This window comes from Streptomyces sp. NPDC004658, from assembly GCF_040609555.1.
Lineage (GTDB): Bacteria > Actinomycetota > Actinomycetes > Streptomycetales > Streptomycetaceae > Streptomyces.
Genome location: NZ_JBEXKG010000060.1, coordinates 1 through 43,598, shown reverse-complemented (window position 1 = coordinate 43,598; position 43,598 = coordinate 1). Strand labels below are relative to the sequence as shown.

At 69.5% G+C, this 43,598-nt stretch carries 30 protein-coding genes and 5 pseudogenes; 16 read left to right on the top strand and 19 right to left on the bottom strand.

Features of this window, described 5'->3' with window-relative positions; translation table 11 throughout:
• Positions 1–989 precede the first annotated feature (989 nt).
• Entirely contained in the window at positions 990–1,217 is a 228-nt protein-coding gene (locus tag ABZV94_RS21335) for a hypothetical protein (RefSeq protein ID WP_356342367.1), read from the top strand.
• Between the two features lie 15 nt (positions 1,218–1,232).
• Here the strand turns inward: ABZV94_RS21335 and ABZV94_RS21330 are convergent, their stop codons facing one another.
• Both ABZV94_RS21330 and ABZV94_RS21325 read right to left on the bottom strand, forming a co-directional pair.
• Complete coding sequence (locus ABZV94_RS21330; RefSeq protein WP_356342365.1) at positions 1,233–1,790, bottom strand: HNH endonuclease family protein; 558 nt, start codon at positions 1,788–1,790, stop codon at positions 1,233–1,235.
• A 435-nt stretch (positions 1,791–2,225) separates the two neighbouring features.
• Positions 2,226–3,836 carry a glycoside hydrolase 43 family protein gene (locus ABZV94_RS21325; RefSeq protein WP_356342363.1) on the bottom strand — a complete coding sequence of 537 codons (1,611 nt, stop codon included), beginning with the start codon at positions 3,834–3,836 and terminating at the stop codon, positions 2,226–2,228.
• 369 nt (positions 3,837–4,205) lie between these two features.
• On the opposite strand from ABZV94_RS21325, the gene ABZV94_RS21320 reads away from it, so the two are divergent.
• Complete coding sequence (locus ABZV94_RS21320) at positions 4,206–5,852, top strand: ricin-type beta-trefoil lectin domain protein (RefSeq protein ID WP_356342360.1); 1,647 nt, start codon at positions 4,206–4,208, stop codon at positions 5,850–5,852.
• 162 nt (positions 5,853–6,014) lie between these two features.
• Positions 6,015–6,224, top strand: a pseudogene (locus ABZV94_RS21315) (transposase); the annotation flags it as partial.
• Between the two features lie 190 nt (positions 6,225–6,414).
• On the opposite strand, the gene ABZV94_RS21310 reads toward ABZV94_RS21315, so the two are convergent.
• Positions 6,415–6,903, bottom strand: a complete 489-nt coding sequence (locus ABZV94_RS21310; RefSeq protein ID WP_356342378.1) for a hypothetical protein — start codon at positions 6,901–6,903, stop codon at positions 6,415–6,417.
• Positions 6,904–6,991: 88 nt separating this feature from the next.
• Here ABZV94_RS21310 and ABZV94_RS21305 point away from each other — a divergent pair.
• Positions 6,992–7,719 (top strand): annotated as a pseudogene (locus ABZV94_RS21305) (IS110 family transposase); the annotation flags it as partial.
• Positions 7,720–7,729: 10 nt separating this feature from the next.
• On the opposite strand, the pseudogene ABZV94_RS21300 reads toward ABZV94_RS21305, so the two are convergent.
• The 4 genes and pseudogenes from ABZV94_RS21300 to ABZV94_RS21285 form a co-directional block, all read right to left on the bottom strand.
• Positions 7,730–7,874, bottom strand: a pseudogene (locus tag ABZV94_RS21300) (IS5/IS1182 family transposase); the annotation flags it as partial.
• A 540-nt stretch (positions 7,875–8,414) separates the two neighbouring features.
• A complete protein-coding gene (locus ABZV94_RS21295) occupies positions 8,415–8,909 on the bottom strand; it encodes an SMI1/KNR4 family protein (RefSeq protein ID WP_356342358.1) in 495 nt (164 codons plus the stop codon).
• Positions 8,906–9,163 (bottom strand): HNH/ENDO VII family nuclease, encoded by a 258-nt coding sequence (locus ABZV94_RS21290; protein WP_356342374.1) that lies wholly within the window; start codon positions 9,161–9,163, stop codon positions 8,906–8,908. Before ABZV94_RS21290 ends, ABZV94_RS21295 begins: the two co-directional genes overlap by 4 nt.
• 2 nt (positions 9,164–9,165) lie before the next feature.
• Entirely contained in the window at positions 9,166–10,176 is a 1,011-nt protein-coding gene (locus tag ABZV94_RS21285) for a sugar kinase (protein ID WP_356342356.1), read from the bottom strand.
• A 209-nt stretch (positions 10,177–10,385) separates the two neighbouring features.
• Between ABZV94_RS21285 and ABZV94_RS21280 the strand changes: the two genes are divergently transcribed.
• Positions 10,386–11,537, top strand: a complete 1,152-nt coding sequence (locus tag ABZV94_RS21280) for an IS110 family transposase (protein WP_356342354.1) — start codon at positions 10,386–10,388, stop codon at positions 11,535–11,537.
• 5 nt (positions 11,538–11,542) lie between these two features.
• On the opposite strand, the gene ABZV94_RS21275 is transcribed toward ABZV94_RS21280, so the two are convergent.
• The 10 genes from ABZV94_RS21275 to ABZV94_RS21230 all read right to left on the bottom strand — a co-directional run bounded on the left by ABZV94_RS21275 (position 11,543) and on the right by ABZV94_RS21230 (position 21,940).
• Positions 11,543–12,433: an SMP-30/gluconolactonase/LRE family protein gene (locus tag ABZV94_RS21275; RefSeq protein WP_356342352.1), complete on the bottom strand. Its 891-nt coding sequence runs from the start codon at positions 12,431–12,433 to the stop codon at positions 11,543–11,545.
• The gene (locus ABZV94_RS21270) at positions 12,430–13,062 is read right to left on the bottom strand and encodes a bifunctional 4-hydroxy-2-oxoglutarate aldolase/2-dehydro-3-deoxy-phosphogluconate aldolase (protein ID WP_356342350.1); all 633 of its coding nucleotides are present in this window, start codon (positions 13,060–13,062) and stop codon (positions 12,430–12,432) included. The genes ABZV94_RS21275 and ABZV94_RS21270 overlap by 4 nt, the downstream gene beginning before the upstream one ends.
• Positions 13,063–13,124: 62 nt before the next feature.
• Complete coding sequence (locus ABZV94_RS21265; RefSeq protein WP_356342349.1) at positions 13,125–13,937, bottom strand: hypothetical protein; 813 nt, start codon at positions 13,935–13,937, stop codon at positions 13,125–13,127.
• A gap of 2 nt (positions 13,938–13,939) precedes the next feature.
• Positions 13,940–15,085 (bottom strand): galactonate dehydratase, encoded by a 1,146-nt coding sequence (gene dgoD, locus ABZV94_RS21260; RefSeq protein WP_356342346.1) that lies wholly within the window; start codon positions 15,083–15,085, stop codon positions 13,940–13,942.
• Positions 15,082–15,819, bottom strand: a complete 738-nt coding sequence (locus ABZV94_RS21255; RefSeq protein WP_356342344.1) for an FCD domain-containing protein — start codon at positions 15,817–15,819, stop codon at positions 15,082–15,084. The genes dgoD and ABZV94_RS21255 overlap by 4 nt, the downstream gene beginning before the upstream one ends.
• A gap of 82 nt (positions 15,820–15,901) precedes the next feature.
• On the bottom strand, positions 15,902–16,675 hold the full coding sequence (locus ABZV94_RS21250; protein WP_356342342.1) for an SDR family NAD(P)-dependent oxidoreductase: 774 nt from the start codon (positions 16,673–16,675) through the stop codon (positions 15,902–15,904).
• A 43-nt stretch (positions 16,676–16,718) separates the two neighbouring features.
• The gene (locus ABZV94_RS21245) at positions 16,719–18,815 is read right to left on the bottom strand and encodes an alpha-galactosidase (RefSeq protein ID WP_356342371.1); all 2,097 of its coding nucleotides are present in this window, start codon (positions 18,813–18,815) and stop codon (positions 16,719–16,721) included.
• A 53-nt stretch (positions 18,816–18,868) separates the two neighbouring features.
• Entirely contained in the window at positions 18,869–19,717 is an 849-nt protein-coding gene (locus ABZV94_RS21240) for a carbohydrate ABC transporter permease (protein ID WP_356342340.1), read from the bottom strand.
• Positions 19,717–20,649 carry a sugar ABC transporter permease gene (locus tag ABZV94_RS21235; RefSeq protein ID WP_356342338.1) on the bottom strand — a complete coding sequence of 311 codons (933 nt, stop codon included), beginning with the start codon at positions 20,647–20,649 and terminating at the stop codon, positions 19,717–19,719. Before ABZV94_RS21235 ends, ABZV94_RS21240 begins: the two co-directional genes overlap by 1 nt.
• 1 nt (position 20,650) lies before the next feature.
• On the bottom strand, positions 20,651–21,940 hold the full coding sequence (locus tag ABZV94_RS21230) for a substrate-binding domain-containing protein (protein ID WP_356342336.1): 1,290 nt from the start codon (positions 21,938–21,940) through the stop codon (positions 20,651–20,653).
• Between the two features lie 638 nt (positions 21,941–22,578).
• On the opposite strand from ABZV94_RS21230, the gene ABZV94_RS21225 reads away from it, so the two are divergent.
• From ABZV94_RS21225 to ABZV94_RS21200, 6 genes and pseudogenes are all read left to right on the top strand, one after another.
• On the top strand, positions 22,579–24,660 hold the full coding sequence (locus ABZV94_RS21225; protein WP_356342334.1) for an NPCBM/NEW2 domain-containing protein: 2,082 nt from the start codon (positions 22,579–22,581) through the stop codon (positions 24,658–24,660).
• Between the two features lie 941 nt (positions 24,661–25,601).
• Positions 25,602–29,675 (top strand): discoidin domain-containing protein, encoded by a 4,074-nt coding sequence (locus ABZV94_RS21220; RefSeq protein ID WP_356342332.1) that lies wholly within the window; start codon positions 25,602–25,604, stop codon positions 29,673–29,675.
• A gap of 241 nt (positions 29,676–29,916) precedes the next feature.
• Positions 29,917–31,758 (top strand): CBM35 domain-containing protein, encoded by a 1,842-nt coding sequence (locus ABZV94_RS21215; RefSeq protein WP_356342329.1) that lies wholly within the window; start codon positions 29,917–29,919, stop codon positions 31,756–31,758.
• Positions 31,755–31,952, top strand: a pseudogene (locus ABZV94_RS21210) (aminotransferase class IV); the annotation flags it as partial. The gene ABZV94_RS21215 and the pseudogene ABZV94_RS21210, both read left to right, overlap by 4 nt.
• A 213-nt stretch (positions 31,953–32,165) precedes the next feature.
• A pseudogene (locus ABZV94_RS21205) lies at positions 32,166–32,629 on the top strand (beta-ketoacyl synthase N-terminal-like domain-containing protein); the annotation flags it as partial.
• A gap of 181 nt (positions 32,630–32,810) precedes the next feature.
• On the top strand, positions 32,811–33,071 hold the full coding sequence (locus tag ABZV94_RS21200; RefSeq protein WP_356342376.1) for a hypothetical protein: 261 nt from the start codon (positions 32,811–32,813) through the stop codon (positions 33,069–33,071).
• 156 nt (positions 33,072–33,227) lie between these two features.
• On the opposite strand, the gene ABZV94_RS21195 is transcribed toward ABZV94_RS21200, so the two are convergent.
• Positions 33,228–34,229 carry a LacI family DNA-binding transcriptional regulator gene (locus ABZV94_RS21195; protein ID WP_356342327.1) on the bottom strand — a complete coding sequence of 334 codons (1,002 nt, stop codon included), beginning with the start codon at positions 34,227–34,229 and terminating at the stop codon, positions 33,228–33,230.
• 168 nt (positions 34,230–34,397) lie between these two features.
• Here ABZV94_RS21195 and ABZV94_RS21190 point away from each other — a divergent pair, with 168 nt between their 5' ends.
• The 5 genes from ABZV94_RS21190 to ABZV94_RS21170 are packed head-to-tail and all read left to right on the top strand — an operon-like array spanning position 34,398 to position 43,356.
• Entirely contained in the window at positions 34,398–35,735 is a 1,338-nt protein-coding gene (locus tag ABZV94_RS21190; RefSeq protein ID WP_356342324.1) for an ABC transporter substrate-binding protein, read from the top strand.
• A gap of 7 nt (positions 35,736–35,742) precedes the next feature.
• Complete coding sequence (locus tag ABZV94_RS21185; protein ID WP_356342322.1) at positions 35,743–36,699, top strand: sugar ABC transporter permease; 957 nt, start codon at positions 35,743–35,745, stop codon at positions 36,697–36,699.
• Positions 36,700–36,746: 47 nt separating this feature from the next.
• Entirely contained in the window at positions 36,747–37,553 is an 807-nt protein-coding gene (locus ABZV94_RS21180; protein ID WP_356342369.1) for a carbohydrate ABC transporter permease, read from the top strand.
• 47 nt (positions 37,554–37,600) lie between these two features.
• Positions 37,601–40,327 (top strand): alpha-mannosidase, encoded by a 2,727-nt coding sequence (locus ABZV94_RS21175; RefSeq protein WP_356342319.1) that lies wholly within the window; start codon positions 37,601–37,603, stop codon positions 40,325–40,327.
• Positions 40,328–40,377: 50 nt separating this feature from the next.
• Positions 40,378–43,356, top strand: coding sequence for a glycoside hydrolase family 2 TIM barrel-domain containing protein (locus tag ABZV94_RS21170; RefSeq protein WP_356342317.1), 2,979 nt, complete (start codon positions 40,378–40,380; stop codon positions 43,354–43,356).
• Between the two features lie 6 nt (positions 43,357–43,362).
• Here the strand turns inward: ABZV94_RS21170 and ABZV94_RS21165 are convergent.
• Positions 43,363–43,598 (bottom strand): hypothetical protein (locus tag ABZV94_RS21165; RefSeq protein ID WP_356342315.1); only part of this gene is annotated, 236 nt, incomplete at its 5' end.

Below are 43,598 nucleotides of genomic sequence, written 5' to 3'. Positions count from 1 at the left end.
CGCGCGGGGCCCGCGGATGAGGCCCCCACCCGGCCGGGCCTGAGGAGCTCGCGCGGCCGCACGGCCGGCTGCGGCGACGAAGGGGCGGCCCACCTCCCAGTCCCTCGCGCGACCAGACGGCCCCCGGGGCATACCCGTCTCGGCAAGCACCCTGCACCGCCCCCCCTGAACGGACGTCTCATGCACCAGCTACACCCCCCTGTCGGCGGTGGGGTGCGTACCGGCCGCGTGCGACGGGCGGTCCGGCCAGGAGCCGGCCTTCACGCCGCGGCCTGGGAATCGCAGGCGAGGATGGTGCGGTCGGCGCCCCAGGCGAGGTGCGCGCGCTGGTGCCAGTCCGCGCCGTGGGGCAGGCGCCAACCGGGGGCGTGCGCGGTCAGGCAGTCCTCGCGGCCCTGGCCAGTTCGACTTGGCGCAGCGATGCCGCTGTTCGGTGAACCAGGCTTCTCCGGGTGTGGTGGCGGGGGCGCCGAGTCGGGGCCGAACGGCAGCCTGGGCCCGCCGGAACGAAGCGGCGGTCCCGCGCCGGCGGGGCAGCGGAGCCCGGCGTGCGGGCCGGCGGGACGCCCGACCGGGCCGGGCACTCCAGGCGGGGCGCAGCGGCATCCGCGGCCGGTCCGGGGCCGTTCCCCATGACGTCTGTCGGACACAGACGACGTCGCGGCGCCGCACAACGCCGGCCGGAAGGTGGACGCGGACCGCCCTTGACGAGGGCGCCACGCACGTACCCGTAAGTCGCCGATGAGGCGCGATCCAGGGGACCGTTGTGGGCAGAAGGACGGAAACGACAGCCCGGTCCGGTGCGCTGGGCGGCGACAACCGTGACACGGCATGGAGGAGGACAGCGGCCACAATCGTCACCGTGAGGCGGTCGCCTGTGCGGCTCACCGTGCGCCGCGAGCGCCGCTCGGCACTGACCCGGACACCGACATGCCACCAGGGCACGCTCCCGGCATCCCCGGCCCCCGAGCGCAGACAGGAGACCGCCCGTGACCGACATACCCCAGGGCCGCGACTGGACCCGTATGCAGCGCGCCGACTTCGACGACTGCGCCCCGCTCGACCTGGTCGACGCCGCCGTGTGCCGGCCGGTGCCCGCCGTGCCCGACGAATGCGGGACACAAGCACTGTTCGGGAAAGACCCGGAGCCCGAGCGTCCACGCCGCACCCGCACGCCGGCCCCGCAACCCACCGAGAACACCGACACGTTGTTCTGAGCTGCCGGCCCGGACTCAGCGTGCGGTGGTGACGGTGACGGGGACGTTGGGGCAGGCGTCGAGGACGTCGGACAAGGCGGTGTGTTCGGCCGGGCCGATGGCGAGGCCCCAGCGGATTTTGTCGGCGATCCAGTCGGTGACGTACTGGCAGCGGTAGCCGGCGGACGGCGGGAGCCACGTGGTGGGGTCCTGGTCGGCCTTCGACCGGTTCGATGCGGCCGACACGGCGATGAGGGCGCGGTCGTAGCCGAGGTCGTTGGCGTATGGCTCGCGCTCGGCAGCCGTCCAGGTTGAGGCGCCGGAGTCCCAGGCTTCGGCCAGGGGCACGAGGTGGTCGATGTCCAGGCCGCCTGGGCCGGTGATGTAGCGGCCGTCGTAGGGGCTGTGCCACTGGCCTGCGCTGAGCGTGCAGCGCGGTCCTTGCTCGGGTGGGATGACGGCTTCGGCTTTGAGGACTTCGGCGCGGGTGTTGCATCCGTCCTTGTCGGCGTCGATCCAGTACTTGAAGGCGTCGCGCCGGTAGCCGGTGCGGTCTTCGTCGGCGACGGGGAGGCTGCTCGGTGCGGAACGCACGGGGAGGGTGACGTGTGGCCCGGTTCGCGTACGGCCCCATGGGCCGCAGAGGCGTGGGCGTTGGTAGGGAGGAGCAGGGCGGTGAAAGCTGCGGGGGCCGGCGGGCACCGGCGCGGGCCTGCGCGGCGTGTGGGCGGCGTGTGGGCGGTAGTGCCGTCGGCCGCGGGGATCGATCGTGCGTTGGAGATCGCGGCGCCTCGGGTCTGGTGTATCAGGACCCGGTGGAAGGCGACAGCTGCCCTGCGTTTGCGCTACGCGATCGTGGATCTCAGCGATGCGGTTCTGTCTTTGCCCGTGGCGGTCACCGCTCAACCCGCCCCTGTACGGTCATGGACACAGCGGCGGATGAGAGCGTGCTGGAAGGTACCGAGAGCGGGGTGAGGGCCTCGGTGCGCGTGAGCGGGGGGGGTGCGGTGGTGCGATCGGTGGACCGGTTCAGGGCGTGGACAGCTCGAACCGCGTGACGCGGACCGCACCGCCGAGCGCCTGCGTGGCGTGGTTGAAGAGGGCGAATCGGTAACCCATGAAGAACCGCCAGTCGTTGCCCATGGAGAAGGCGGGTCCGAGGCGGGTGAAGGTGGTGCCGTCTGTGCTGTAGGAGAAGATGCCCGGGCGTGGTGCGCCGGGGCGGATGTCCGCGGTCGCGCGCAGCCAGAGGCGGCCACCGGAGACGGGCGCGCTCGCGACCTCGTAGCCGGTGCCGGTGGTGTTCCAGTCGGTGTCCATGGTCAGCCCGGTGACCATCACCACCCGTGTCACGCCGCCGTCGCGTTTGACACCGATCCACGCGGAGGAGTCCCGCAGCAGTGCGAGTCCGGCTCGGTCGCCGTCCCGCATGGCGGAGTGGTCGAGCTGGACGGTGGCCGTGGAGGTGGGGCCCTGGATGCGGTGCGTGAGGGTGTTGCGGGCCCAGTACAGGTCGTTGGTGACGGTGGCGGTCCCGAGGGTCAGCCCGTTGCCGACCGACCACTTGGTGTCGTCCGGGTTGTGGTTCCACTCCCATCTCGGCTTGAGGGTCGTACCGTCGAAGGTGTCGACGCCGGTCATCGGGGTGACCTGACGGGGCGGAGGGGGCACGGCGGGGCTGGGATACGAGGTGCCCCATGCTCCGTCGACGAGTTGTACGACGGGCCAGCCGTCCGGGGTCCAGGTGACCGGGGCCAGCGCGGGCATCCGGCCGCCGGGATAGGCGTCCACGAAGGCCAGGTAGTACCAGGCGCCGCTCTGCGTCTGTACCAGCCCGCCCTGGTGCGGGACGCCGCCGCCGGGGATCGGCCCGCGCAGGTCGAGGAGGACCTGTCGCATCGTGTAGGGGCCGAAGGGGCCGCTGGACGACTTCAGGACGTACTGGCCGTTCGCGGGGCGGGTCAGGAAGATGTAGTACTGCCCGTTGATCTTGTAGAACCGTGAGCCTTCGAGGGTGCCGACGCTCGAAGGCGTCGTGAACACCTGCTGCGCGCGGACCTGGTTGCGGCCGTCGGGCGAGAGCTGGGCCACGCTGATGGTGGTGTTCCCGTACGCCACGTACAGGGAGTCGTCCGTGTCGACGAGCAGTCCCGCGTCGTAGTAGGGAGTGCCGATCGTCGTCAGCCTGTTCCACGGCCCTTCGACGGCGGTGGCGGTGTAGACGTACGTCCGGGCGAAGTCGATCTGGCCGAGCCAGTAGAAGGTTCTGTTGCTCGGCCGGTAGGCCAGGGACGACGCCCAGATTCCTCGGACATAGCCGCGGGAGCCGTTCAAGTCGTACTTGGCGCCGAAGTCGAGCACGGGCACCGAGTGACCGGCGATCTCCCAGTTCACCAGGTCGTAAGAGCGCAGGACGGGCGCGCCCGGCGAGTAGTGCATCGTCGAGGCGGAGGCGTAGTAGGTGTTTCCGACGCGGATGACGTCAATGTCCGCGAAGTCCTGCCAGATCACCGGGTTCGTGTACGTGGAGGCGGCAGCGAGGGCGGCTCCACGAGGCAGGAGGGCGCCGGCGGCCAGGCCGGTGGCGGCCGTCAGCGCACGCCGACGGGAGAAATGTTGTTGCGGCCATGACATATCCATCTACGGCGCTCTCCTCGGTTTCATTCGGGTGGAGCGGCTCTGGTGCGTTCGGTATGTCGAATGTGGGTCGATTGATCGAGCATCCCGGATGATAGGAGATCGACCGCGCTCGTCAAGACCTCTCGCAGTTTCGACAAGCGGATCGATAGGTTCGACACCCGGGCGGCGCGCATTGCCGCCAGTCATTTCACCATTGCCCCAGGTAGCGGCCACCGCGACAGTCATCGACCCGAAGCGCAGTTGGCTCGTTCGCGCAATGTTGACATGCGCAGGCTCCTCTCTAGTATCCGTGGAAGCATCGGGTTTCCGAATGGCGATCGAAATTTCGAACCCCCTCGTCCCTACCTCGCCGTGCCGAAGGAGCCCCACGTGCTCAGACGATCAGGCGGACGACTGCTCCGCCTCCTCGCGACCGCCGCGCTGACCATCGCCGCGACCGTGACGGCCTCCGCCCACTCCACCGCCTCGGCCGCGCCGGGCAGCCCCGCGCTCACGCCACCGCTGGGGTGGAACAGCTGGAACAGCTTCGGATGCGGAATCACCGAGGCACAGGTGCGCCAGGCCGCCGACGCGATGGTGTCCTCGGGTATGCGGGACGCCGGCTACCGGTACGTCGTGGTCGACGACTGCTGGTTCGACCCGCAGCGTGACGCTGCAGGCAACCTGCGGGCCGATCCGGCCAAGTTCCCGAACGGGATGAAGGCACTCGGGGACTACATCCACGGCAAGGGCCTGAAGTTCGGGATCTACCAGGTGCCGGGGGAACGCACCTGCGCGCAGACCAGCGGCGCCTATCCGGGCTCGACCGGCAGCAGGGGGCACGAGGCCCAGGACGCCGCCACGTTCGCCTCGTGGGGCGTCGACTACCTCAAGTACGACTGGTGTTCCTCCAGCGGCACCCGTGACGAGCAGGTCGCGCGGTTCACGCTGATGCGCGACGCCCTGCGCGCCACCGGCCGGCCGATCGTCTACTCCATCAACCCCAACAGCTTCCACGCCATCACCGGCTCGACCTACAACTGGGGCGAGGTCGCCGACCTGTGGCGGACGACCGAGGACCTGCTCGACATCTGGCAGAACGGCAACACCAACAGCTACCCGATGGGTGTCGGCAACGTCCTGGACGTCACCGCGCCGCTGGCGGCGCAGTCGGGTCCGGGACACTGGAACGACCCGGACATGCTGGTCGTCGGCCGTCCCGGCCTGACACTGACCGAGTCCCGCTCCCACTTCGCCCTCTGGGCACTGCTGAGCGCCCCGCTCATGGCCGGCAACGACATCCGCACCATGTCCGCCGACGTGAGCGCGATCCTGCGCAACCCGCGGCTGCTGGCGGTGAACCAGGATCCGCTGGGCGCGGGCGGGCGCAGGGTGCGCGACGACGGCGCCACCGAGGTGTTCGCCAAACCCCTGTCGGACGGCTCGGTCGCGGTGGGCCTGTTCAACCGGGGAGGCGGCACCGCGACGGTCACCACGACCGCCGCGCAAGTCGGCCTCTCCGGCGGCCCGTTCACCCTCACCGACCTGTGGACCGGCGGCACGTCGAGCACGTCCGGGCAGATTACGGCGAGCGTCCCCGCCCACGGCGTGGCCGTGTTCCGGGTGACCGGCGGCAGCCCCCTGGCCGCCACTACCTCACGCCTGCGGAGCAACGCGTCCGGCCGCTGCGCGGACGTAGACAACGCCTCCACCGCCGCCGGGGCCACCGTACTGCTCTGGGACTGCCACACGGCCGCCAACCAGTTGTGGACCACGTGGGCCGGCGGCGAGATCCGCGTCTACGGCGACAAGTGCCTGGACGCCTACAACCAGGGCACCACCAACGGCACCCGCGTCATCACCTGGCCCTGCAACGGCCAGGACAACCAGAAGTGGGCCCTCGGCCCGGACGGGTCGGTCCGCAACGTCCACGCGGGCCTGTGCCTCGACGCCGACGGCGCCGGCACCGCGAACGGAACGCCGCTGGTCCTGTGGACCTGCAACGGCCAGGCCGGCCAGAAATGGACCAGCGCCTGAGCAACCGCCGTCGGCCGGCAAACCGGCCTGCCACCAACCGACGTGGAACGTGCCCCGCGCGACGAGGACGGTGCCGCGGCGCCGGTGAGGGAGTTGCGGGCGCTGCGCTGGGGCCCGGTGCCGTCGTGGGCAAAGGAGCCGAAGGTCGGCGCGGATGCCGCCATCGCGCGGCGCGGCACCGAGCACGGCTCCAGCCTCGGCATCCACCGATGGGTGGTCGAGCGGACCTTCGCCTGGCTCCACGGCTTCCGGCGGCTGCGCGTGCGCCGGGAACGACGAACAGACATCCACGAAGCGTTCCTCAGACTCGCCTGCTGGTTGTCACGCTCGATGATGCTCTCGGGTCGTCTGGTCGTTTTCCCGACGTCATAGCGGGCCGTGGGACGGCGATTCTTGGAACCAAGTCGCCTTCCTGGGCCGGTTGGTGCGGGTTTCGGTGCGAGGCGTGCGGGCTCGGCCGGCTTCCGTGGATCGGGATAGACGAAGACAAGGACAGGCCGATCCGCTGGTGGCGGGTGATGAAGGTACTGGACGACAGCCGAAGCTTCGATACCTGGGCCTGTCAGTGCCCATAGCGCTTGCAGGCCAGGTACGTGATGTAGGGCTCGATGTTCCCGTCATCAAGGCAGACGCGGACGACAGCGGCTCCCCCTTCAACGTCAGCCGGCACATTGAAGCTGAACGTCTTGCTCTCCCCGCAGGCGATGTCGTCGCTGGAGGCGTGGCTGATCTCGTGGTCGGCACTGTTGAGGGTGAAGCCCGTGGTGCCACGGCAGCTTTCGGTGCTGACTGACTTGTGCTCACCGCTGATGGTGACCGAACGGTTGTACCAAATGATGGTGCCCCTGGTGTACGTCTGGCCGTACGTCACGTCGAAGGTACTCGTGGGGTAGGCGGTGGTGGCGGCGTCGGCAGCCGGAGCCGCACCTAGCACCCCTATGGCCAGCGTCGCGGCGGTGAGGGCTGTGGCAGAGCGGATACGCAAAACATCTCCCGTTGATGATGCGGCGCCGCCATGTGGCGGCAGACGCCCAAGTATCGGCAGACGCACGGGCGTTGTCCACGGGGCATTCCCACCGCAACGCAGAAAGGCCCGGCCCCCTTCACCTCGAAATCGGGGAGGGGGCCGGGCCTGGGTACTGCCTGGATCAGCGGTCTTCCTCGGCCTGGACGTCGGCAAGGGCGAACACCACGCCACCGCCGTCACCCCGGCCGGGAAGAAGGCGTTCGACAAACGCCTGCCCAACACCGAACCCAAGCTCCGCGAGCTGTTCGCGAAACTCCAGGCCAAGCACGGAACGGTGCTGGTCGTCGTCGACCAGCCGGCCTCGATCGGCGCTCTGCCGCTGGCGGTGGCGGGGACATGGGCTGCCCGGTCGCCTACCTGCCCGGGTTAACGATGCGACGGATCGCCGACCTCTAACCCGGCGAGGCCAAGACCGACGCGAGGGACGCGGTCATCATCGCCGACGCCGCTCGCGCGATGCCCCACACGCTGCGGGCGATCGACGGAGAGGACGAGACCATCGCCGAGCTGGCGATGATCATGGGCTTCGATGACGACCTGGCCGGCGAGGCAACCAGGGTCGCCAACCGGCTGCAGCCTGCTGACCCAGATCCACCCCTCGCTGGAACGGGTGCTGGGATCGCGGTTGCAGTACCCGGCCGCCCTCACGCTGTTGGAACGGTTCGGATCTCCGGCCCAGATCCGCAAGGCCGGCCGTCGGCGGCTAGTCACCCTACCGCGGCCGAAGGCGCGCCGAGGATGGCCGAGCGGCTCGTCGACGAGATCTTCGCCGCGTCAGACGAGCAGACCGTCACCGTTCCGGGGACCGACGCGGCCGCGCTGATCGTCCCCAGCCTGGCCGCCCCCTCCCGCACAGCACCTCCCGGTCCGGCAGCGGCTTGCGTCCGGAATACCGGAACCTGCGTTCACGCTGCTGGCAGCAACGGCTCCAGGTGATCCCACAGCTCGTCCGACACGATCCACGGCGACGTTCCCACATCGGGCCAAACGCTCAACTCGAGCCCCGGACACGGCGACCCGACCGATCCACCTCATTGTGTTAGGCCCTGTAATTACACAGGCGCAGACAGGCCGGGGTCAATCAGCCCGTTGGTCAACCGCCAGCGCACCGCCGGCTACGTCCCCGCACGTGGCGGCCGCCGGTCAGGGACTCAATGATTTTAATCGAACCGGCTTGGAGATCATACTGTTCCGATACCGTCATCCGCGAGGTAGCGCCGCTCATGTTGGACCGGGAAGTGGCGAATGTTCATCCAGAAGCTCGTACTGAAGAACTTCAAGTGCTTCAGACCGAAGGGCACCTCCGTCCGCATGGATCCGGGCATCACTGCGCTCCGGCCTCTACACCCCCGTCCGCCTCCGCCTCCAGCGCAAGGCCACACCCTGGGCGACGCCCTCAACCGAACCGACACCAACGACCCACCCGCCATAGCCGCCGTCCAGCTGACATTGCCGTCAGCGTTTCCGTCAAGAACCGCAGAAGCCGCGCCAGATAACTCTGGCGAGACTTCTCGCTTTCCACCTGACTTTCAGCTTCAGTGAGACTCTCGCCACCACGTTACGGCCCGCTGACACAAGGTGAATGCGAAGGACCCGAAATCATCCCCGAGCCTCTCCATGCTCTCGCGATCCACCACTCCTGGATTCCAGACGAGGACGGGGTACTCGCCTTTCTGATCCACAGGAGAGGAATCAAGGACGACCAGGCCACCCATTCCATCGAGCATGACAACGATCAGATCGGATGGCATTCCATATTGGCTGCGCGCATCCAAAGTTTCCGCGACGGAACCCAACAGTTTCAGCCCTATTGCAGGCGTCTGATATACGCCGAGGAATTCTTCACCAGCAATATCCCAGGTCCCGAACTCTTCGATCAGACGGCGGTACGAGGGAGGAAAAGCCACACCCAGATCACTCTCGGCGGCGGCCATCGTCCCTGCGTCACAGCCGTCGGCATGGTTCGCGATGTCATCGTTCCTGCCAACCAACTCGATCAGTAGCTCACTCGCCTCGACAGCGTCCATCATCCACCAAATCCTGCCGCTCCGTCCTTCAAGTACTGGGATTTCCAGGCGTTGAAGGCATCTCGGTCGATTCCACTGGGGATCTTGGTACCTGCCTTCCAGTGCAGCTGACTGTAGTTCCCACAGTGCATCGAGTGCGTCACCTCGGCGATCGGCCCATCCTGCGTTTGGAGCATGTGATGAAGGTTCAGCGGCTTGTCGTCTGGACCCATCGGGCCAGCCCCTGCTGCATTCTCTTGAGATTGCTTCGACGTCAGACTCAGTTGTCGACACGCCCGACGCCATCACCGGTGCCCCGGACGTTTTCCCACTGCTCATCCGTGAGGTCCAGGAGCCGGTCGATGATCGAGCGTGGTGGGAGTGAGCCGTGGTCTCCTGTCACGCTCAGGGCCGACGCCGCTGTGATGTGGCCGAGGCGTAGGGATCGACTCACTGACTCCCCCCTCAGTAGGCCGGTGAGGAAGCCCGCTGCGAAGGCGTCGCCCGCGCCGACCGGTTCGGTCACGGGAGTCCGTGGGGCGGGGACCGTAGTCGAGCCCGCGGGGGTGAAGGCCGTGGCCTCGCGGGGGCCGTCCTTGACGACGACGATGCGTGGTGCGGGGAGGAGTTCACGTACGGCGGTGGCGGTCAGGTGGGCGCCCCACAGGTCCTGGGCCTCGTCCAAGCCGACGAATACGATGTCGGCTCGGCCGGCGAGGTCGTGCAGCACTGGCGGGGCGGTGGCCTCGGGCCAGAGCTGGGCGCGGTGGTTGACGTCGAAGCTGATGGCGTGCGGGCGTTCGGTGGCGGGGACGGCGAGGGCGTGGGTGACCAGCTCGCGGCAGGATGTGGACAGGGCCGGTGTGATGCCGGTGAAGTGCACGAGGGCTGCCGTGCGCATCACCTCGTGGTCGAGGAGGTCGGGGCCGAGCGCGGAGGCGGCTGAGCCCTTTCGGTAGTAGTGGACCCGGGTGCCGGTGGGCGAGGGGTTCTTGAGCATCAGGCCTGTCGGCCGGTCCGGGTCGGTGCTCACGTGGGCGATGTCGACCCCGGCGGCGGCCACGACGGCGCGTACCCGGGCCCCCAGCGGGTCGTCGCCGAGTGCCGACAGCCAGGTCGCCTCGATGCCGTGATCGGCGAGGTACATCGCCACGTTGGACTCAGCTCCCGCGATCGACAGGCTGAGGTGGTCGGCGTCGGCGAGCGGCCCGGAAGGGGCGGGGGCCAGGGCAGCCATGGTTTCGCCGACGCAGACCACGCGTCCGCTCGGCGGGCGCCACGAGTCCGTCATGCGGGGTCCCTAGGAATGTCGGCGGTCCGGGAGGACCGGGTGTGGCTGATGCGAGCTTGCCGTTGATGGCTCAAGGAGAGTGGCCGCCCGTTCCTCCGGGACGCTCCGACTGCTGATTGAGAGCTGCGGGCATCGCTGGTTAGGGACCTGTCGGCGGAGTGTTCCTCGGGCCATGGAAGTGCTGGCTGGAGAGGAACGGAGCAACGCGGGTGACCAGGCGTCACGCACGCATATGGGTGGGCATTCATGCCGGCGAGGGCCATCACTGGGCGGTGGCGGTCAACGCTGAGGGGAAGACGCTGTTCTCCCACAAGGTCCTCAATGGAGAGGACCAGATCTTGCAGCTCATCGCCGCGGCCTGCGAGACGGCCGACGAAGTGCGGTGGGCCGTGGACATCTCCGGCCGCTCCTCCACCCTGCTGCTGGCCCTGCTCGTCGCTCACGGCCAGAGCGTGGTCTACGTGCCCGGCCGCACGGTCAACCGCATGTCCGGCGCCTACCGCGGCGAAGGTAGGACCGATGCCGAGGACGCCCTGGTCATCGCCGAGACCGCACGCATGCGGCGGGACTTCACCCCGCTCACCGTGCCGGACGAGACCGTGGCCACCCTGCAGGTGCTGACCGCGCACCGAGCCGACCTGATCGCCGACCGGGTGAGGCTGATCAACCGGCTGCGGCACGCTCTGGTGGGCATCTGCCCCGACCTCGAGCGTGCCTTCGACTACTCCACCGCCAAAGGCCCGCTGGTCATGCTCACCGAGTACCAGACCCCGGCCGCCCTGCGCCGGATCGGCGCCAAACGGCTCACCACCTGGCTGGAACTCCGCAAGGTCCGCGGTGCCGAAACGGCCGCGGCCAAGGCCGTCGAGCCAGCCCAGGCCCAGATGACCGCGCTGCCCGGCGCGAAGCGCGCCGCCCAGCTGGTGCGTGACCTGGCCCACCAGCTTCTCGCTCTCGACGAGCGCGCCGAGATCATCGAATCCCTGCCCGGCATGGGCCCGATCCTCGCAGCGGAGTTCGTGGCGATCGTCGGCGACCTGTCCGGCTACGAGAGCGCCGGCCGCCTCGCCTCGCACGCGGGCCTGGCTCCCGTGCCGCGCGACTCCGGTCGCCGAACCGGCAACCACCACCGGCCCAAGCGTTACAGCCGGCGTCTGCGGCACATCTTCTACCTGTCCGCCCGGACCGCCATGATGCGGCCGGGACCATCGCGCGACTACTACCTCAAGAAGCGCGGCGAAGGCATGATCCATACCCAGGCCCTGCTGGCTCTCGCCCGACGCCGGATCGACGTGCTCTGGGCGATGCTGCGCGACAAACGACGTTTCCCCCCCGTCCCGCCGGTCACGCAAGCGGCTTGACACGATCATTGAGACTCTCCTGCGATCGGTGCCGAGGGAGCGAGCCGGAATGCGGGGGTCGGCGTACCGGGCACGTCGACGGGAAGGGTGAACACCGCCCCGTCGTACGGGCCGGGTGCTTCCAGGCCCACCGTGGCGGTGGTGATGTGCAGCAGCGTGCCCTCGAGGCAGATGCCGGCCGGCTGCCCGGCGGGAATGCGGACGACCCGGTCGAGGCTGCCGTCCGGAAGGTGCCGTCGGACCGTGCCCGTGCCCCAGACGGCGCACCACAGGGCGCCCTGGGCATCGACGGTCATGCCGTCCGGGCTGCCCTCGTCCACCGTGAAGAAGTCCTCGGGGCTGCCGACATGGCCGGTGTCGGGGTCGATCGGGTAGCGGCGGACGATCCCTTGGGCGCTGTCGGCCAGGTACATGGTGCGTCCGTCCTCGGTGAAGGCAGGTCCGTTGGGGACGGTGAGGCCCTCGACGACGGGGGTCACGGTGCCGTCGTGGTCAACGCGGTACAGGGTGCCGGCGCCCTGGCTGCCGTCGTAGGCCATGCTGCCCGCCCAGAACCGGCCGGAGGGGTCCGCGATGCCGTCGTTCATGCGCATGGCCGGTCCGGGACGGTCCTCGGGTGTGGCCAGCCATCGGGGGGTGCCGTCCGGCGGGAGGAGGCATACGCCGGTGCCGGCGGCGGCGATCCACGTGCCGGGGTGGTCGGCGACGGGCGCCACCGCGCCCAGCGGGACGGGGAGTCGGAGGATTTCGCGAAGCGGCAGGCGGGGGTCGTCGTCGGCGCTGAGCAGGCGTCCTTCGAGGATGTCCACCAGGACGACGCCGTCGCCCGTCCAGCGGATCCCCTCTCCGAGTTCGAGTCGATCGGGGCCGGCGGCCCGAGGGTGCTGTGCGCTCATCCGGCGCTCTCCTCGACGGCGGTGAGGAAGGCGCGGGCACGCTCTCGCAAGGCGCTCAAGCTGCCGCCGTCGGCGGCATCGCCGACGAGCGGGGAGCCGACGCCGACGGCGGTGGCACCAGCGGTGAGGTAGGCACGGGCGGCGTCAAGGTCCACTCCGCCGACGGGCACGAACACGGCGTCGGGGAAGGGCGCTCGCAGGGCCTTGAGGTAGGCCGGTCCCCCGGCCTGGGCGGCGGGGAACAGTTTCAGCGCGTCGGCACCCTGGGCCTGGGCCGTGATGATCTCGGTGGGGGTCATGACGCCGGCGAGGACGGGCAGGCCGAGTTCGCGGGCGGTGTCGGCGCCCGCTCCGAGGCCGGGGGTGACGGCGAAGGCGGCGCCGGCATCGCGTGCGGCACGCGCGTCGTCTGCGGTCAGGACCGTACCCGCGCCGATCGGCCGGTCGGGCCCGAGTTCCTCTCCGCAGCGGGTGATGACACGGAGCGCATCGGCGCCGCTGAGGGACACCTCGATCAGGTCGATGCCCTCCTTGGCCAGGGCCAGGACGGTGCGCAGCGCGGCGTCGGCGTCGCTTCCGCGGACGATGGCGACGAGGCGGCGGTCGGCCAGGGCGGCTCGTAGGTCCACGGGAAGGAACTCCTTGTGTGTCGGATCGTTTCTCTGGAGGGCGGGCCGTAGACCAGCGGGGGTCAGGGGCAGCCGCAGCCAGCGGTCAGGGTGAGGCGCCAGCGCACTTCCCCGGAGGCGGGGACGCATGCCGCGTCCTCCGGGCCCGCTTCGGCGAGATCGAAGGTGCGGCCGAGCATGGGCTCGACACCGGTGCTGCGGTAGGGGGCCGTCGCGGGGAAGCCGCCCAGGTTGCGCCACAGGGCGACCGACACCGGCTGCCCTTGGGCCGCTACGGCAAGGGTGAGCCGGTCGGTTCCGTCGTGGACGCAGACCCGGCAGTCCGCGAGGACCGCGCCGACGGCTGTGCCGTCCTCGGGGCCGAACCGGTCAAGGCCCAGTCCGTACGGTGCGGGCCAGTCGCCTTCGACCCAGGGGGCGCCGTCCGGCCAGGGCGCGTCGAGCAGGGAGGCTGCCTCGGGGAAGATCCGTGTGGACACGCCTGCCCTGGCCCGGAGTTCGGCTTTTTCGGAGAGGTCGAGGAGCGCGTGGGCGGCCCACACGAAGCGGTAGCCGGGGTCGGCCTGGAGCGTGTAGTCCGCCTCGACGCCGTCTGCGGTGGCCCGCACGGTCCGGGCGAGGGTGAACGCGTCGCAGTCGACGCGCTCGGTGTCACCGTCGCGTGACCACGGCCGGGACCAGACCTCCCCGTGGTCGGGCAGGCCGCGCACGGTTGGCAGGCACTCCTCCAGGCCGCCCGCGTCCACGAAGGCGTCGCCGGGTGCGACCCGCTGCCGTGCGGGGTCCGGGCGGTGCCACAGCCATTCGCGGTCGCCGTCACGCAGCGAGGTCCAGCGTCCGCCGTGAGCGGGGTCGGTGGTGAACGCCAAGGGCATGGTCACCACTCCGTGAACGAGCCGTCGGGGTGCCGCCACACGGGGTTGCGCCAGTTGTGCCCGGTGCGGTCGGCGGCGCGTACGGCGTTCTCGTCGACGGTGATGCCGAGACCGGGCGCGACGCACCGGTGGGCGTGTCCGGCGGTGAACCGGAACGGCTCGGGGTCGACGACGTAGGAGAGCAGGTCGGCGTCCTTGTTGTAGTGGATGCCTCGGCTCTGCTCCTGGATCAGGAAGTTCGGCGTGGCGAAGGCGACTTGGAGGCTGGCCGCCAGGGCGATCGGACCGAGCGGGCAGTGCGGGGCGAGCTGTGCGCCGTAGGTGTCGGCGAGGGAGGCGATGCGGTGGACCTCGGAGATGCCGCCTGCGTGGGACAGGTCGGGCTGGGCGATGGCGATGCCGGCGGCGAGCGCGGGCAGGAACTCGGCGCGTGAGAAGAGGCGTTCACCGGTCGCCAGCGGTACAGAGCTGGCGGCCACGAGTTGGCCCAGGAGGTGGCCGTGTTCGGGAACGACGGGTTCCTCGACGAACAGCGGGTGCAGTGGGGCGAGTTCGGTCAGCACGCGGCGGGCGGTAGCGGCCGTGAAGCGGCCGTGGAAGTCGACGGCCACGTCGCGTTCGGGGCCCAGCACCTCACGGACGGCGGCGACCCGGCCGACGGCGGCCGACGTCTCGGCGGCGGTGGCCATCGGGGAGGTCGGGCCCGCCGCGTTCATCTTGACCGCGGTGAAGCCCGCCTCGATCTGCTCGGTGACCTGCTCGGCGAGCTGGGCGGGTTGGTCGCCGCCGATCCAGGCGTAGACCCGCACGCGGTCGCGGACGGGGCCGCCCAGCAGGGCGTGCACGGGGGCGCCGTACGTCTTGCCGGCGATATCCCACAGGGCCTGGTCGAGGCCGGCGACGGCGCTCGACAGGATGGGGCCGCCCCGGTAGAAGCCGCCCTTGGTGAGCACCTGCCAGTGGTCCTCGATGCGCAGCGGGTCCTGCCCGACGAGGTACTCGGCCAGTACGTCCACGGCGGCGCGGACGACCTCGGCCCGGCCCTCCACGACGGGTTCGCCCCAGCCGACCACGCCGTCGTCGGTCTCCACGCGGCAGAACAGCCAGCGCGGCGGGACCAGGAAGGTCTCGATACGGGTGATCTTCACTGAGAGGTGGTGCCTTCCGCTTCGTCGGTGGTGCTGATGCGGTCCAGGTCGCGGCCGGCCTGTTCGAGCAGGGCACGCATGGCGGCCTCGGCGGCCAGGGGCTCCTGGGCGCGTACCGCGTCCAGGACGGCGCGGTGGGCCGGGATGGGGTCCTCGCTGTGCGGGGAGGAGTGCACGATCCGGTCGCGGTGGGCGAGGCCGGACTCGATCACCATCTCCATGCGTTCGAGGAGTTCGTTGTGGGTGGCGGCGAGTAGCGCGCGGTGGAAGGCGAGGTCGGCGTCGATGGCGTGCGCGGGGTCGGCGTCGGTGTGCCCCATAGCGGTGAGCGCGTCCTCGAGGGCGGTGAGGTCGGCGTCGGTGCGGCGCTCGGCGGCCAGGCGGGCGGCGGCGGGCTCGATGATGGAGCGGACTTCGGACAGGTTCCGCAGCAGGGCCTGGTCGGCCTCGCCGGCGCGGCCGCCCTCGAACTGCCAGCGCAGGACGTCGGCGTCGAGGAGGTTCCAGTCGGCCCGGGCCCGTACGAAGGTGCCGCGCTTCTGGCGGGCGTCGACCATGCCCTTGGCCGCGAGCACCTTCAGCGACTCGCGCAGCGCGGTCAGGCTCACGTCCAGCTCGGTCTGGAGCGCCACCAGGTCGAGGGTGGCCCCCTCGGGGATCTGGCCGCCCAGGATGCGGCGTGCGAGGGCCTCCACCGTCTGACCGTGCACGCCGCGGCGGGCGTAGGGCGTCATGTCGTCGAGCCTTTCTGCTGGGTCCGGTGCCCGGGGCCCGCGAGGGACCGGGCGGGGTTCGTCCGCGGCACGGTGCGGGTGCTCATGCGGAGGCCTTCACGACGCTCCAGCCACCGTCCACGACGAGACTCGTGCCGGTGATGTAGGACGCCTCGTCGGCGGCGAGGAAGGCGATGGCCGCGGCCACCTCCTCGGGGGTGCCGAAGCGGCGGGCGGCGGTCTCGGCGACGCTGCGCTCGCGCTCGTCCTCGGGCACCCGGTCCCAGGCCGCGGTCAGGATCGGCCCCGGGACGACGGCGTTGACCCGCACCTCAGGTCCGTACTCGACGGCGAGTTGGCCGCACAGGGAGAGCAGGGCGCCCTTGGAGGCGGCGTAGGCGGGATGCCCGGGGATGCCGCGGTGCGCGTGAACGGAGGAGGTCAGCACGACCGCGCCCCGCCGCTCGCGCAGGTCGGGCAGCAGCTTCCGCACGCCGAGGAAACTGCCGGTGAGGTTCACGTCGAGCTGGCGCTGCCAGGAGGACAGGGTCATCTCGTGTGCGGGCGTGACGTCGACGGTGAAGGCGTTGCTGACCAGGATGTCCACCGGTCCGAAGTCGTGGGCGGCGAAGACGACGCGCTCCCAGTCCTCCTCGGCCGCCACGTCGGCGGCGAGGAAACGTGCCTGCCCGCCGCCCTGGATGATCCGCTCCGCGGCGGCCGTGCCGCGCTTCTCGGCGATATCGGTGAGGACGACGGCGGCTCCCTCCTCGGCGAGGCGTGCGGCGGTGGCGGCTCCGATGCCGGAAGCCGCTCCGGTGACCACGGCCGTGCGGCCGGTGAAGCGGGCGCCGTGCCGTCGTAGGGGCTGGTCCATCGTGGGGTTCGGCTCCTTCGTGGGGGGGCAGAGGGCCATCCTGTTATCGGCGGGTCAGGACGGTGAGGTGGGCGTCGTGGCCCGTGCTCCAGCTGAACGCAAGACCGTAGTGCAGCAGGTGGGCGCCGCTGTACTCGATCCTGGTCTCCTCGTCTGTGTACACGGCGGCCGGGTCCAGTCCGCGCAGCCGCAGCCGGGCGGGGCGGCCGGGCACCAGCGGGGCCCCGTCCAGGCGCCCCGTGCTGAAGGCGGCGACCACGACGCGCGGTCCGTCGGACTCGGTGTACTGCACGCCGCAGGTCGCATGGTCGGGCGTGCCGAGCAGACGGGCTTGGCCGCGGTGGACGACGTCACGGATCTGCTTGTAGCGGGCGATCCAGTGGGCGGCCTCGGAGCGCCGGTCGGCGTCCCAGGAGCGCAGGTCGGCTCCCACGCCCAGGACGCCGCACATCGCCAGCACGAAGCGGAAGGCGAGCGAGCGGGGGCGCGGGTCGAAGACGCCGGGGGCGTCGGTGACCCAGGAGCTCATCACGTGCGGGGCGTGGGCGTGCAGAAAGCCGTACTGGATGGCGAGCCGGTCCAGCGGAGCGGTGTTGTCGCTGGGCCAGACCACGTCGGTGCGGGCCAGGGTGGCATGCTCGATGCGGGCGCCGCCGCCGGCGCACCCTTCCACGGTGACATGCGGGTGGCGGGCGCGCAGATGGTCCAGGACCCGCAGGTATCCGGCGACGTGCGCGGCGTCCAGGTCGAGGCGGTCGGCGGGGCCGGCTGCGGGCCGGCCCCGCTCGGTGGGCGGCCGGTTCATGTCCCACTTGAGGTACTCGATGGGATAGTCCCCCAGCAGCCGGTCGAGCGTGCCGATCACGAAGTCCTGCACGTCGGCGCGGCCGAGGTCCAGCAGGAGCTGGTTGCGCACCAGTCGGCCGGGGCGGCCGTCCACGCGGTAGACCCAATCAGGGTGCTCGGCATACAGACGGCTGCCGGGACTCACGGCCTCCGGTTCGACCCACAGGCCGAAGCCGAGCCCCAGTGCACGCACGGCGTCCACGAAGGCGCCGAAGCCCTGCGGGAACTTCGCCGGGTCGGGGTACCAGTCGCCCAGGCCGCCGGTGTCGTCGGCACGGCCCGTGAACCAGCCGTCGTCCACGACGAACAGCTCGGCCCCGATGTCGGCGGCCGCCTTGGCGAGTTCGAGCTGGCCGGCGGCGTCGACGTCGAAGCCGGTGGCCTCCCAGGAGTTGTAGAGGACCTTGCGCGGGCGGTTCAGGCGTTCGCCGCTGAGGTGGCGCTCGTAGCGGTGCCAGACCCTGGACAGCCCGTCGAGTCCGTCCGCGCTGAAGGCGCAGGCGAGGCGGGGCGTGGTAAGGGTGTCGCCGGGTGCGAGGAACACGGCGCCCTCGTGCGGCTGCCGCCCGGCGCGGACGCGGACGGCACCGCCGGGCTCGGCCTCGGCGGTGATGTGCCAGTTGCCGGGCCACTCCAGGGCGATGCCGTAGGTGGGCGCCGTGTCGTCGGGCAGGGCAGCGTCCTGTACGGCGATCCAGGGGGCGTAGGCGTGGCCGGGGACCGCCTGGGTGCTGCCCATGGTGAACGTGCCGCGCCGCAGGTGGAGTTGGGTGCGGGTGAACTCCTGCGACCACTGCCCGGTCAGGTAGGTGAGGCGGGCTCCGTCGGTGACAGGCACGTTGACGGCGGCCGAGTCGAGGCGTTCCAGGCGCAGCGCGTGCGCGCCCGTGCAGGTGAGTTCGGTCCAGCGCAGGACGACGTCCGTGCCGGGCACGGTGGCGTAGCACAGGGTGACGTCCGCGCCGGCGACGTCGTCGGTGAACGTCAGCCGCAGCCCTCGAGCGTCCTGGGTGGCGCCGGCGAAGTGCCACCACAGTCCGCGTTCGCCGTCCGCGTGCCCGACGACGAGGTCGGAGCCGGTGAAGGGGCGCAGGCCCTGCGGGATGTACTCGGCGGGGGCGGCGTCGGCGGGGGTGATGAAGTGGGTGCGCCGGGACCAGTCGAGTGCCGACGGCCCGTGCTCGACGCCGTGCGGTCCCCAGGCGGCGAGTTCGGCCCAGGGGCCGTCCGGGGAGAGCTGGACGGTGTAGCTGGTGTGCCGGGTGTGCAGGATCCAGCGGTCTTGGGAGGTCATGTGGTCGTGCGGGATCGTGCCGTCGTGTCCGGTCGTGCGGCCTTGCGGGGTCGTCATTTCACCGCTCCCAGGTTGAGGCCCGCCACGAAGTGCCGCTGGAAGCGCAGGAAGACGGCGACGGTGGGGGCGGCGGCGATGACGGAGCCGGCGGCGATCACGTTCCACATCGACACGTACTGCCCTTGCAGGCCGATGAGGGCGGCGGTGATCGGCATCCGGCTGTCGCTGCGCAGGACGGTGATCGCCCACAGCAGGTCGTTGAAGATCCAGGTGAAGGACAGCGCGCTGAGCGCGGCGAGCGCGGGGCGGGTCAGGGGAAGGATGATCCGCCAGAAGATCTGCCAGGGGCCGGCGCCGTCCACGACGGCGGCCTGCTGGATCTCGTTGGGGATGGCGCGCATGAAGCCGTGCAGGACGAAGACGTAGAAGCCGACACCGAAGCCGATCTGCACACCGACGAGGGCGGGCAGCGTGTCGTAGACGCCGATCATCTCGCTGAGCTTGGAGACGGGGATGAGCAGGATCTGCGGGGGCAGCAGGTTGCCGCCGAGCATCAGCAGCAACAGCGTTCGGCGCAGGGGAACGTCGTAGCGGCTGAGGGCGAATGCCGCCATCGCGGCGAGCGCCAGGGTGATCAGCACGCACGGGACGGTGACGAGCAGGCTGTTGATCAGGGCGCGCTGCTGGCCGCCGTCGATCCAGGCCACGCGGAAGTTGTCGAGGGTGAAGGAGTGCGGGAGGCTGCCGAGCCCGTGCGCGGCGATGTCGTCGAAGGAGCGCAGGCTGGTGGCCAGCACCAGGGCGATGGGCAGCAGCCACAGCAACGACAGCGCCCCCGCCCCGAGGTGGAACCCCGCGGTGGCGGCTCGTCGGCGCTTCACGGCGGTCGAGTGGGCGGACATCAGTCGGCCTCCCGGAAGGCGCGCACGAGGTAGGAGCAGATGACGCCGAACGCCAGCGCGAAGATGACGACGGCGAGTGCGGAGCCGTAGCCCAGGCGCAGGGACTGGAAGGCGGTCGAGTACATGTAGGTGCTCAGCAACTCGGACGAGTGGTAGGGGCCGCCGCGGGTCAGCGACCACACGACGTCGAAGGAGCGCAGCGAGTCGATGATGATGACGGACAGGACGACCGCGTTGACGCTGCGCAGTTGCGGCAGGGTGACGTGGCGGAAGCGCTGCCAGGCGCTCGCGCCGTCGACCTTGGCCGCCTCGTACAGAGCGGGGTCGATGCCCTTCAGGCCGGCGAGGTAGAGGACCATCACATAGCCGATCTGCCGCCACAGGGCGGGCACGATGACCGCGTACAGGGCGGTGTCCTGGTCGGCGAGCCAGGCGTGCCGCAGGCTGCTGAGGCCGACCGCTTTGAGCAGTTGGTTGAGGACGCCGTCGGGCTGGTAGATGGCCTGCCAGACCAGGGCGGTGGCGACCAGGGAGAACACGACGGGCAGGAAGAGGGCGGCCCGGTAGAAGCCGACCCCCCGCCGCTCCTGTTGGAGGAGCAGGGCCGTGGCGAGACCCAGCAGGGCCGACAGTCCGCCGAACAGGACCAGCCACAGGACGGTGTCGACGGCCGCGGTCCTGAAGACCTCGTCGCCGGCCATCTCCCGGAAGTTGCCCAGTCCGACGAAGCGCGGTGCCGAGACGCCGTCCCAGGAGGTCAGGGCGAGGTAGAAGCCCTGAAGAGCCGGCCAGAAAACCCACACCGCCTCGGCGAGCAACGGCACCAGGACGAAGGCGAGGACGAGTGGCGGGACCCGGCGGACGGGCCCCCGGCCGCGTCCGCCGGTGGGCGTGACGGCCGGGGCCGAGCGTGCGGGGGTGAGCACAGCCACCTCAGGCACTCCAGATCTTCTGGGCGTCACGCTGCCAGTCGGTGAGGATCGACCCGATCGCCTTGGGCTTCGCGATGAACTTGGTCAATGCGGTGTCGGCGGTGGGCTGCAGGGCGTCGCTGGAGTCCCGGTTGAAGAACTGGGTGATCTCAACCGCCTCGTCGATGTGGGCACGCCCCTTCTTCACCAGTGCCGTGCCGGCGTCCTTGGCATCGGGGTTGCAGGGCAAGACCGTGCCCGAGGACCCCTTGATGTAGATCTCCTGCGCCTGTGCGGTGGCGAGATAGCCCATCAGCTTGGTGACCCGCTCGGCGCGACCGGTGCGCGCGCTGGCGAAGTAGCCGTCGACGGGGGCCTCTTCGGCGAGCGGCACCTTGGGGTCGATGACCGGGAAGCGGAAGAAGTCGATGTCGTCGAGGGCGTCCTTGGGGGCGGCGTCGGCGAAGAAGGTGCCGATGAGCATCATGCCGGTGCGGCCGTTGAGCAGCGCGGTGGTGGCGTCCTGGAAGGCGAGGGCGGTGCCGTTGGGGTCGAAGTACGGCAGCACCTCGCGCCAGCGGTCGAAGACCTTGCGCACTTCAGGGTCGTCGAAGCGGTGCTTGCCGGCCAGGAGTTCGCGGTGGTACGGGGCACCGTTGATACGTATGTCGAGGTAGTCGAACCAGGCGGAGGCCACCCAGGGTGTGTTGCCGCCGGCACCGAGCCCGATCGGCGCCACTCCCTTGGACTTGAGCTTGTCGCACAGGTCGAGGAAGTCGTCCCAGGTCTTGGGCTCGCTCACGCCCCACTTGGAGAAGTTCGACTTCCGGTAGAACATGCCCCACCAGTAGTAGGTGGAGGGCACGAACACCTTCTTGCCGGAGCTCGCGGTGCACAGTGTGTTGAGCGCCTTGGAGTAGCGCTTGAGGTCCGGCGAGGAGTCCCACAGGTCGTCGAGGTCGAGCAGCAGGTCCTTCTTGGCATAGGCGTCCGCCACCGAGCCGGGGTACCAGGTGTAGACGTCCGGCGGGTTGGCGGAGGTCAGGTAGGTCGGCAGCTGGGTGCGGAACGTCTCCGCGGCGACCGTGTTGAGGGTGACGCGTCCGGCGTCCTTCTTGCCGTAGGCCTCGATGAGGTCCTCCATCGCGGCCTTGGCCTGCGGCGCGGAGAGGTTGGACTGCAGACTGACCGCGCCCGAGGACGAGGACTTCGAAGACGAGGTCGAGGTGACGCAGCCGCTGAGCAGCGCCGCCGTACCGGTGGCGCCGAGCCCGGCGAGGAAGCGTCTGCGGCTGGTGTGCGGGTTCAACATGGGTGGGTCTCCCTGATGGTTCACGCAGCGGGTCCGTGGGGCGTTCGGGGCCTGGCGGGCCCGGCGCGGCCAACCAAGATTCGCGTGGCGGTGCGACCACGTCAAGATAATTACTAATTTATTTTCTCTAGGGGAGGGCGGCTGCGCCGGGGCCCTCGGCGGCTCGGGGTGCAGGTCGGGATCCGCGGCCGCGGCAACATCGGCCGTGGACCGTGACCCCCGGCTTCCTGTGCGGCCCTCGCGGCGTCAAGCCGCGCGCCACTCCCCCGCGGAGATCTGGACGAGTGGGGCACGCCGCACCCGAGCAGGTCCGGGGGCGGAGCGGCCACGACTCTGGCAGCCGGCCGGAACCCTGTCAATATTTATTCCTAATTATTGCCGGGTGGCCCGACCGTGGCCACCTCGCCCTGGCCCGCCTCCGAGCGACGCCCGGGCAGAGCCTGGACGGAGCCGAGACGGCTCTCTGCCTGACGCGGACCCCTAATGCTTAATTTAGTAATTAATCTTGACGCCGTCCCACGCCCCCTGGAAGATCCTCGCAACCACCCGCAGGCAAGCGGACATTGACTGGTCCCACGTACCCCCGCCGCACGACCGGGACGGTCCGGCACGCCTGATCGGACAACAAAGGATCCGACGTGAAACGACATCTCACCGTCCTCCTGGCCCTGCTGACCACGCTGCTCGTCGTGCAGGCCCCCGCCCACGCCACTCCCCCGCGCGGCGACACCGCCGTCCCGACGTCGGCATCCGCCCAGGTCCTGAGCCCGACGCCGTACATGGGCTGGAACACCTACTACGCACTCGGCGGCGACCCGACCGCAGCGGAGATCGAGTCGACCGCCGACTTCCTGGTCAGCAGCGGCCTGCGCGATGCCGGTTACAAGTACGTCTGGATCGACGGCAACTGGGCCGCGCCCACCCCGCGCAGCGCGGCCGGAGACCTGGTGCCCAACCCCGCCCAGTTCCCCGACGGGATGAAGCCGCTCGTCGACTACATCCATTCCAAGGGCCTCAAGGCCGGCATCTACACCGACGCCGGCCCCTACATCCCCGGCAAGTGCGGACTCGGCAGCCACGGCTACTACCAGCGCGACGCCGACCAGTTCGCCGCCTGGAAGTTCGACGCCGTCAAGGTGGACTACCTCTGCGGCATCGCCGCCGACCTCGACCCGAAGACCGTCTACACCCAGTTCGCCAAGGCGCTGCGCGACAACGCCAGCGGACGCCCCATGATCTTCAACCTCTGCAACCCCGTCACCTCCCCGGACTGGGGCAACTACCCCGAGGAGCAGCAGTCGACGTACTCCTGGTCCTACGCACCGGCCATCGCCCAGTCCTGGCGCACGTACACGGATGTCGGTTTCGTCGGTGAGATCAAGTTCAAGGACGTGCTGCGCAACTACGACGCCAACGCGCGGCACCCCGAGGCAGCCGGCCCGGGACACTTCAACGACCCGGACTATCTCGGACCCGAACTCGGCATGAGCGACGAGGAGTTCCGCACCCAGATGACGCTCTGGTCCGTCGCGGCCGCGCCGCTGGTGATCGGCAGCGACATCCGCAAACTCAGCAAGACCTCGCTCGGCATCCTCGACGACCCCGACGTCCTCGCCATCAACCAGGACAGCGCCGGAGTCCAGGCCGTCCGCGTCGGCCCGGCCGGCACGACGGAGACCTGGGTCAAGCGGCTCGCGAACGGCGACCGGGCCGTGGTGCTGCTCAACCGCGGCGACAGCCCGGCGACCCTGACCACCAAGGCGTCCTCGGCCGGCCTGAGCGGAAGCCGGTTCACCCTGAAGAACGCCTGGACCGACCGAGTCACCGAGAGCGCCGGCACGATCAGCGCCGCCGTCCCGGCCCACGGCGCGGCCCTCTTCCGCGTCGCCCGGGCCACGGGCAAGCCCGGCCTCCCGCACGTCGTGGCCGGTCTGCCCCAGGTCACCAAGGTCGGCGGCGACACGGTACCGGCCGGCATCGCCCCCGTGGTCGCCGGCGGTGACCAGGCGCAGGTCGAGGTCGAGGTCCGCAACGACAGCCCCCGGCCCGTCTTCGCTCCCCACGTCCAGCTGGCCACCCCCACCGGATGGACCGCGCGCCCGACCGGTACCGAGCCGAAACTGCTGAAGCCAGGCCGCTCGGCGACCTTCACCTTCACGGTCACCGTGCCGGACACCGCGGCACCGGGCAGCGCCACCCTGGCCGCGACCATCTCCTACGAGGCCACCGGCACAAAGCGCCTCCGGCAGGAGACGGCCACGACCCTCGTGGTGGCGCCGGCACCACCCCATGGCGATGTCGCTCTGTCCCACCACGACTGGATCAGCGCCACCAGCGGATGGATGACCCCGACCGTCGACCGCAGCGTAGGCGGCTGGACGCCGATCAGCCTGCTCGGCCAGGAACACCCCACCGGTATCGGGGTCGCCTCCCCCTCCACCATCCGCTACTACCTCGGCGACCGCTGCACCCGGCTGACGGCCACCGTCGGCATCGACGACGCGGTACGCAACGTCGGCCCGGAAGGAGGCACCTCGACGTTCCAGGTGCTCGGCGATGGCAAGGTCCTGTTCGACAGCGGTGTCCTCAACCGCGACGGCACCCGCCAGGCCGACGTCGACCTCACCGGGGTCCGCATCCTGGACCTGGTGGTCGGCGACGCCGGGGACGGCGGCTACAACGACCGCGCGGACTGGGCCGGCTTGGACGCCACCTGCTGAACCGGACGGGCAGGGCCGCCCCGTGGGAGCGATCGCGCGGGGCGGCGCCTGCCAAAGGCGAGCAGGACATTCCGCGAGGAAGAACGGCCCCCTAGGGGGCCACGCCGCTGGTCAGAACCTGTGATGAACCCCCCCAGCGTTGACCCGTACCCGTACCCGTACCCGGCCGGGGCCGGCCTGGGGTCGCGCGGGACGAGAGCGGCTCGGGAGGGGCGTGGAGGCGGGGCCGGCGCAGGACGGCGGTGGACTCGGCGGCGGGGCACATCGGCGCGGTCCAGGACCGGCTGCCCGGGGTAGGGCGTGGCCGGGGGCGAAGTCGCGGGCCGGCGGAGAAGGCACCGGGGTGGCGCGCGGCACTCGCCCGGCGGCGAGGTACAACGGGGCGAGCTCCGGCCGGTCCAGTGCCTCCAGCACCCGGGGGACGTCGGCGGTCCAGCGCGCCCGAACGGAAGAACTCACCCCGTATTCGGCCTGATTCGCCGGCACCAAACCCACCAGGCCTCGGCGCCCCTCGCGCCGGCGTCCGGCGGATGTGAGACCGCTGTCGTAGCAGTTGGGCGCGCCCCCCTGGCCCACCGCCGCGCCGGCCGCGGCAAGCGCGGTTCGGGTGAATCGGACGTGTCGGTAATCGTGTACGAGCGGGTGTGAAGTGGCGTGCCTCTCGCGGAGTGTGGGAAGCGGGATGCGTGCGCGGGCCGCGCTGCGGCAGGGGCCTGCAATGTCTCGCTGACGACTGCGGCGCGCGGCCGAAATCCTGTCAATATCTATTGGTAATTTAAGAGAAACAAGGCCGAAGTGCGCCCGATACCTTGACACTCAGAGTCCCATCGAGGCAGTGTTCGACAACGTTGTCGGCCACTTGGCAACGTTGTCATCGGTCCTGGTCGACTGGCCTCCCCTTCCTGGTTTTTCCCTGGTCTTCCCTGATCGGAGCCTTGTTCATGTCGGATCAGCCCTCCGCCCTCTCCAGGCGTACCGTACTGTCGGCAGGATCCACCCTGCTGGCGGGATTCGGTCTCGGCATGGGCCCCTTCGCTTCCCCCGCCACAGCCGAAACCGGACACACCGACCGGGACTCCCCGGCCGAACTCGCCATCTACCGGCCGGTTTCGGTGTCCTCGACCGACTACGCCCCCACCCCCGCCGAGTTCGCCGTGGACGACCTCGCGGTGCGCGGGGTCCGAGGCAGCGGCTGGCGGGCTGCGGAGGGCGACCCTCAGTGGATCAAGGTGGACCTCCAGGCCCTGTGCGAAGTCTCCTCCGTGCGCTTGGTGTTCGAGGCCACCTCGGACGACCCGCCTTTCAAGGAGTCCCCCACCGGCAGCCCTCGCGACAACACCACCGGTCAAGAGATCCTGTCCAGTTGCGCCGTGGAGTTCGTCATCGAGGCCTCCCGTGACGACAAGGCCTGGACGGCGATCTACCGCACTGATTCCGGCAAGGGCGGCGAGATGGACATTCCACTGCCCGAGCCGGTCACCGCGCGCTGGGTGCGCATGACGGTCACCAAGCGCTCCAACACCAACCCTCTGGGCCTCAACGGCTTCCAGGTCTACGGCACCTGTCGCTTCCGCCGCCCTGAGGTCACCGGCTGGACCGACTGGGGCCGGCACGAGCGGCACCCCGAGCCGCTGCGGGCGGCTGACGACGGCACCTTCCCGCTGGAGTCCGGCTGGGATCTGACCATGGACGATCGGGCTGGCGCCGGAGGTGCTGCTCTGTCGAGCACGGAGCACGACACGAGCCGCTGGCTCGCAGCCACCGTCCCGGGCACCGTGCTGACCTCGCTGGTGGACCAGGGTCATCTGCCCGACCCCGTAGCCGGATTCAACAACCTGCACGTGCCCGAAGCCCTGTCCCGGCACTCCTGGTGGTACCGGCGAGAGTTCGCCTTGCCCAGAGACCTGCAGATCGGCTCGGGACGGCACGTCTGGCTGGAGTTCGACGGCGTCAACCACGAGGCCGAGGTCTGGTTCAACAGCACCAAGGTCGGTACCTTCGCCAACCCGTTCTCCCGCGCCTCGTACGACGTCACCAAGCTCCTGTCCGCTGGCAGCCAAGCGCTGGCGGTGAAGATCACCCCGATGCCGTTTCCCGGCAGCCCCACCGACAAGGGCCCGGCCGGGCTCGCGTTCGTGGACGCCGGCGCCAACATGATGAACCGCAACTCCCCCACCTACCTGGCGTCCTCTGGCTGGGACTGGATGCCCGCGGTGCGTGATCGCGCAGCCGGCATCTGGAACCACGTCCGGCTGCGCTCCACCGGCGCCGCCGTCATCGGCGACCCCTGTGTGGACACTCTGCTGCCCGACCTGCCCGACACCGGTACAGCGGAGCTGACTGTCATCGTCCCGGTCCGTAACGCAGACACCGCCGACAAGAACGTCACTGTCACGGCCGCGTTCGGCAACGTGAGGGTCACGCAGACCGTGAAGGTGCCTGGCGGAAAGGCGGCCGACGTCGTCTTCGCCCCCAAGACGTTCCCGCAGCTGCGGCTGCACAACCCCGAACTGTGGTGGCCCAACGGCTACGGTGAGCCGAACCTGCACAGCCTCACGCTGACCGCATCCGTGGACGGCCGGGAGAGCGACCGCCGCACCACCCGCTTCGGGATACGCCAGTTCGGCTACGAGTACGGCACCGTCCCCATGATCTTCCGGTGGAGCAGCGACATCTTCACCCAGGCCGTGGACTTCGACCGGCAGAAGGCCCGGTACATACGGATCCTGTGCCACACTCGCGCCACCCAGTGGGGCTTCTCGATGTGGAGCCTGTCGGTCCTCAACCGGGCCACTCCCGGTGACGATCTCGCCCTCGGCAAGAAGGCGACCGCCTCGTCCTCCGACGATCCCTCGCACGAGGCGAGCAATGTCACCGACGGCAACGGCGACAGCCGCTGGGCCTCCTCCTTCGACGACGAGCAGTGGCTCCAGGTAGACCTCGGATCCTCAATCTCCTTCGACCGGATCGCTGTCACCTGGGAGCAGGCGTACGCAAAAACGTACACCGTGCAGGTCTCCGAGGACGGCTCCGCATGGACGGACGTGAAGGACGTCGACAACGCCGCCGCGCCACTGCCGTTCAATACCTCCGGCGCGGCGAGCATGCAGAACGTCGAATTCGACCCGGTCACCGCTCGCTATATGCGTGTGTTCTGCCGTACCCGCGCCACCGGCTGGGGCTTCTCGATGTGGGACCTGGCCGTGGTCGACAGCGCCAGACCCGGCATCAACCTGGCGCTGCGCAAGACCGCGACCGCCTCCACCGAGGGCGAGGGCACGGTCGCCGGCAACGCGGTGGACGGCGACGTCAACACCCGGTGGACCTCGGTCTACGAGGACGACAGCTGGATCAGCTTCGACCTCGGCGCCCCGGAGCGGTTCGACCGGGTGGCGATCACCTGGGAGCAGGCGTACGCACGGACGTACACCATCCAGGTCTCCGACAACGGGACCGACTGGAAGGATGTCACGTCGGTCGACAACTCCATCGCGCCGCTGAAGATCAGCGTCAACGGCGTGCGGGTGTTCTGCCGGGGCGGCAACTGGGGCTGGGACGAGCTGCTACGGCGGATGCCCGCCGAGCGGATGGACACGGCCGTACGCATGCACCGCGACATGAACTTCACGATGATCCGGAACTGGGTCGGCTCCAGCAACCGCGAGGAGTTCTACGCCAGTTGCGACAAGTACGGTCTGCTGGTGTGGAACGACTTCCCCAATGCCTGGGCCATGGACCCGCCGGACCACGACGCGTTCAACAGCACCGCGCGCGACGTGGTGCTCCGCTACCGCATACACCCGAGCGTCGTCGTGTGGTGTGGGGCGAACGAGGGCAACCCGCCTGCTGCGATCGACGAGGGCATGCGTGACGCGGTGCGCTCCGGGGCGCCCGGCATCCTGTACCAGAACAACTCGGCCGACGGAATCGTCACCGGCGGCGGCCCCTACGGCTGGGTGGAGCCGGAGAAGTACTTTTCCGCGTCGACGTACGGCAGCAAGAACTACGGTTTCCACACCGAGATCGGCATGCCGGTGGTGTCGACGGCACAGACGATGCGTCAGCTCGTCGGCGACGAACCCGAGTGGCCGATCAAGGGCGCCTGGTACTACCACGACTGGAGCACCCGCGGGAACCAGGCACCGCAGAACTACCGCGCGGCCATCGAGACAAGGCTCGGCGAGGCGAAGGACCTCGACGACTTCTGCCGTAAGGCGCAGTTCGTCAACTACGAGAACTTCCGCGCCATGTTCGAGGCCTGGAACGCCCGGCTGTGGGACGACGCCAGCGCCTTGCTGCTGTGGATGTCTCACCCCGCCTGGTACAGCACCGTGTGGCAGACCTACGACTACGACTTCGACGTCAACGGCGCCTACTACGGCGCCCGCAAGGCGAGCGAACCCGTGCACGTGCAGGCGAGCCCGGTCGACGGGCAGGTCATCGCCGTCAACCACACCCCGCGTGCGATCCGCGGGGCCACCGTGACGGCCCGCTGGTACGACCTCGACGGCCGGCAGGTGGCCGACGAGCAGAAGGCGACCGTCGATGTCCCGGCTTCCGCCACGGCGAAGGCATTCACCACCGATCCGAAGGCCGCCCTGCCCGGCCTGTACCTGCTGCGGCTACGGTTCACCGACGCGCACGGGAAGAGACTCTCGGAGAACACGTACTGGCGGTATACGAGCCCGGCGGCCATGCAGGCACTGAACAAGGCCAGGCGAAGCAGGGTCTCGGTGGACGTCACCGGCTCGCAGGGCGCCTCAGGTGGGCGACGCGAGCTGAGGGCCAAGGTGACCAACCGGGGTTCGTCGGTTGCAGCGATGGTGCGTCTGTCCCTGGTAGACACGAGTTCCGGGCGCCGGGTCCTGCCCGCCGAGTACAGCGACAACTACTTGTGGCTGCTGCCTGGCGAGTCCCAGACGGTCACCGTGACCTGGCCCAACCATGCACACGCGGCGCGGCCAGGGCTGCGAGCCGAGGGCTACAACGTGCCCGAGGTGACAGGCCGGGCCTAGCCGGAGCCATGTGCGGCCGGGCGGAGTCCCGGCCGCTACGTACGCGAAAGTGGCCGCGCTCGCTCCCCATGCCGGGCCGTGCCTCGGCTGGTAACGCCGGGTCGGTCCGATCGCGACGCCCCGATGACGGCGCTTCCCAGGGCCGGCTGCGTCGTGCTGCAGACCAGGTCGTCCACTGATCCACCATCAGCTCGGAAAAGGGCTGACGCGCCACCGCTACCGAAACCAGGAGGTCCGACTCATGCGGTCACCCCGTTCCGCCGTGTCCCGACGCGCCCTGAGAACCCTGGCGGTCCTCGCCCTCACGGCTGTCACGACCGGTCTTGCCACCACCGTCGAAGCTGCGCCTTCCCCTACGGCCACGACACCAGTTCAGCACCCGCACGCGGGCATCGACTCCCCGCTCGCCGCCAACCCCTATATGGGCTGGTCCAGCTGGAGCATGCAGTCCTCCAAGTACCCCGGTCTCAATCCGAACGGCAACTACAGCTGGCTCACTGAGGCCAACGTCATCAAGCAGACCGACGCCCTGGCCGCCAAGCTCAAGAAGTACGGCTACGAGTACGTCAACATAGACGCCGGCTGGTGGATGGACTGGTCCTGGACGTCGCAGTACGACGAGTACGGCCGGCAGAAGGCCGACCCGGTGCGCTTCCCGAGCGGCATGAAGGCGGTCGCCGACCACATCCACTCCAAGGGCCTGAAGGCCGGCATCTACCTCCCGGTCGGCCTGGAGAAAGGGGCGTACAACGACGGCAAGAACCCGATCTGGAACGCCGCGGGCTGCACCACCGGCGACATCGTCTACGACGACCTGCGCACCACCAACGGCTGGGACAGCGCATACAAGATCGACTTTTCGGACCCCTGCGCGCAGAAGTACATCGACTCTCAGGCACAGATGTTCGCCGACTGGGGCTACGACTTCCTCAAGCTCGACGGCGTCGGCCCCGGCTCCTTCAAGAGCGACGACAACGACAACTACAACAACGTGCCCGACGTCGCCGCCTGGCAGAAGGCCATCAAGACCGCCGGCCGCCCGATCCACCTGGAACTGTCCTGGTCCCTGGACATCGGCCACGTCGCGGACTGGAAGAAGTACTCCAACGGCTGGCGCATCGACACCGACGTCGAGTGCTACTGCAACACCCTCGTCAGCTGGGAAGATTCCGTCAACGACCGCTGGGATGACGCCCCCGCCTGGGCCCGCCACGCGGGGCCCGGCGGCTGGAACGACCTCGACTCCCTCGACGTCGGCAATGGCGAGATGGACGGCCTCACCAAGGCCGAACGGCAGAGCTACGCCACCCTCTGGGCCATTGCCAAGTCCCCGCTGTTCACCGGCGACGACCTCACCAGACTCGATTCCTACGGGCTGTCGCTGCTGACCAACCGCGAAGTCCTCGCGATCAACCAGGGCAACACCCCTCCGGCGGCACCCATAACGCCTTCGGACCCGCAGCAGGTCTGGGCGACGAAGAACCCCAACGGCACCTACACCGTCGCCCTGTTCAACCTCTCCGACCAGCCCTCCGCAGTGACTGCCGACTGGTCCGCACTCGGATTCACGGGCAAGGCGAAGATCCGGGATCTGTGGCGCCACGAGAACCTCGGCCTGACTGCTGGCAAGATCACCAAGACGCTGCCCGCACACGGCTCCCGCCTCTTCACAGTCACACCAGTCGGCCACCTTCTGGGCTGGACAGGAATAGAGGCGGAGGCAACTTCCAACACACTCACCGGCAACGCCTCCGTCGCTGACTGCTCCGGCTGCTCAGGCGGTCACAAGGTCGGCAACCTCTACATCGGCAGCAAGCTGACCTTCAACAACGTCGTCGTCCCCAAGGCCGGAAAGTACCAGATCAGGGTCTCCTACATCAGCGGTGATGCCCGCTCCGCCTTGGTCTCTGCCAACGGCGACGGCGCAACCAGCCATAAATTCGCCTCTACCGGCGACTGGTCCACCAGCAACAGCGTCTACGTCGCGGTGAACCTTCAGGCCGGCACCAACACCGTGACCTTTGACAGTGGCACCGGTTACGCGCCGGATATCGACCGGATCGACGTACCGACTTCCTCCTGACACCCTGCCCGGCTGCGGCGGGCCTCTGCTTCGTCCACGGCAACGGGTCCGACGCCACCGTCCTCACACCACAGCTCACCGACACCCTCCTGGCGGGCGTCACCCGCGACTCCCTCCTCACGATCGCCGACGACCTCGGGTACGCCACACGCGAGACCCTCATCAGCCTTCAGGACTGGCAGAGCGGCTGCGCGGACGGCTCCATCAGTGAAGTCTTCGCCTGCGGAACGGCAGCCGTCGTCACGCCCGTCGGACAGGCCAAAACCAGCACCACCAGTTGGACGATCGCCGACGGCCGACCCGGCGCAGTGTCCCTGCGCCTGCGCGACACCCTGCTGCGCCACCAGACCGGACGCGAGGCCGACACCCATGGCCGGCTCCACACCGTCCAGGAAGGCACAGCAGTCGTGGAGTCCGCGCGTGACGCAGTGATTGTCGACGTCGTCCGGACGCCGGCGGGCAAGGGCAAAGCCGGTGGCGCACTGTCCCACGTCCACCCCGTGGACCTTCTCGCCGATGTCCTCACCCACCTCGCCGAACGAAACCACCTCGACCCGCACCTCGTCGACGACGTCATCGGCGGCTGCGTGACCAAGTCCGGCCAACAGGGTGTGAACATCACCCGGACCGGGTCGACCGGCAGTGCGGGTCCAGCCAACAAGCGGTCCACTTCGCCGCACACGCCATCCAGGCCGGAGCCGCCGACACCGTGATCGCGTGCGGCGTGGAGTCCATGAGCCGGGCCCCCATGCGGTCCGACGTGGGCGACGCCGACCACCTCGGTCCCCGTGTCACCGAGCGCTTCCCCGGCGGACTGATTCCGCAAGGGCTCTCCGCGGAACTCCGCATCCTGGCGCGCGCCTCAGTTGCGCCCCCACCTCAACACCGTCATGGCCCGGCCTGGCTTGTCGGCGGCCGCATGCAGCGGCGAGCAGCAGCTCCTGCTGGCCGGTGCCCACTCCTGGGTCAGGGCGGTGACCAAGGGCGGCTTCGTCGTCTAGGAGACGGAGGCCGTCTTCGACGAGCTCAAGACCCATCAACGCGGCGCCCGCGTGGTGCTCGGCAGCAACATCCCCGACCGGGTCCTGCGGCAGATCTGCGCGCACCTGCTGGTCCACCACGCGTTGCGCGAGCTGATGGCGAAGACCGCCGCCACCCGGGGCCCGGATGCCGACCGGATCTCCTTCACTCAAACCCTGCGCTCCGCCCGGCGCAGCGTGACTCTCACTCCAGCCAGCTTTTCCCCTCGGCTGCCGGTCACAACCCTCATCCTGCTCCAGCACGACCTGCTCGAACGCCTGCTGCCCCCATAGACGCCTGCGCAGCCAGCCGCGTGTCGTCAAACGCAAGATGTCCAACCGCCTCAAATGGGCCGACAACCACACCTAGTGCCAGCCACCCGCACCGGCACCCGAGCCATCCGCGTCCAAGGCCCCCAATCCGCAGACACTGAAGCAACTGCAGTGGCCCTAGGCAGACTCGCGCAGCCGCAGTGTGGCCCTGACCGCCGCCTCGTCGTGGCTGAGCGGTCCGCTGCGGGCCAGCAGCCGTGCGGCCTGCTCGACGGCGAGTGCGCCGAGTTCGCGGGTGTCCAGCGCGACGGTGGTCAGGGCCGGCTCGACGAGGGTGCCGAGCTGGAGGCCGTCGAAGCCGATGACCGCAAGGTCATCGGGAACCCTGCGACCGAGCCCTCGCGCGGCGCGCAGCGCCCCGATGGCGATGATGTCGTTGAACGTGAACACGGCGGTCACGTCGGGGTGTGCTGTCAGGAGTTCACGCAGGGCGTGTTGCCCGCCGTCGATGCTCTGCTCGGCACGGCTGACAGCGGCGGATTCCAAGCCGCAGGCGGCCATGGCGGCGGCGTACCAGTGGTGCCGGATGCTCGGCTCGGAGCGGGCGGCGTGGTCGAGCATGCCGATGCGATGGTGTCCCGCGTCGACCAGGTGCCTGATCGCCTCGTGGACACCCGCCTCGCCGTCGATCCTGATGGCGTTGAACCGTTCGGCGCGGTGCTCACGGTCGATGAGCACGACGGGTAGCCCGCGGGTCAGCTTGTCGATCTCGTCCTCGGGCAGGCTGAGGTAACCCACGACGGCGTCCACCTGCGAGGCGATGACCTCCAGAGTGCCGCGCTCCTCCTCCACGCGGTCGCCGGTGTCGTAGACGACGACGTGCCAGCCGCGCTTGCGCGCGGCCTCCAGTGCCCCGGCGGCGACCTCGGTGAAGAACGGGTTCAGCAGATCGGGGATCACCAGGCCGACACTGGTGGAGTCCTGCCGTACAAGTCCCCGGGCGAAGCGGCTGGGCCGGTAGCCCAGCTCCTGGGCGGCGTCCAGCACGCGCTGCTTCGTGGAGGCGTCGATCTCACCCTTGTCGTTCAGCGCCCGTGACACGGTCTGCCGCGATACTCCGACGGCCCGCGCCACATCGTCGATGGTCACCCTGCGCGGACCGCCCGCAGACGACGCCATCACTCACCTCTGTCCGTTCGGTGTCACTCCAGAGCCTTGACACTTGTCCGCACATAAGCGCAGACTCCGAATCGCTTTGCTCCCGTGAGCGCTCACGTTACCGCTCACGGCTCTTTGTTCCAACCCGCCCAGGCACCCGCCGCCAGTCGTTCTCTGGGAACGGATTACATGAGCAACACAGTCACGCGCACGCGCCTCGCCGCCCTTGCCGCGGCCACCGGCATCGCCGTACTCCTCGCCGGCTGCTCCTCGCCCACCGGCACGGACAAGACCTCGGCACCCTCGTGTGCCCCAGCCAAGGGGAAGGTCGTCCTCCAGTACTGGAACACCGTTCCCGGCATGGACAAGGTCGTTGCGCTGTGGAACAAGAAGAACCCGGACATCCGGGTCGAGACGAAGAACATCTCCAACGACCAGTACGGCATCCTCGGCAACGCCCTCAAGGCGGGCAAGGCGCCCGACCTGGCGCAGGTGGGCTACGACGAACTGCCCGACCTGCGCACACAGAGCGCCTTCGTCGACGCCTCCGCGTGCAAGGCCGCCACCGCTGCCAAGTCGAAGTTCGTTCCCTGGACCTGGTCGCAGACGAGCTTCGGCGGAACCGGCGTGTTCGCGCTGCCGCAGGACACCGGCCCGATGGCGCTCTTCGTGCGCAGTGACATCTTCGAGAAGCACGGCGTGGCGGTCCCCAAGACCTGGGACGAGTACGCGAGCGCCGCGCAGAAGCTGCACAAGGCGGACCCCAACCTGGACATCACATTCTTCGACCCGAACAACGCCGAGTGGTTCAACGGCCTGCTCTGGCAGAACAACGCCGAGATGTACAGCTACTCAGGCGACAAGTGGCACGTCACCGTCGAGTCGGAGCAAAGCAAGCAGGTCGCCGACTACTGGCAGAAGCTGATCTCCGACAAGCTGGTGCGCACCGACCTCGCCAACGGCTCCACGCAGATGTACGCCGCATACCAGAAGGACCAGATCGCCAGCTACGTCGGCGCCGCCTGGGGCTACAGCATGTTCCGCGACAACCTCCCCAAGCAGGCCGGCAAGTGGTCGATCGTGCCCATGCCGACGTGGGGGTCGAACGGCTCCTCGGGGGACTGGGGCGGCTCCACCGTGGCGTTCATGAAGGGCAGCAAGCACCTGTACGAGTCGGTGAAGTTCAACACCTGGCTCAACAGCGACCCCGAGGCTCTGGCGATGGAGAACGAGCTCGGCGGTCTCTACCCGGCCGCGAACGCGGGACTCCAACTGCCGGCCCTGTCCAAGGGGGTTCCGTACTACGGCAACGAGAAGATCTTCGACGTTTTCGCCGACTCGTCCAAGAAGATCGACACCAGCTTCGCCTGGGGCCCGACTCAGAAGACGGTGAACCTGGCGCTGCAGGACGCGATGGCCAAGGCGGCCGCCGGGGACGGCACCCTCGGCGACGCCCTCGCCAAGGCACAGGCGACCGCGCTGAAGTCCATGAAGGACCAGGCCATCCCGGCCACGGCGGGCAAGTGACCGCAGCATGACCGACATCGCCACCCGGGCCACCCACACGCCCCGTGCGGTGCAGTCGCCGGGGGGTCGTCGCCGTCTCAGCGGCGGCGGCCCCCGGGCCGGTACCGTCCTCGCCTTCATCACCCCCTTCTTCCTGCCGTTCGTGCTGTTCTACCTGGTTCCGGTCGGCTACGCGCTCTGGCAGAGCTTCCGCGTCGTACGGCGCACAGGCGGCCAGTACGGCACCTCGTACACGACCTTCGGCGGTTTCGAGCAGTACGGGCAGGTCTTCCACGACAGCGAGTTCTGGTCCAGCATCGGCCGCATCGGCCTTTTCGGCATCGTTCAGGTGCCGGTCATGCTGTTCACCGCGCTGATCATCGCGCTGCTGCTGGACACTCCCCTGCTGCGGCTCAAGGCGTTCTTCCGCATCACGGCCTTCATGCCCTACGCGGTGCCCGGTGTGATCGCCACGATCATGTGGTCGTACCTGTATTCGCCGCAGCTGAGCCCGGTCGTCGAACTCCTCGAAGGCATCGGCCTCCAGCCGGACTTCCTCGGTGCGGGCGCGGTGCTGTGGTCGACGGCCAACGTCTCCACGTGGCTGTGGACCGGCTACAACATGCTGATCATGTACTCGGCGCTGCAGTCCGTCCCGCAGGAGCTGTACGAAGCGGCCCGCATCGACGGTGCGAGCAACTGGACGATCGCCTGGCGCGTCAAAGTGCCGATCATCTTCCCGTCGATCGTCCTGACCACGGTCTTCTCGATCATCGGCACACTCCAGCTGTACGCCGAGCCGGCCGTGCTGCGTCAGATCTCCTCGCACATCTCCAGCACGTTCACGCCGAACATGCTCGCCTACGCCGTGGCGTCCGGAAACAACTACCAGCAGGCCGCGGCCATTTCGGTGGTCATCGCGGTCATCACGTTCGTCTTGAGCTTCGGCTTCATGCGACTGACCTCGAAGAGGGCGGGGCTGTGAGCACGCAATCCACGACCCGGGAAAGCCGCGTCAGCCGTACCGCGGTGATGGCGCTGATGCTGCTGCTGACCATCTACTTCCTGCTGCCGGTCTACTTCCTCGTCGTCGCCGCGACCAAACCACAGGGTGATCTCGCCTCCACCAACGGCCTGGCCTTTTCACACTTCGACCTGTTCCAGAACCTGCGCATCCTGTTCACCCGCAGTGACGGCATCTTCGGCCGGTGGGCCCTCAACACCGTCATCTACGCGGTGCTGGGCGCCGCGGTGGGCACGCTGATCTCCGCCCTGTGCGGCTACGCCCTCGCCAAGTTCCCTTTCCGGGGACGGGAGTTCTTGTTCTCGGTGATCCTCGGCGGTGTCCTCGTCCCCACGACCGCGCTCGCCCTTCCGCTGTTCCTGCTGTTCTCGGCGACCGGACTCGTCAACACCTATCTCGCGGTGTTCCTGCCCAGCATCGTCAGCCCGTTCGGCGTCTACCTCGCACGCATCTTCACCAACGCCGCGGTCCCGCAGGAGCTGATCGAATCGGCGAGGCTGGACGGCGCGGGCGAGTTCCGCACCTTCTTCTCGGTGGCGTTCAAGCTGATGACGCCGGCGCTGGTGACCATCTTCCTCTTCCAGTTCGTGGGGATCTGGAACAACTTCTTCCTGCCGATGGTGATGCTCCAGAAGGAGTCGCTCTTCCCCATCACACTCGGCCTGTACGAGTGGAACGGCCAGACGGCACGCGCCCCCCTGCTGCAGGAGTCCGTGATCACCGGCTCTCTGGTGTCGATCGTCCCGGTAATCGTCGTCTTCATCCTGCTACAGCGGTTCTGGCGTTCCGGACTGGCCGCCGGATCGCTCAAGTGACATCACGCCCCACCCCCCGACCCGCACACGAGAAGGTTCCCCCAGCCATGCCCGAGTCTGCCGTGTTCGTGCCCCACTTCCATTGGGACCGGGAGTGGTACGAGCCGTTCCAGGTCTTCCGGCACCGGCTCGTCCAGGCCCTCGACACCGTCCTGGAGACGGCCGAGGCAGACCCGGACTTCCGGTTCACCGTCGACGGGCAGATGGCCGCCGTCGAGGACTATCTGGAGATGCGCCCCGAGAACCGGGACCGGCTCGCGGCGCTGGTCCGCGAGGGCCGACTCGCCGTAGGCCCCTGGCTCATCCTCCTCGACGAATTCCTCTGCTCCGGCGAGACCATCGTCCGCAACCTGCAGATGGGCTGGGCGGCCGCGGAGCGCCTGGGCGGCGCCATGCCCATCGGCTACCTGCCCGACATGTTCGGCCACATCGCACAGATGCCCCAGATCCTGGCGCGCGCCGGCATCGAGCACGCGGCCCTGTGGCGGGGCGTCCCCGGCACTGTCGACGGCCACGCCTTCCGCTGGCGGGCCCCCGACGGCTCGGAGGTGCGCACCGAATTCCTCTTCGACGGCTACGACAACGGCCTGGACGTCCTCTTGGTGCCCGACCGGATCGGCAGCGCACTGCAGGAGTACGCGGGGATGACGGCCGAACGATGGGGCGGTGACCCGGTGCTCGCCATGGCCGGCACCGATCACCACGCACCCGATCCGCGCCTGGCGTCCTGGCTACGGCGGGCCGCCGAACAGGGGCGCGCCATCACCGTCGCGACGCTCGACGAGTACATCCGCAAGCACGTGCGGGACGAAGTGAACGCCGTCGTCACCGGCGAACTGCGCAGCCACGTGCGCGGGAACATCCTGCCCGGCGTGCTGTCAGTGCGGCTCGGCCTCAAGCAGCGGATGGCGCTGGCCGAACGCACCGTCGACCACGCCGAGCGTATGAACGCGCTGTACTGCGCGCAGGACGACTCGCCCTTCCTCACACTCGCCTGGCGCAAGATCGTCGAATCGACGGCCCACGACTCGGTGGTGGGCTCCGGCACCGACGAGACCTGTGACCAGGTTGCGGCACGCCTCGCCGAGGCCGCACAGACCGCCCGTGCGGTGCGGGACGCGGCACTCGCCGGGTCCGCCGCCCTGGTGCCCGCGGACGGATACCTGGTCGCCAACACACTGACGTCGGCGCGTACCGCGCTGGTCGAGGTGGACGTCGTGGCACCCGCCGAAGGATCGGTCCTGATCGCACGGTCGGCCGATGGGTCCGTACAGCCCGTGCAACTGGTCTCCGAGGCCCCGACCGTGCTCAGCGACGAACGCATGGACGCCTCGCAGCTGGAGCGGGTGCTGCGCCGCATCCACCGCCGCGAGCTCTTCGGCCGCCTCATCGACCACTACGAACTCACCCCCCACTCACTCGTCTTCCACCTCGCCGAAGTCCCCACCAGCGGCCCCTTCGACCTGATGGTCCTGCGTCGGGACGTCGCCGCAGCAGCCGCAGCGCACCCGGGCGAGTGGCAGGTGCGGACACTGACGGAGGCCCGCGCCAGCGCCTTGGTACCGGTGCACGTTCCGGCCCTCGGCCTGACGAGCTTCCGCGTCGAGGCGGGCGAGGCGTCCGCCGCGGACACGCCGGCCGCCCCCGCCACCGCCACGTCGCGCGCCCTCTCCAACGGACTGGTCGAGGTCGAAGTCGCCGCGGACGGCACCCTGGACGTGACCGGCCCCGACGGGACGGTCCTGTGCGGCGTCGGCCGGCTCGTCGACGGCGGCGACCGGGGCGACAGCTACAACTACGCTCCCCCGGCCCAAGACATGCTCATCTCCGAGCCGACACAGGTCGCCGTCGACCTCCTTGAGAGCGGTCCGCTGCGCGCCCGGCTACGCGTCACGCGCGTCTACGCATGGCCCGCCTCGCTCTCCTCCGACCGTGACGTGCGCAGCGAACAGTCCGTGCCGACGCCGGTGGAGATGCTCGTGGAGGTACGCACCGGGGAACCGTTCGTCCGTGTCTGCACCTCGTTCCTGAACCGGTCCGCCGATCACCGGCTGCGTCTGCATGTGCCGCTACCGGAGTGTGCGGACAGCTCCGCGGCGGCAGGGCAGTTCGCGGTCACCGAGCGCGGTCTCACCGCGGAGGGCGGCTGGGGCGAGTACCCCCTGCCGACCTTCCCCGCCAGTTCCTTCGTGTCGGCGGGCGCGGCCACCGTACTGCTCGACCACTCCAGCGAGTACGAACTGGTGGAGGAAGGATCAGCCCTCGCCATCACCCTGCTGCGCGCCATCGGCTCGATCAGTGTCAACATCCACCCGCTGCGTGACGAACCCGCGGCGAGCGAGATCCCCGCGCCGGGGGCGCAGGAGCTCGGCATGCGCATCGAGCACCGCTTCGCCGTCATCCCCACGGCGGCCGGCTGGCAGGACGCACGTGCCGTCGCCCTCGCCGAGGAGTTCCGCAACGACGTGCTCGTCACCCGCGGCACCGGGCCCGGCGGCCGACAACTGCCACCTGCCGAAGCCGGGATCCGGGTCGATGGTGAGGGCGTCCATGTCTCGTGCGTTCGCCGCATCAACGACGACATCCTCGGCGCGGGCACCGAGATCCGGCTGACCCGCATGCGCGACACCGCGTCCACGGTCCGGCTGACCGGGGCGTTCACCCAGGCCACCACGGTCGACCTGCTCGGCAGAGCCCTCGCGCCGGTACCGGTGCGCGACGGACTCGAACTCTGCCTCGGTCCCTGGGAGATACGCACTCTCGTGGTCAGGTGACCGTCAAGCCCCCACCGAGTGTGCCTGTTGCTAGCAGAAAGTTGTCACTCTTGCCCTCCGAGCACTCCGCCCTCGTTTCGGACATCACACCGGGGCGTGGCGCACTCCGGCCCGCCCGCTCCTGGCTCCACTCCGACGCCCCCTCCCTCTCCCTGAACGGCCCTTGGCGGTTCCGGCTGTCGCATACGGCGTCGGTGACGGAGGACTTCGCCGCAACGGACTACGACGACCACGGCTGGGACGACATGATGGTGCCCTCGCACTGGGTGCTCGAGGGCGACGGCGCCCACGGCCGGCCGATCTACACCAACGTCCAGTTCCCCTTCCCGATCGACCCGCCCTACGTCCCCGACGACAACCCGACCGGCGACTACCGGCGCGTTTTCGAACTGCCCGCGGGCTGGACGGACGCGGAGCGAGTCGTGCTGCGCTTCGACGGCGTCGAGTCACTGTTCCGGGTGTGGGTGAACGGGGTGGAGGCCGGCAGCGCCAGTGGCAGCCGCCTCGCCCACGAGTTCGACGTGACGTCGTCGGTGCGTCCGGGCGGCAACGTCGTCGCCGTCCGGGTGCACCAGTGGTCGGCGGCGAGTTACCTCGAGGACCAAGACCAGTGGTGGCTTCCGGGCATCTTCCGCGACGTCACCCTCCTCGCTCGCCCCGTGGCCGGCATCGGGGACGTCTGGCTGCGAACCGGGTTCGACTCCGGTCGCGGGCGCATCGACCCCGAGGTCGTAGCCGACGCGGCGGCGTTCCCCGTCACCCTGCGCATCCCCGAGCTCGACATCGAGCAGGTATGGGCCACGGCAGCCGACGTCACACCCCTGGACGTCCCCGAGGTCGCACCCTGGTCGGCCGAGCGTCCCCGCCTCTACCAGGCCACCGTGTCCAACGCGGCCGAGACCATCTCCCTGCGCGTGGGCTTCCGCACCGTCGAGATCCGGGGCGACCAGTTCCTGGTCAACGGCCGGCGCGTCGTCTTCCACGGCGTGAACCGCCATGAGACGCACCCCGAGCGCGGCCGTGTCTTCGACGAGGAGCACGCACGCGAGGACCTCGCCCTGATGAAGCGGTTCAACGTCAACGCCATCCGCACCAGCCACTACCCGCCCCACCCGAGGCTGCTCGACCTCGCCGACGAGCTCGGCTTCTGGGTAGTCCTCGAATGCGACCTGGAGACGCACGGATTCGACAAGGTCGGCTGGAAGGGCAATCCCAGCGACGACCCGGCGTGGCGCGAGGCGTATCTCGACCGCATCCGGCGCACCGTGGAGCGGGACAAGAACCACCCGAGCATCGTGATGTGGTCGCTCGGCAACGAGGCGGGCACTGGCAGCAACCTGGCCGCCATGTCCTCCTGGGTCCGCGCCCGCGACGCCGGCCGGCCCGTGCACTACGAGGGCGACCATGCCGGTGAGTACACGGACGTCTACTCCCGCATGTACGCGTCCGTGCCGGAGACCGAGGCGATCGGCACCGGCGGTTCGCGCGTGCCGCTGCTCGACTGCACCCCCGCCCAGGGGGCGCGCCAGCGTACGAAGCCGTTCCTGCTGTGCGAGTACGCCCACGCCATGGGCAACGGCCCTGGCGCTCTCGACCAGTACGAGGCGCTGGTGCGTCAGCACCCCCGGCTGCACGGCGGCTTCGTGTGGGAGTGGCGCGACCACGGCATCCTGGCGAAGGCCGCGGACGGCAGCCTGTTCTATGCCTACGGCGGTGACTTCGGCGAGGTCGTGCACGACAGCAACTTCGTGATGGACGGCATGGTGCTCAGCGACGGCACGCCGACGCCGAGTCTGCACGAGTTCAAGGCGGTCGTGCAGCCCGTCCTGTTCTCCTTCGAAGGAGACAAGGTCGCCGTCACGAACATGCGTCACTCGGCCGACACGTCGGATCTGCGGTTCCGGTGGCGTGTGGAGCACGACGGCAGGCTCGTGGAGTCGGGCGAGTGGGAGGTGCCTGTCATCCCGGCGGGCGTATCGGGGCGGGTGCCACTGCCTCCGGTTACCGTCGCGCCGGACGCCGAGACTTGGCTCACCGTCGAGGCGGTCCTGGCCGAGGCTGCCGCTTGGGCTCCGCAAGGGCACGTGGTGGCGACGGCCCAGCTGGACCGCTCGACTCGCCGTCCCGTCCCCACCGTGCCTACCCGATCGGACTGGGCAGCGGGCAACGGAACTCTGAGCTTGGGTGTAGCGGACTTCGTCGACGGGTCTTTGGTGCGCCTGGCCGGACGTGCCGTGGCAGGTCCACGGCTGGAGCTGTTCCGGGCACCGACCGACAACGACGACAGCGCCTCCGGTGACGTCGAAAACAGCGACGCCTCCGTGCCGGGCGTCTCGAACGCCGAACTGTGGCGGCGTGAGGGACTGCACCGACTGACGACGCGGCGCGTGAGCGTCGAGCATGCCGAGAGCGCCCTGCGCACCATCGACAAGGTCTCGGCTGCGGATTCCTCCCTGTTCGTGATGGTGGAGTCCATCTGGACGCTCGACGGTGGAGCGCTCGAACTGCGCGTGGAGATCGAGCCGTCCAGCGGCTGGCAGACGGTGTGGCCGCGGGTCGGGATCCGCCTCGACCTGCCCGACGGCGCACAGCCCGTCGACGGCGCCGAGTGGTTCGGCCTCGGGCCTTTGGAGTCGTACCCCGACAGCATCCGGGCGGCGCACACGGGCCGCTTCTCCTCCTCCGTCCACGACCTGTCCGTCGACTACGCTCGCCCACAGGAAACGGGACACCGTTCCGGACTGCGCGAGTTGTCGCTGACGAGCGGTGGCATCGAGGTACTGCATCTCCTAGCGCTGCCCGACACCCGGGGACGCCGACCCGGCTTCGTTCTCAGCCGGCACACGCCTCAGGAGATCGCCGCGGCCGACCACCCCCATGAGCTCCCCGGATCCACCGCGACGCATCTGCACATCGACGCGGCCCAGCACGGCCTGGGCTCGCGCGCCTGCGGACCCGATGTCTGGCCGGACTTCGCTCTGCGCCCGGAGGCTTACACGCTCCGGCTGCGGATCGGCGGGCCGAGGTGAAGGCGATCAGGTGACGCATCCGACGACGGCGGTGTCGTCCACAGGCAGGACGTAGCTGTGCATCGCCGTCGTCGCGAGACGTGTCTTCACGCGGCGCGGGCGGGAATGCACGAACACGGCAGCACGGGCGCGGGCTCGCCAGTCGTCCCGGGAGCGGCGCGAAGGCGCGGAGGATACGGCGGCGGGCGCGGACGGGAGGCGGCCCGGCGCGGGCGGGGCGCGGCGCGGCCGTAGGACGGGGG

Bases quoted from the DNA above. Each gene is read 5' to 3' on its own strand.
- ABZV94_RS21275 (WP_356342352.1), bottom strand. From the start codon at position 12,433: ATGAGCGCACAGCACCCTCGGGCCGCCGGCCCCGATCGACTCGAACTC.
- ABZV94_RS21180 (WP_356342369.1), top strand. From the start codon at position 36,747: ATGGCGCTGATGCTGCTGCTGACCATCTACTTCCTGCTGCCGGTCTAC.
- ABZV94_RS21250 (WP_356342342.1), bottom strand. From the start codon at position 16,675: ATGGACCAGCCCCTACGACGGCACGGCGCCCGCTTCACCGGCCGCACG.
- ABZV94_RS21195 (WP_356342327.1), bottom strand. From the start codon at position 34,229: ATGGCGTCGTCTGCGGGCGGTCCGCGCAGGGTGACCATCGACGATGTG.
- ABZV94_RS21190 (WP_356342324.1), top strand. From the start codon at position 34,398: ATGAGCAACACAGTCACGCGCACGCGCCTCGCCGCCCTTGCCGCGGCC.
- ABZV94_RS21265 (WP_356342349.1), bottom strand. From the start codon at position 13,937: ATGCCCTTGGCGTTCACCACCGACCCCGCTCACGGCGGACGCTGGACC.
- ABZV94_RS21285 (WP_356342356.1), bottom strand. From the start codon at position 10,176: ATGACGGACTCGTGGCGCCCGCCGAGCGGACGCGTGGTCTGCGTCGGC.
- ABZV94_RS21295 (WP_356342358.1), bottom strand. From the start codon at position 8,909: ATGATGGACGCTGTCGAGGCGAGTGAGCTACTGATCGAGTTGGTTGGC.
- ABZV94_RS21175 (WP_356342319.1), top strand. From the start codon at position 37,601: ATGCCCGAGTCTGCCGTGTTCGTGCCCCACTTCCATTGGGACCGGGAG.
- ABZV94_RS21245 (WP_356342371.1), bottom strand. From the start codon at position 18,815: ATGACCTCCCAAGACCGCTGGATCCTGCACACCCGGCACACCAGCTAC.
- ABZV94_RS21185 (WP_356342322.1), top strand. From the start codon at position 35,743: ATGACCGACATCGCCACCCGGGCCACCCACACGCCCCGTGCGGTGCAG.
- ABZV94_RS21255 (WP_356342344.1), bottom strand. From the start codon at position 15,819: ATGACGCCCTACGCCCGCCGCGGCGTGCACGGTCAGACGGTGGAGGCC.
- ABZV94_RS21240 (WP_356342340.1), bottom strand. From the start codon at position 19,717: ATGTCCGCCCACTCGACCGCCGTGAAGCGCCGACGAGCCGCCACCGCG.
- ABZV94_RS21230 (WP_356342336.1), bottom strand. From the start codon at position 21,940: ATGTTGAACCCGCACACCAGCCGCAGACGCTTCCTCGCCGGGCTCGGC.
- ABZV94_RS21215 (WP_356342329.1), top strand. From the start codon at position 29,917: ATGCGGTCACCCCGTTCCGCCGTGTCCCGACGCGCCCTGAGAACCCTG.
- ABZV94_RS21325 (WP_356342363.1), bottom strand. From the start codon at position 3,836: ATGGATATGTCATGGCCGCAACAACATTTCTCCCGTCGGCGTGCGCTG.
- ABZV94_RS21220 (WP_356342332.1), top strand. From the start codon at position 25,602: ATGTCGGATCAGCCCTCCGCCCTCTCCAGGCGTACCGTACTGTCGGCA.